Origin of the sequence: Phytohabitans aurantiacus (genome assembly GCF_027923225.1) — a bacterium.
Lineage (GTDB): Bacteria > Actinomycetota > Actinomycetes > Mycobacteriales > Micromonosporaceae > Phytohabitans > Phytohabitans aurantiacus.
Map to the genome: position 1 here is coordinate 1 of NZ_BSDI01000054.1, position 54,595 is coordinate 54,595.

A 54,595-nucleotide genomic window follows, 5' to 3' on the forward strand; every position below is an offset into this window, starting at 1 on the left:
AGATCCTCGAAGACGGCCGGCTCACCGATGGTCAGGGACGCATCGTCGACTTCAAGAACACGGTGATCATCCTGACCACCAACCTGGGCACCCGTGACGTCGCCAAGGCGGTGTCGCTGGGCTTCCAGGCGTCGGAAGACTCCGAGGCCAGCTACGACCGGATGAAGCAGAAGGTCAACGACGAGCTGAAGCAGCACTTCCGGCCGGAGTTCCTGAACCGGATCGACGACACCATCGTCTTCCACCAGCTCCGGCAAGACGAGATCCTCCAGATCGTCGACATCATGATCGCGCGGATCGAGACCCAGCTCCGCAACAAGGACATGGGCCTCGAGCTGACCGACAACGCCAAGAAGTACCTGGCAGCCAAGGGCTTCGACCCGGTGCTGGGCGCCCGGCCGCTGCGCCGGACGATCCAGCGCGACATCGAAGACAACCTGTCCGAGCGGATCCTCTTCAACGAGCTGAAGCCCGGTCACATCGTTGTCGTCGACTGCGAGGGCAACCCCGACGATGTCGACAAGTCGAAGCTGGTGTTCCGAGCCGCCGAAAAGCCAGTCGAGGTGCCGGACGCGGTGCCGGCCAACCTGACCGGCAGCAGCGGCACGTCGGAAGACGTCGCCTAACCACTTCCTGATCAGGGCGTCCCCCAAGTCGTAAGAGCAACTTGGGGGACGCCCTGATCTCTATACGTCGCCGGCCAGCGCGTAGCGCTCGCCGTGGCGTTCCACAAGGCCGTCGGCGAGCAGGCTGGCCAGTGCGCGGTCGCGCTGGACGTCGTCGGCCCAGACCAGGTCGAGCCGGGTGCCCGGTACCGGGCCGGTGGCGGCTCGCAGCACCGCCAGCAGCAGTCCGCGTACCTGGCGGTCGGTGCCCGCGTACTGCTGTGGCCGCCGGGTCGGTCCAGTGCTCGCCGGGCGACCGCTGGCCCGCCAGGCGCACGCACCGACCAGCGGGCAGTCGGCGCACTTGGGCGTGCGGGCGGTGCAGATCAGCGCGCCCAACTCCATGAAGGCGACGCTCGCTCGGGCGGCCCGGGCCGGCTCCAGCGGCAGCAGTTCCTCGGTCGTAACCAGGTCGGCCGCGGTCGTGGTGGGCCCGGCATCCGGCTCGCCCTGGCTCGCCCGAGCCACCAACCGCCGGACGTTCGTGTCGACGACCGGGTGCCGCTGCCCGTACGCGAACGCCGCGACCGCCCGCGCCGTGTACGTGCCGACACCGGGCAGGGCGAGCAGCTCATCGAGGTTCGCCGGCACCTCGCCACCATGCCGCTCGACCATCGCCACGGCACACTCCCGCAGGCGCATGGCTCGGCGCGGGTACCCCAACCGTCCCCACATCCGGATCGCCTCGGCAGGGGTGTCAGCCGCCAGCGCGGCCGGGGTCGGCCAGCGCGCCATCCACGCCTCCCAGGCGGGCAGGACCCGTGACACCGGGGTCTGCTGGAGCATGACCTCGCTGACCAGTACGCCCCACGGGGTGGCGTCGGGCCCGCGCCAGGGCAGGTCACGGGCGTTCGCGTCGTACCAGCGGATGGCCGCCTCGGCCAGGTCTGTTGTCGGCATAGCGCGCTCGATCCTGTCATGCCGGCCGGTAGGCTGCACCGGTGAGTGAGCTCGCCATCACCGTGATCGGGCACGACCGTCCCGGCATCGTCGCTGACGTGGCCGAGGCGCTCGCCAAGCTGGGCGCCAACCTCACCGACTCCACGATGACCCGGTTGCGCGGCCACTTCGCGATGACACTGATCTGCAACGGTCCGGCCGCTCCCGAGGTCGAGGCGGCCCTGGAGCCGCTGGCGGCTGGCGGGCAGCTGCTGGCGACGGTACGGGAGGTGCGCCCGGAGACCGGTGCAGCCTCGGCTGGCGAGCCCCACCTGATGAGCGTTCACGGCGCCGACCGGCTCGGCATCGTCGCGGCCGTGACCCGGGTACTGGCCGAAGCCGGCGCCAACATCACCGACCTGACCACCCGGCTGGCCGGCCCTCTGTACGTGCTGATCGCCGAGGTCGACCTGCCACCGGGCAGCGCCGAGGCGGTCTCGGCACGCCTCGACGAGGTCGCCGCCCGGCTCGACGTCGACGTGACCCTCCGCCCCGCGGAGACCGACCTGCTATGACCGATCCGTTAGACCCTGCTGTGACCGATCCGCTGGACGGCTGGGCTGTCGAGGTGCTGGGCGAGCCCGGCGACGTCCTACCCGTGGTGACGGCGCCGGATGCCGTGCTGAGCCGCGCTGGCGCCGAGGTCGACCCGACCGACCCCAAGGTGATCCGGTTGGCCGCCGACCTGATCGCCACGATGCGCGTCTCACCGGGGTGCGTGGGGCTCGCGGCGCCGCAGGTGGGCGTACCGGCACAGGTGTTCTGCGTCGACGTCGTCGGTCACCCCAAGACGGCGACGGTGCACGGCACCTTCGCGCTCTGCAACGCGAAGGTCGTCGAGGCCAGCAGGTGGCGCCCCGGCCGCGAGGGCTGCATGTCGGTGCCCGACCTGACCGGTGACGTGAAGCGCGCCGGTCGGGTGGTGGTCGAGGCGGTCCTGCCGGGCACCGGCGCGCCCGTGCGGATCACCACCGACGCGTTCGAGGCGCGGGCGCTCCAGCACGAGATCGACCACTGCGCGGGCCTGCTGTTTCTCGACCGGGTAGCGGGCGCTCACGCGGTGTATCAACGCAAGGTCTATCTGTAACTGTCGTTGTGATAGTGGTTCGGTACGGCGCGTCGCTCGGATTCTGGTGCGGCGCACCGATACCGTGAGTGCATCATGCGACTGACGGTTGGCCCCCTTCCATCCGCCGTCTACTGGCGGCGCCGGGCAGTGGTGCTCGGCGCTCTCTTCATCGTCCTTCTCGTGCTCTTCACCACCTGCGGTGGTCCGGACGACTCCAACGCGAGCAAGACCGGCGCCACTCCGAGCCCCAGCGCGGGCTCGCCGCAGCCGTCGCCGTCCGTGTTGACTCCGGATGCCAGCGGGAGCCCCACGGCGGCGCCAACCACGCCGCCGGTCGACGATCCGGAGCCGACCACCGCCGCGACGTCCGCGGCCGCGCCGCCCGCTGGCGACGAGGTCTGTACGGACGCCGAACTCAAGGTGACGCCGGTGCCGGAGCTCACCACTGCTCCCGCCGGCAAGACCTTCCTCATCCGGCTGAAGATCAAGAATGAGTCCGACCGCACGTGCACCCGCGACGTCGGTCCGGACCTGCAGGAGATCTACATCAAGCAGGGCGCACGGACGATCTGGTCGTCCGACAAGTGCGGCACCTACAAGGGATCCAACCCGGAGCAGTTCACGCCGAGCTTCGAGCGCGAGTACACCGCCACGTGGAACGGCCAGATGAGCACGAGCTGCTCGGGCGCCAGCGCCAACGGCGGCGCCCCGAAGCCGGGGCAGTACGAGGTGTACGGCAGGGTCGGCACCGATACCAGCGTCGCGGTCAAGCTGACGCTGACCTGAGCTGTTATACGTACCGCTCCAGGATCGACGCCTCGGCGAGCCGTGACAGGCCCTCGCGCACCCCACGGGCCCGCGCGTCGCCCACCCCGTCGACCGCCTGCAGGTCTTCGACCGTGGCGCCGAGCAGCCGCTGAAGGCTCCCGAAGTGCCCGACGAGCCGGTCGACCACCGAACTCGGCAGCCGCGGCACCTTGGCCAGCAGGCGGAACCCGCGCGGGCTCACCGCCGCGTCGAGTGAGTCGGAGGCGCCCGGGTATCCGATCGACTTGGCCACCGCCACCAGGTCGATGAGCTCGGTGGCGGTGAGCAGGTCGAGCTCGACCAGCCCTTCGTCGAGCGTGCGGGCCTTGCGGCCGCTGGGCAGGTAATCGCGGATGACCAGCGTGCGGTCGGCGTCGACACCCGCCATCAGCTCGTCGAGCTGCAGGGCGAGCAGGCGGCCGTCGGTGCCGAGCTCGACCACGTATCCAGCGATTTCGTCGGCGATCCGGCGCACCATTTCGAGCCGCTGGACCACAGCCACCGCGTCGCGCACGGTGACCAGGTCTTCGATCTCCAGCGCCGACAGCGTGCCGGACACCTCGTCGAGCCGCAGCTTGTAGCGCTCCAGCGTCTGGAGCGCCTGGTTGGCGCGGGACAGGATGGCCGCGGAGTCGTCGAGCACGTGCCGCTGCCCGTTGACGTACAGGCCGATGATGCGCATCGATTGGCTCACCGAGATGACCGGGTATCCGGTCTGCTTGGCGACGCGCTCCGCGGTGCGGTGCCGGGTGCCCGACTCTTCCGACGGGATCGACGGGTCGGGCATCAGGTGCACGGCGGCCCGCACGATGCGCGTGCCGTCGCTGGACAGCACCACCGCACCGTCCATTTTGCACAGCTCGCGCAGCCGGGTGGCGGAGAACTCCACGTCGAGCGGGAAGCCGCCGGTGCACAGCGACTCGACGACCTTGTCGTGCCCCAGCACGATCAGGGCACCGGTGCGGCCACGCAGGATGCGCTCGAGGCCGTCGCGCAGGGCCGTGCCGGGCGCCATCAGGGCCAGGTTGGCGCGCAACGGGTCGCCGCTGGGCGTCGGATTGGGACCACCGTTGGGCTCAGCGGGCGTCGTAGGCGCTGCCGGGCTGACCGCGCGCGCGGGCGGGCCGACCACGCCCGCGCGGCCGGTCAGGCTCGCGGCGGCGGTTGGTTTCGCATCGCGGTCGATCGGCACGGGCACAGTCTACGGACCGTCATCCGGCTCTGCTGCTGGGCCTCGCTGCGCTCCGCGCGCCTGGGAGCCGCCCTGTAGCCGCCAGTCGCTTCGGTCGCTGCGCTCCCTGCGCTTGGTGGCGGCTGCGGGCGGCGGGCGCACTCGCTCACTCGGCTGAGGCGCGGGCGGCCCACTGGAGTGCGGCGCGCACGTCGGCCACCTCGACGACGCGCACGCCATCGGGGGTGACTCCGGTGGTCTCGGGGCCACAACCGGGCGGTACCAGCGCGAACTTGAACCCGAGCCGGGCCGCCTCGGCTATGCGGCGCGGGACCGCTCCCACCCGCCGGATCTCGCCGGTGAGCCCGACCTCGCCGATCGCGATGAGGTGCGGCGCGATCGCGAGGTTGAGGCCGCCCGACGCCACGGCGAGGGCGACCGCCAGGTCGGCTGCCGGCTCGACGACCCGGATGCCACCCACCGTCGCCGCGAACACCTCGCGGTCGTGCAGGGTGAGCCGCTCGGTGCGGCGCTGGAGGACCGCGAGAACCATGGCGAGCCGCGCGCTGTCGAGCCCGGAGACGGTGCGGCGGGGCGAACCGGCGACCGTGGCACCGATCAGCGCCTGAACCTCGGTGACGAGCGCACGGCGGCCCTCCATCGCCACGGTCACGCAGGTGCCCGGCACGGGCTCGGCGTATCGGGTCAGGAAGAGGCCGGACGGATCGGGCAGGCTGGCGATGCCGCGCTCGTGCATCTCGAAGCAGCCGACCTCGTCAGCGGTGCCGAACCTGTTTTTGACGCCACGCACCAGCCGGAGCGACGAATGCTTGTCGCCCTCGAAGTGCAGCACCACGTCGACGAGGTGCTCCAGAACCCGAGGACCGGCGACCGTGCCCTCCTTGGTCACGTGCCCGACCAGCACGATGGCGATGCCGCGTTCCTTGGCCACGCCGACCAGCGCGGCGGTCACCGCGCGCACCTGCGTCACGCCCCCCGGCACGCCCTCGGTGCCGGGCATGGAGATGGTCTGCACGGAGTCGAGCACCAGCAGGCCCGGCTTGACCGCGTCGAGGTGCCCGAGCACGGCGCCGAGGTCGCTCTCGGCGGCGAGGTAGAGCTGCTCGTGCAGCGTGTCCATGCGCTCGGCCCGCAACCGCACCTGGCTCACCGACTCTTCGCCGCTGACCACGAGCGACGGGCTGCCCGCGTTGGCGGCCCACTGCTGGGCCACGTCGAGCAGGAGCGTGGACTTGCCGACGCCGGGCTCACCGGCCAGCAGCACGACCGCGCCGGGAACCAGACCGCCACCCAGGACCCGGTCGAGCTCGCTCACACCGGTCGGGCGGGCCTTGGCCGGCGCGGCGCTGATCTGCGCGATCGGCCGGGCCGGCTCGGCGGGCGCCCGGGAACTGACCACCCGACCAGCCACGACCGGCCCCGTCGTGGACTCGATGACCGAGCCCCACTCGCCGCACTCGGGGCACCGGCCCACCCACTTGGGCGGCTGGTGCCCGCAGGCGTCGCACTCGAAGGCCGGGCGCGGCTCGCGGGCGGCCGGCCTCGTGCGGGGAGCTGATCGTGACGTCACGCCGGCAACGTACCGGAGCACACCGACGATTTAGCGAGCGCGCGCCGCCCGCTGAGCCTTAGAGCCTGGTAAATAACCCGCTGGCCGGCTACGGCGGGCCCAGACGACGACCGGCGGCGTTGCCGTTCCGTCCGGATACAACACCGGTATCCGAACAAAACGGCGCCTTGCCGGATCGCCGCCTGGACTCCGCCTCGCTCGGCCGGGGGTTATTTACCAGGCTCTTAGTGCTCTTCCTCGCTGACCTCGGCGTGCTCGCGCGCCGCGGGCGACAGCGGGATGCCGACCGGCACGGACAGGTCCAGTGTCCGGCCGTTGCCGAAGTCGAAGACCAGGTCGACGTTCATGCCGGGCTTGAGCGGCTGCTTCAGGTCGACAAGCCGCAGGTACTCGCCGGCGGCCTCGGTGAGGACGGCGAACTGGCCGGCGGCGATCTCGATGGTCGCCGGCCGTGCCGGGCGTGCGGTGGGCGACGGCGACGCGGACGGCGACGCGGAGGCCGAGGGCGAGGGCGAGGGCGAGCCGGACGCCGAGGGTGACGCGGAAGCGGACGGCGAGGCGGAAGCCGAAGGCGAGACCGACTCGGACGGTGACGGCGACGGCTCTTCTTCCTCGTCACCGCCGGCCAGGGCGACCGAGCCGGCGTCCTCGCTGGCCACCGTGATGGTCACCGTCACGGCCCGCTGGGTCTCGTTGAAGATCCGGACGTCCAGCGGCGCGTTGTCGCCGGCCTCGTACCCCTCCGGGTTGTCGTACACGACCACCGCGTTGCGGACCGACAGGATGCCGTCCTCGGTGGTGACATCGCCGCTGGCGCCCGGCACCGCGGCGACCTTCTCCGCGGTCTCGGCGATCTGGCCTACGCCACAGCCGGAAACCAGCAGGGTGGCGGCAGCAGCCGCACCGGCCAGCAGCGTCATGGAGCGCCTCACGTCGATCCTCCCGTTTCGGAAGCGTTGTGACCGCGCCCAGCGTAGTTGCCGGTGATCGGTCGCCCCGCGCCGCCCCGCCGGCTGCGCACGCGATACCGCCGCCGAGGGAAGCCGGGCGTGCCTCACACCACGCGGCCGCTGGCCACCAGCAGGATCACGTCGATGAGCGCGACCACGAGCACCGCGCGGAACAGGACGACGGGACGGGCACCGCGGGCGGTCGCGACGCGGCCGGCGTACCAGGCGGCGGGCAGGACCACGGCGGCGAGCACGACCGCTCCGACACCCGCCCACGACGGCGGGCCGGGCGGTCCGAAGACGAGCGTGACGGTCGTCGCGAGCAGCAGCACCGCGGCGGCCGCGCGGGAGGCGCCGGGCCCGATGCGGTGTGCCAGGCCGCGTACGCCGGTGCGGGCGTCGTCGTCGAGGTCGGGCAGGACGTTCGCGAAGTACGCACCCGCACCCAGCAACGAGCCGGCCGCGACGATCCACGCCGGCGGGTTCGGTGCACCGGGCAGAGCGAGGACCACGAACGCGGGCAGCGCTCCGAACGACACCGCGTAGGGCACGACGGAGATCGGCGTGAACTTCAGCGGCCAGTTGTAGAGCAGCGCGCTGACGAGGGCCGCGGTGGCGCACAGGCCGGCCCGCCAGCCGGACGCGAACCCGAGCACCGGTGTCGCAGCGGCCGCCACCAGCCCCGCGACGCCGACGGCGCGCCGGCTGACCGCTCCCGTGGCGAGCGGCTTGTCGGTCCGCCCGACGGTGCGGTCGCGGTCGGCGTCCAGCCAGTCGTTGATCCAGCCGACCGCCAACTGGCTGGCGAGCACGGTGGCCGCCACGAGGACGACGCCGCCCGGTCCGTGCCCGACGCCGATCGCGAGGAGCGTCGCGGCGGCGGTCACCGCCAGCCCCGGCTCCGGATGGCAGGCGCGCAGAAGTCCCCACAGCGTGCGCATGGTTCGAAGTCTGGCCGTTACCGGTGAGTCGTGCCACGCTCGATCACATGCGTACCCTGCCGCGCAATGATCCACGGCAGTACGACGACCTGGCCGGCGAGTGGTGGCGACCCGATGGCGCGTTCGCGATGTTGCACTGGTTGGCGCAGGCGCGTGCCCGCCTGATACCGCCGGCACCCCGCCCCGGGGCGGTACTGGTCGACATCGGCTGCGGCGCCGGCCTGCTCGCGCCCCACGTGGCCGGCAAGGGGTACCGGCACGTGGGTGTCGACGTGACCCGCTCGGCGCTGGAGCAGGCGGCCACGCACGGCGTCACGCCCGTGCTGGCCGACGCCGCCGCGCTGCCGCTGATGGACGGTTGCGCCGACGTCGTGGCGGCCGGCGAGATCCTCGAACACGTTCCCGACCTGCCGGCCACGGTCGCCGAGGCGTGCCGGGTACTCCGGCCGGGCGGCCTCCTCGTGCTCGACACGCTGAACGCGACGCCGCTGAGCCGGCTGATCGCGGTCACGATCGCCGAGCGCCTCCACGGCGTACCGCGTGGCCTGCACGATCCGGCATTGTTCGTCGATCCGCGGGTACTGCGTGCCCAGTGCGCCCGGCACGGCGTGGCGCTGCGGGTGCGCGGCGTACGCCCAACCGTTCCAGCCGTCGCCGGCTGGCTCGCCGGTACGAGCAACCGACGGGGTCGGATCGTCCCGACCTGGTCCACCGCTGTGCTCTACCAGGGCCGCGGAGTGAAAGAGGCCGCTGTGCTCTACCCGGGCCGCGGAGTGAAGCAGGTCGCGGAGTGAAGCAGGTCGGAGTGAGGGAGGCAGGGCATGGCGGTTGAGGCGGTCACGGCCGCGAGCCGGCTGGCGCCACGGCTGTCCGCGCGGGCGGCGAAGCACGACCGGGACGGCTCGTTTCCGGTCGACGACTTCGCGGACCTGCGCGGCGCGGGGCTGTTCGGGCTGATGGTGCCGCGTGCGCTGGGCGGTGCCGAGGCGGGCTTCGCGCAGTACACGGCGGTGGCGTACGAGTTAGCGCGCGGCAACGGGGCGACGGCGCTCGTGTTCAACATGCACGCCTCTGTCACCGGGGCACTGGGCGCGGTCACCGAGGAGGTCGCGGAGTCGCTGGGCGTACCCGACGAGGCGCTGGCCGCCCGCGATCGGATGCTCGCCCAGGCGGCTGCCGGATCCTGGTACGGCGTGGCGATGAGCGAGCGCGGCGCCGGCTCGCGGCTCTCCAAGCTGTCCACCTCCTACGAGCCGGTCGACGGCGGGTACCACATCAAAGGGGCGAAGACGTTCTGCTCCGGCGCGGGCCACGCCGACGCCTATCTGGTGGCCGCCCGGAGCGCCGCCGACCAGTCGGTGGTGTCGCAGTTCCTGGTACCGGCGACCGTCGACGGGCTGCACGTCGAGCAGACCTGGGACTCCCTCGGCATGCGCGCCACCGCCTCGCACGACCTGCACCTCGACGTGGTGGTACCCGAAGACACCCTGCTCGGCGGCGTTGAAGGGCTGGCCCTGGTGGTCGCGCAGCTCATGCCGCACTGGCTGATCGCGAGCTACGCGGCCGTGTACGTGGGAGTGGCCCAGGCGTCGATCGACGCGGCGGTGGAGCACGCGAACGCGCGCGGCATCAGCGAATTGCCAGCGGTGCGGGCCCGGATCGGTCGGGCCGACGCGGCGGTCGCGGCCGCGCGGCTCGCCGTGGCCGAAGCCGCCCGCCGGGTCGACGAGGAGCCCGGCGAGGCCGAGACCAACCGCTGGGTGTGGCGGGCGAAGCTGCTGGCCGGTACGACCGCCGCCGAGGTGGCCGCGTCGATGCTGGAGGCGGCCGGCACGTCCGCGACCCGGCGTGGCCATCCACTGGAACGGCTGTACCGCGACGCGCGATGTGGCTCACTCCACCCGGCCACCTCGGACGTCTGCGCCGACTGGCTCGGCATCGCCGCGCTGGGCGGCGATCCGGACCGTGACGGAACAGCCCCCCGATGGTGAGCGCGACGATCACGGGACTCGGCATCGCGCTGCCACCGTCGTCCGCCCAGGACGAGCTGTGGGACGGCTTCTTCGCGGACCACTACGCCGGTCCGACCCGCGCCCTCGCACAGCGGATCTTCGCCAACTCGGGCGTGCGGACGAGGCAGGCGGTGGTCAGCCCGCTCCTCGAAGACGTGTCCGGCTGGCCGACCGAGCGGCGCATGCAGCGGTACCTGGTCGAGGCGCTGCCGCTCGGCAAGGAGGCGGTCGACAGGGCGCTCACCGACGCCGGGCTGAGCGCCGCCGAAGTCGGGCTCTTCGCGGTGTGCTCGTGCACGGGGTACGTCACGCCGGGGCTCGACATCCTGCTCGCCCGCGACATGGGCATGGCACCGGACACCCAGCGGCTCTTCGTGGGGCACATGGGCTGCTACGCGGCGCTGCCCGGGCTGGGCACGGTGTCCGACTTCGTGACCGCGCGCGGGCGGCCCGCGCTGCTGCTGTGCAACGAGCTGACCAGCCTGCACGTGCAGCCGGCCGCCGCGCGGGTGGACACCCAGCAGATCGTCGCGCACGCGCTCTTCTCGGACGCCGCGGCCGCCGTCGTGGTCGTTCCGGGCGCGGCATCCGGGTACGCCGTCCGTGAGGTCGCCGCTGTCACCGATACCTCGACCGCCGACCACATGACCTGGGACGTCACCGATCTCGGCTTCCGGATGGGGCTCTCGCCACGGGTGCCGCAGGTGCTGTCGCAGCACGTCGCCGGGCTCGTCGACGCCATGCTCGCCCGGCACGGCCTCGTAAGGTCCGATGTGGACGGTTGGGCGGTGCACCCCGGTGGGCCGCGCATCCTCAACGTGGTCGAGCGGGAGCTGGCGCTGCCCGCCAGTGCGCTGGCCGCGTCCCGGTCCACGCTTGCCACGTACGGCAACTGCTCCTCGCCAACGGTGCTGCTGATCCTCGATGCGTTGCGGCGCCGGCCGGACCCACCTCGGCGGGTGCTGACGCTCGCTTTCGGGCCGGGCCTGACCCTGTACGCTGCCCTGCTGGAGGGGGCAGTTGCGCGGTAGCGACCGGCTGAGCCTGGTCATCCTGGTGATCGCAGCCACCGGTGTGCTCGTCTTGGGCACCTGGTGGTGGGTGGCGAACGCCCCGGTCCAGCCCGCGAGCGCCACACCCACACCGGCGCCCACGCCCGTCACGTCCGTTTGGGAGCAGCCCGATCCCATCGCACCCACGGTGCAGCGTGTCAGGGGCGGCACCGTCCAGGTCCACGTGTTCGATGCCGACCCGGGCCTGCGGTACCGGCTCCAGTACGTCTGCTTCGGACCAGGTGCGATGACCCTCACGGTTCAGGGTGCGGAAGGCGGCACCCAGATCCACGACGTCGACTGCGAGGGCAGCTTCGGCGAGGTCGAGCTGAGACCGGCTCAGAGCCAGATCCAGGTGGCGGTCGAGCGCCCGGATGGCGAAGACGGCCAGGTGGACCTGCGCCTCGAGGTGGACTGACTCAGACCAACACGGCGAGGTCTGCCCGGAAGTCCTCGATCGACGTGGTGGCCGCGACGGTGCGGCGGATTTCGCCGGTGCCGGAGACCAGGAGCACGATCGCGGCCGTGCCGGGCGTCCCGAGCCGCAGCTGGCCCCGTAGCTCACCGGTGGGGTCAGCGAGCGTGCGCACCACCGCCGTGCCGAACTCGGGCGCTCTCGGCGTACTGGCGCGCGGCGTCGGTGCCGCCGCACCGGTCACCGTGATCACGGTGATCCCGGCACGGGCCGCGGTGGCCGTGTCGGCGACCAGGTCGGCACACTCGCAGCCGTCGGTGAGCAGCACGGCGGCTGGCAGGAGACCGCGCAGCGAAACGGGTGAACCGTCGACGTCGATGAGGTCGAGCGCCGGCACGACCGGGCTCGGTGTGGCCACAGCCGTGTGCTCGACGGCTGGTTCGAGCCGCTGCCCCGGCCAGATCATCGCGAGGAGGCTGGTGAGCGTGGCCAGTACGGCGATCGACATGATCATCAGCGGCACGCGCAGCGAGGTCTCCGACCCTTTCCCGCCCCGTGGCGCGCGGCCGAGCCGGCGCCGCCATGCCTCGCGCCGGGCCTGCCGCTGAAGGTCGCGCCGGACGGCCGCGATCTCCTCGGCGAGCTCGCTGGGATCGTCGGGGATGATGACGGTGCCCCACTCGGGCGGCAGGTCGGGAACGCCATCCGACGGCCCGCCACCGTCGTGCGGCGAGCCACCGTTGCCGTTGCCCCTAGTTCCCATGGCGCACCCTGCCCGCTCACCGCGATGTCGATCGGGGTCTACCCCTCAGGGTCTCGCACCTGGGCTTGGATCGCCAGGGGGTGCCGCTCCTTACGTGATCTCCCGAGGCCCTCATCGCGTGAGGTATTGGTCACTCTGTGTGGCGGATCAGCTCGATGTTTGCTGTGTCAAGCTGAAGAAAGACCTGTCACAAGGCCCCTGAGCTGCACTAACGGTAAGGGCCAGGGTGGGACATCGGTGCCTGAGCGTGTTACCCTAGACACAGCGAAAGGGGTTTCGAACCTATGGTTTTCAGTGTCGGCGAGACCGTTGTTTACCCCCACCACGGGGCCGCACTCATCGAGGCAATCGAGACTCGGGTCGTCAAGGGCGAGGAAAAGCAGTACCTCGTCCTCAGGGTCGCTCAGGGTGACCTGACGGTGCGGGTGCCCGCCGAGAACGCCGAGATCGTTGGCGTGCGTGAAGTTGTCGGTGAAGAGGGCCTTGGCAAGGTCTTTGACGTCCTTCGTGCTCCCCACACCGAGGAGCCGACCAACTGGTCGCGGCGTTACAAGGCAAATCTGGAAAAGCTGGCTTCCGGCAACCCTCTCAAGGTCGCCGAGGTTGTTCGTGATCTTTGGCGCCGCGAGCGGGAGCGGGGCCTGTCGGCGGGTGAGAAGCGCATGCTCGCCAAGGCGCGCGACATCCTGGTCGGCGAGGTGGCGCTGGCGGAAAAGAGCACCAAGGACGAGGCGGAGGTCCTGCTCGACAAGGTCCTCACCGAGGCCTGACGCTTTCCCAGCTGTCAACAGTTCTCAAACCCGGGACCGCGACGTGACCGCGCAGCTAAACCCGCGCGGTGACGTCGCGGTCCTGGTTCCTGCGGCCGGTGCTGGCGTACGGCTGGGTCCCGGTGGGCCCAAGGCACTCCGGCTGCTCGGCGGTGAGCCCCTTCTGGTCCACGCGGTGCGGCGGGTCGCAGCGGCTCCCTCCGTACGGACGATCGTGGTGGCCGCGCCGCCTTCCGAGGTGGCGGCGGTGCGGCACCTGCTCGCCTCTGTGGCCGCGGTGACGGTCGTGGCCGGTGGGGCCGAACGCCAGGAGTCGGTCGCGCTCGCTCTCGCCGCTGTGCCGGCCGGTCCGGAGATCATTCTCGTGCACGACGCGGCCCGGGCGCTCGCGCCTCCGGAGCTGTTCGAGTCGGTGGCCGCCGCCGTGCGCGCCGGCCGGCCCGCGGTGATCCCCGTCCTCCCGGTGGTCGACACGGTCAAAGAGGTCGATGCCGGCGGTGTCGTCCTGGGTACGGTCGACCGCTCGGCGCTCCGGGCGGTGCAGACGCCACAGGGCTTCCAGCGCGCGGTGCTCGCGGCCGCGCACGCGGGGGCGGCTGGAGCGCTGACCGACGACGCCGGCCTGGTCGAGAAGCAGGGCATTCCGGTGACCTGCGTCGACGGCCATGAACACGCCCTGAAGATCACCCGCCCCTTCGACCTGGCGGTAGCCACGCTCCTCCTGCCCTCGTGATCGCCGCCCGTGGCAGTAGGCTCGCGCAGTGATCGTTCCGCGTGTCGGTGTGGGTACCGATGTGCACGCCTTCGCCGCCGGCCGGCCGTGCTGGGTCGCCGGGCTGGAGTGGCCGGGCGTCACTGGCCTCGCTGGTCACTCCGACGGTGACGTGGCCGCACATGCCGCCTGTGACGCGCTCTTCTCCGCCACCGGTCTTGGCGATCTTGGTGCGAACTTCGGCATCGACCGCCCGGAATGGACGGGCGCGTCAGGCGTGGCGCTGCTCGCCGAAGCCGCCCGGCTCGTCCGCGCGGCCGGCTTCGAGATCGGCAACGTGTCGATCCAGGTGATCGGCGTACGGCCCAAGATCGGTACGCGCCGCGCGGAAGCCGAGAAGATCCTCTCGGGCGCCGCCGGGGCGCCCGTCACGGTCTCCGGTACGACGACCGACGGCCTCGGCCTGACCGGTCGCGCCGAGGGCCTGGCCGCGATAGCCGTCGCCGCCGTATACGAGCCTCAGGACAGGGAGCGGCCGGCCCAGGTCCAGGCGTAGCCGGTGTCTTCGCTGGCCAGCGCCGCCTCGCAGAGGTCGAGCGGCCGGAACGTGTCGACCATCACGGCCAGCTCGTCGAAGTACTCCGCTCCGATCGCCCGCTCCACCGCGCCGGGCTGCGGCCCGTGTGTGAAGCCCGACGGGTGCAGCGAGATCGATCCCTGCTCGATCCCCGAACCGCGCCGCGCCTCGTAGTTGCCGCCGGTGTAGAACATCATCTCGTCGGAGTCGACGTTGTGGTGGTTGTACGGCACCGGGATCGCCAGCGGGTGATAGTCGACCTTGCGGGGCACGAATGAGCAGATCACGAAGTTCGGCCCCTGGAACGTCTGGTGTGCCGGTGGCGGCTGGTGCACCCGCCCGGTGATCGGCTCGAAGTCGTGGATCGAGAACGCCCACGGGTACAGGTGACCGTCCCAGCCCACCACGTCGAACGGGTGGTTGGCGTACACGAAGCGGGTCCAGCCGCGCCTGTGTTGGACGTACACCTCGACGTCCGAGCCTTCCATCAACAGGGGGCCGGACGGGCCGCGGACGTCGCGTTCGCAGTACGGCGAGTGCTCCAGGAACTGGCCGCGCACCGACAGGTACCGCTTCGGGGGGCCGATGTGCCCGGTCGCCTCGATGGTGAGCAGCCGGAGTCGCTCGCCGGTCGGCACGATCCGGTGGATCACCGACGTCGGGATGATCACATAGTCGCCGCTAGCCACGTCGAGCGTGCCGAACGTCGACTCCACCCGTGCGGTGCCCTCCTCGACGTATAGGCACTCATCGCCGATCGCGTTGCGGTAGAGGGGCGACGGCCGGTCGGCGACCACGTACGAAATCCGGACGTCGTCGTTGGCGAGCAGGTGCTGGCGGTCGAGCACCGGGTCGCCGCCGCCGCTGTCGAGCTTGTGGGTGCGCAGGTGGCGGGGTTTCAGCGGCCGGTTGGGAGTGCGCGTCCAGCCCGTCGGGTCGTACTCCTCGGCGGCCACGATCGCGGTCGGCAGGTGCCGGTGATAGAGCAGCGACGAGTCGGAGGAGAAGCCCTCCTGGCCCATCAGTTCCTCGGCGTAGAGGCTGCCATCCGGCGCGCGGAACTGCGTGTGGCGCTTCGGGGGTACCTCTCCGGCACTGCGGTAGTAGGGCATGGCTACCACCCTCCGTTACGTTCCATTTACCGAGTGGTCGGCTCACCGGCCGAAAGCGTCCGTTTATCGGACGCTGTTGTCCGCTTCCTGTAGCGTCCATTAGGTTCATTGTCCGTGTCAACCGGCCCCGCTGGCTCCCACAGTCCAAGCCCGCCCTACATACCCGCGCTCTTCGCAGGGCTCGTGGACGACGCCGCGGTGTTCCCGCCGGGCAGCGCCACCGTGCCCGACGCGGTCACCGGGCACCGCGAGCACCGCGTCGCCTGGTACGCGGACCTCGTAGGCCCCCTCCTCCTGCCGGCCTCCGCGCTCGCCTCGGTGCGGCCCGACGAGCCCCTTGCCGTCGGCGTGGTCGCCGACGGCGGCATCGACGCGCTGCCACCGGCCGTCGAGACGGCCGACCCGCGCGTGGAGATCCGGCAGGTCGAGGTCGCGGTCGCGAAGCGCGGTGAAGATCCGGGGCCGGGCCTGCGCCGGCTGCTCACCCTCCTCGCCGGCTGGCCATTTATCGGGTACGCGGAACTACCGCTCACCTGGGGCCTGTTGGCGGCTCTGGACACCCTTGCCGAGGCGCGTGCCGCCGGCGTGCGGGTGGCCGCCAAGTTCCGCACCGGTGGGCTGGCCGCCGAGCTCTTCCCCACGCCGGTCGAGCTGGCCGCCGTGCTGTGCGCCTGCCGCGACCGCGACCTGCCCTTCAAGCTGACCGCCGGGCTGCACAACGCCCTGCGCCACACCGACCCGGAGACCGGGTTCGTGCACCACGGCTTCCTCAACGTCCTCGTAGCCACCGCGGCCGCGGTCGACGGTGCCGAGGTGGCCGACGTGGCCGAGCTGCTGGCCGCTACCGATCCCGTGCCGCTGATCGAGCCCGCGCGGGCCCACCGAGACCGCCAGCGGCCGCTCTGGGTCGGCTTCGGCTCCTGCAGCATCATGGAGCCGCTCACCGACCTGATCCGGTTCGGACTTGTCAACGGGGGATATGGGGGCGACGGGGGATATGGCGATGTGGAGCACTGACTCACCGTTCGGCCCGCACAACCTGCCGTACGGGGTGTTCCGGCACGGCGGGCGGCCGCCGCGCATCGGCGTACGCATCGGCGACAGCGTGCTGGACCTCGACGGCGCGGAAGCGGCCGATCTGATCCTCGCCGGCGGCGCGTTGCGGCGGCCGGTGTTGAACGAGTTCCTCGCGCTCGGCCGTCCTCAGTGGACCGCCGTGCGGCACCGGATCGCGGAGCTGGTGACCCGTGAAGAGCATCGCGCCGAAATCGAGCCGCTGCTGGTGCCGCTGGCCGAGGTGGAGCTGCTGCTGCCGTTCGCGGTGGGCGACTACGTCGACTTCTACTCGTCGGAGCACCACGCGATGAACGTGGGCCGCATCTTCCGTCCTGAGCGTCCCGCCCTCCCGCCGAACTGGAAGCACCTGCCGATCGGCTATCACGGCCGGGCCGGCACCGTCGTGGTCTCCGGCACCCCGGTGGTGCGCCCGTCCGGGCAGCGGTCCACCCCGGAGGGCCCGGTCTTCGGCCCATCGATCCGGCTCGACATCGAAGCCGAGGTCGGTTTCGTGGTCGGAGTACCGTCCAACCACGGCGAGCCGGTGCCGCCCAGCCGCTTCGCCGAGCACGTCTTCGGCGTGGTCCTCGTCAACGACTGGTCGGCGCGCGACATCCAGGCGTGGGAGTACCAGCCGCTCGGCCCGTTCCTGGGCAAGTCGTTCGCCACCTCGGTGTCGCCGTGGGTGGTGCCGCTGGAGGCGCTGGCCGGCGCGTGGGTGCCGGCGCCGCACCAGGATCCGCCGGTGCTCGACTACCTGCGCGACGATCCGCACGTCGGGCTCGACCTGCGGTTGGCGGTCGACTGGAACGGCACCCGGATCAGCGAGCCGCCGTTCGCGTCGATGTACTGGACACCCGCCCAGCAACTCGCCCACCTCACGGTCAACGGCGCGTCGCTGCGCACCGGCGACCTCTTCGCCTCGGGCACCGTCTCGGGCCCGGAGAAGCGGCAGACCGGGTCGCTGCTGGAGCTGACCCTCGGCGGCGCCGAGCCGGTGCGGCTGGCAGGCGGCGCCGAGCGGACGTTTCTCGAAGACGGCGACACGATCACGATCAGCGCGACCGCGCCTGGTTTGGGCGGAACCGTCGTGGATCTGGGCGAGGTTACCGGCACCGTCAAGCCGGCTGTCACGATAGCGTCACTGTCGGTTTAATCCATTGGGATCATCGTAAGGCGTCCGTACTGTGATAGGCGGGGGAGGCGCTCATGTCTACGGTGGCAGTGACACGGTTGATAGACGCGCCGGTGGCGCGCGTATGGCGGGTCTTCACCGACCTGCCGTCCCGAGCCGACTGGCTCTCCACTGTGGACGCGATCGAGGTGGTGACGCCCGGTCCGTTCGCCGCCGGCACGATGTGGCGCGAGACCCGCACCATGCCCGGTGACGTGCAGGTCACCGAGGAGTTCACGGTGTTGCGGAGCAGCCCGCCGACCCGCTTCGCGGTGGTGTCGCCGGGGATCGGCGTCGACTACCGGATGACATACACGTTCACGCCGGTCGAGGTCGGCAGGCACCGGGGCGGCACCGCGGTCACGGTCGTCCAGGAGGGCGCGCCGTCCGCGCCGAGCGGCCGGCTGCTGGCGCTGGTCTTCGGTGGCCTCGCGGCTCGCACGGTCGAGGGAGCTCTCCGCCGCGACCTGACCGACCTGGCCTTCGCCGCCGCCTGAGCCCCCACCCACCCGCCCACCCAGCTCCCTCGTGATCAGGGCGTCCCTGAAGTCGTTAGGGCGACTTGAGGGACGCACTGATCACGAAGTGGGCGCGCATAGGGTGAGGGCATGCGTAGGTGGCTGGTGGCACTGGCCGTGGCTGGCGTCCTGGCGGCCACGGGCCTGGTCGCGTACCACGTTTTCGCGCCCGCCGAGGTGGCCGACCTGGCGAGCGACCCGTACCCAGACGCTCCAGAGGCTCCGCCCGGCGTGATCGGCTCGATCGCACCCGCACCGCTGATCGTCGACGGGCGCCTGCGGGTATACGCGGCCACCCGGCAGGTGCGTGCCGACGGACCCGTGGACGCCCGGACGCAACGCACGCCGTACTGGTCGTATCGCCGCTGGCCGGCTCAGGTGGTCGGTGTGGTGGCAGTGGGTACCACAGTGGTCAGCCGGTGGTCCGACGGCGATCTGGTGGCTCTGGACGGCCGCACGGGACGGATCTCGTGGCGCTCGTCGGGGCGACTGCCCGAGGCGGCTGGATACGACGGCGGCACCACCGGAGCTCGCACCGTGTACGAGCCGGACGGGATGGCGACCGCGGCTGGCCGGGTGATGGTGCGGGAAGCGGGCCAGGTGCGCGCTTTCGCCGCGGCGACCGGGCGCGTGGTGTGGCGCACCAATGCGACGGACTGCGACGGTTTCACTACAGCGGGCGGCTGGTACGTCGTGCCGTGCGGGATTCCGCGGTTCTACGACATCGCAAACGGCCAGCCGATCAACTGGGCCCCGCCGGAAACGGTTGCCACATTCGGCATCGAGCCCGTGGGATGTGACGTGGCGCTTTCAGAGTGTGCGGGAATGCGCACTAATAGTGGTGGGACCGTGCGCGGCTGGCTCGTCGAGGGCGCGACGCCGGTTGCCGCTCCCGCTCTGGACGCACCGAACTCCACCGTGGCGGGTGACGTCGCGATCGCGGTGAGCAATGACGAAGTGGTGGCCCGATCGGTTCCCAACAACACTGAAATTTGGCGCTGGCGCGGAAAACCCAATATCGCTGAGCTGCTTCCGATGGAGACCGGCGCGGTGCATTTTCTGACCGCGGATCGGCAGTTGGTGACGTTGGATGCCGCAAGTGGACGCGAACGATCCCGCTTTGTGCTCGCGTACGGCCGAGAGCGCACCCATTGGGTGCCTGGGCACGTTGCGGTGCGAGATGGGTTCGTAACGGTAGAGCGGATGGCGCCAACGGGCGGGCCGGAGGACTACTTCTCCGTTGTACCGATCATCATCGCGCGCACCTAAGAGGTTCACCGTCAGCGAGCGAATGGGGGCACCGGGTGAGGTGCCCCCAAAAAGCAAACAACGGCCCCCCTAGGAGAGCCGTTCGAACGTGCAGCCGTCAGTCGTGGAGATCGAAATCCCCGTTCTTGGTGCCCGCGACGAACGCACTCCACTGAACCGGAGTGAACTGCAGCACCGGTCCACTCCGGTCTTTCGTGTCGCGTACCGCGATCTCACGGTCGAGGATCGCGATCTCTACGCAGTTACCGTTCCCGCTACTGCGCGTGCTCTTGCGCCACACCGCGCGGGTCAGGTCCAGGGCGGCCATTCCGCACCCCTTGTCCCTAGAATGATTACGGACGGTTGCGAGAGGCGTCGCGAATCTTGGCGATCGATTCGTCGGGAGGGAGCGCCATTTTGCGCAGCCTCTCGTGGACGAGTGTATACCCGCGCACGTGATCCTGCTCTTCCAAAGCTTGCCCGTTGGTCAAATTCTCCAGGTACACGACCGGGTCGTCGGCTGCGTCGGGAAAGCTTATGATCACGTAGGGTGTTGTCATCGCCGGATGGCCGCCGCTTTCAAAGGGCAGTACCTGAATAGTCACGTTAGGTAGCTCTGATAGTTCAACCAGATGATCTAGTTGTCGACTCATTACGCGGTCGCCGCCCACGGAACGCAAGAGCACCGCTTCGTTGAGTACGGCCGACACCTCGAGCGGCGATTCGCGGTGCAGCACGTCTTGCCGCCTGATGCGCGCCGCCACCTTCTTGTCGATATCGTCTTCGCCGGCCGTGATCTGGTAAACGGCACGCGCGTAATCCTCGGTCTGCATGAGGCCCGGAACCGTCTCCGCCTCATACGTCCAAATGGCCGCCGCCTCGGCTTCCAGGCCGACGTAGAACTCGAACCACACGGGCAGTACGTCGCTGTAGTTCTGCCACCAGCCGCGTTGTTGTGCCCCACGAGCGATCTCGATGAGGGCTTCCGCGTCGACGCCGGTGACCTGGTACAGCGCCAGGGCGGCACGAACATCGCGGGGCTTGATGCCGATTTGTGCGTTCTCTATGCGAGACAGGTTGCTCTTGGACATGTCGAGTTGGCGAGCCGCCTGCTCCAGGTTCATGCCGGCGCGCTCCCGCAACTGGCGGAGCTCGCGGGCGATGCGGCGGCGGCGAACTGTAGGGCTTCCAGACACGGCAGCGAGTTTCGCATTTCTATGCATCGCGCGCTACCAAGGTCCACTGAAGACAGAAACGGGAGTTGCATTGCATGTAGTTCCGGTGCATTCTGGTGTGGCTACCGGGTCTTGACGCATCTGTCAAGACACTGGGCACCGGTGGGCCTGTCCAGCTTGCGTCTGTTGTGGAGTCGACCGTCTGCGGGGGGACTACATGGTCAGCACGAGGCCAGCCACCAGGCTTCGCATCGCCGACGAACTCTTCCTCATCGCCTACGACCGTGCTTCGGCGCGCCCGCGCTCCGCGCCGTGGGTAAGCGGGCCCGGCATGGCCGCCGCGCTGCTCGGTGAGCTGGTTCTCGACGGCAGCGTCACGATCGCCTCCGGGCTGCTCGTCGCCGTCGACCGCTGGCCGTCAGCCGATCCGGAGGCACATCCGGTGCTCTCTCAGATCGCCGCGGAGCCGCGGCACCTGCCCGTGTGGCGGTGGCTCGACCTGCTCGGTCCCGGCGCGATGGACGCGGTGGGGCAGCGAATGGTGCGAGCCGGCCGCGCCCGGCGGAGCGAAACCCGGCGGCTGTGGCGCACCACCGTCCGGTACTGGCCGGTCGACGGTGACGCCGCCAACGCATGCGTGGCCCGCCTGCGCGACGCGCTCGACAGGGAGTCCGCCATGACCGTCGACGACGTGACGCTCGCGGCGCTGGTGGGCGCCATCGGCCTCGGGCCCGAGGTGCTAGGTGACCGCGCCGGCCAGGATGTCCTGGCGCGGCTCACGGCCACGCTGCCGGCCCCGCTGCACGAGCTGGTCGTCCGGGTCCAGGCCGCCGTGGGCGGCGTCGCGGGATGAGGCACATGTCGATCGTGCGAGCCGAACCGGCCGAGGCCGGCTGCATCGCGGACACGATCGCGGACGCCTTCCAGCACCTCGGCGTGTTCGTGTGGCTGGTGCCACCGCGCAGCGAGCGGCGCCGGATACTGCGTGACCACTGCCAGATCCTCGTCGAGCACGCCCTGTCGTACGGCGAGGTGCACGTTACCGACGACCGGACCGCGGTCGCGGTGTGGTTCGCGCGTGACGGCCGGCCGTTGCCGCCGCCAGACGACTACGACCAGCGGCTGTCGAGCGCCTGCGGCCGGTGGACAGACCGCTTCCAACTGGTCGACCGGCTACTCGACGCCCACCGCCCGTGGCAGCCGCACCACTACCTGGCGAGCCTCGCCGTCCGCCCCGAGCGGCAGGGCGAGGGCCTCGGTTCCGCCCTGCTGCGGCACTACCACGCCCAGTTGGACGCCGACGGCACCCCTGCGTACCTGGAGGCGAGCAGCCCGCCCAGTCGCGATCTCTACGCGCGGCACGGCTACCGGCCTGGTGAGCCGTTCGCGGTGCCCGACGGCGCGCCGTACTGGCCGATGTGGCGCGAGCCCACCCCGCTCTAGGTAAGCCTCAGGCGAGTGCTGCCTCGGCGGCCGCCAGGAACGCGTCGTTCTCCGCCGGGGTGCCGATCGTGACGCGTACGCCGTCGCCCTGGAACGGGCGCACGATCACGCCCCGCGCCTCGCACGCCGCACCGAACGCCGCGGACTGGTCGCCGAGCGGCAGCCATACGAAGTTCGCCTGGCTGTCCGGCACCTCGATGCCCAGCTTGCGCACCGCCTCGGTGACGCGGTCGCGCTCGGACACGACGAGGGCGCACCTGCGGTGTACCTCTTCGGACTGCTGGAGCGCGGCGAGGGCGGCCGCCTGTGCGGTCGTACTGGTGGAGAAGGGCGTCACCACCTTGCGCACGGCGGCGGCCACCTCCGGCTGCGCCACCAGGAAGCCGATCCGCAGGCCGGCGAGGCCCCACGCCTTGGAGAGCGTGCGGAGCACGACGACGTTGGGCCGGTCGCCGTACGCGCGCAGGCCGTCCGGCACGTCGGTGTCGGTGACGAACTCGCGGTACGCCTCGTCGAGCACCACCAGCACGTCGTCGGGGACCGCGTCGAGGAAGCGGTCGAGCTGCGCGCGCCGCACGCTGGTGCCGGTCGGGTTGTTGGGATTGCAGACCAGGACCATCCGGGTGCGGTCGGTGATCGCGTCTGCCATGGCATCGAGGTCGTGCCCGTGGCCAGCGTTGTTGGGCACCCGCAGGCTTGCCGCTCCGGTCGTCGCCGCGATGATCGGGTACGCCTCGAAGGAGCGCCACGAGTAGAGGATCTCGTCGCCGGGCAGGCAGGTGGCGCGCGCCAGGTGCTCGCACAGCGCCACTGAGCCGCAACCGGTCGCGACCCGGTCCAGGTCGACGCCGTGCCGCTCGGCGAGCGTGGTCCGGAGCGCCAGCACGCCCATGTCGGGGTACCGGTGCACGGTGCTGGCGGCCTCGGTGATCGCCTCGACCACGCCGGGCAGCGGCCCGTAGGGCACCTCGTTGCTCGCCAGCTTGATCGCCTCGGAGAGGCCCAACTCGCGGGCCAGATCGGCGGGGCTGCGGCCGGGCACATAGCTGGGCAGCGCATCGAGGTCGGCGCGGGTAAGTCTCGTCATGTCGTACCTCCGGGCTGTGCTGGCGGTGCCGGTTGTGCGGTGCCGGGTCTGGGCAGCTCCACGACGACCGTATGGGCGGACTTGTCGTGCAGCGCCTGGTAGAGCGGGCGGTCGAAGAGCAGGTAGACGCAGTCGACGATCTGCAGGATGAAGCCGACGCAGCACAACCACAGCAGGGTCGGCAGGCCAAGGGTGTTCCAGCGGCGGAACGACCGGCCGAAACCGAGCCGCTCGGTGCTCTCCATCCGCACCACTTTGATGCCCATGATGCGCTTGCCGATGGTCTGGCCGGTATTGGCGGTGGCCGGTACCTCGTACGCGAACCACAGGGCGGTGGCGATCAGCAGGATCACGATCTGGAGGCGACCCGCCTGCGGGCTGGCCTCGGGCAGGTTCTCGAACCAGTTCTGGCCCTCCAGCATGCGCTCGTTCATCGCCCGGTACAGCGGCGCGATCTCCTGGGCGTACCGGTAGACGAACCATCCGTTGACGACGACGTTGAGCAGCAGGACCAGGAGGAAATCGATGAGCCTGGCCACGAACCGGGCGCCCACCGAGGCCAGTCGCATGCCGTGGGGCTGCGGCGGTGGCGTGGGTGGCCGGTACCCGAACTGCGGAGGTCCGGCGAGCGGTGCGGGAGGTCCGGGCGGTGACGACGGTCGGCCGTTGACGGGCGGCGGCGGTGACATCGGCGCCGGGAGCGCGACCGGCGGCGGCGCGACAGGCGGGGGGACGGCGGGAGGCGGCGGTGGCTCCGGCGGCGGGCCGAGCGGCGGTGTGGCGTCGGCCGGCAGCGATGTGCCCACCCAGCCTTCGCCGTCCCAGTAACGCTGGGTGCTCGGTTCGGCCGGATCCTTGTACCAGCCTGGTGCGACGCTCACGCAGGAACCTTAACTACCACGGTCTGGGCGAACTTGTCGTGGAGGCACTGAAGGTACGGCTTGTCCCAGAGCTGCCACAGTCCGTCGAGGTAGCTGAGGAAGGGTACGAGCGCTCCGGCCACCTGGAACACGAGCCACCGCTTGGCGGCGTGCGACCGGGTGAGCGTCGCGCCCGGGTCGAGCGGCACCACCTTGATCCGCATCGCCTTCTTGCCGTAGGTCTGGCCCGAGCGGAACATCATCTCCACGTAGTAGACGTACGTCAGCACCAGCGAGACCGCGAAGACGCCGGCCTCCAGCAGCAGGAACGGCACGATGAACCCCGCGAAGTCGGGCCCGGTGAGCGTGCCGTCCGGTGCGACCTCGAAGTTGTCGGCCATGGCCACGATGAAGATCACCATCGCGGGCACGATGAGCACCATCGCGACGGCCAGGAAGATCCCGGCGTCGATCAGGTACGCCAGCAGCCGGTCGGTGAAGCTGGCGAGCGGCTGCCCGCCGGGGCTCGTCGGCGGCGGTGGCAGCGGTGGCGGTGGCGGTGCCCACGGCGGTGGCGTCGTAGGAAAGGGTGGAGGCTGCGTCACGCGGACAGTGTTACAGGTTGCCGCGACGCTCCTGTTCCCGCTCGATGGCCTCGAAGAGCGCCTTGAAGTTGCCCTTGCCGAAGCCGAGCGAACCGTGCCGCTCGATCAGCTCGAAGAACACCGTCGGCCGGTCCTGGGCCGGCTTGGTGAAGATCTGCAGCAGGTACCCGTCCTCGTCCCGGTCGACCAGGATGCGGCGGGACCTGAGCTCCTCGATCGGCACCCGCACCTTGCCGATGCGGGCGCGCAGCGCCGGGTCGTCGTAGTACGAGTCCGGGGTGGCCAGGAACTCGACGCCAGCGGTACGCATCGCGTCGACGGTCGCCAGGATGTCGTTGGTGGCGAGCGCGATGTGCTGGGCGCCCGGCCCGCCGTAGAACTCCAGGTACTCGTCGATCTGCGACTTGCGCTTGCCGACCGCCGGCTCGTTGAGGGGGAACTTCACCTTGCGGGTGCCGTTAGCCACGACCTTCGACATCAGCGCGGAGTAGTCGGTGGCGATGTCGTCGCCGATGAACTCGGCCATGTTCGTGAAGCCCATGACCCTGTGGTAGAACTCCACCCACTCGTCCATCTTGCCCAGTTCGACGTTGCCGACGATGTGGTCGACGGCCTGGAAGAAGCGCTTGGGCTGGAGGCCCGCCTCGATCATCGGGCGGCGGTTGAAGATCGGCTCCCGGCTGACGAAGCCGGGCAGGAACGGCCCGCGGTAGCGGGACCGGTCGACCAGCGTGTGGCTGGTGTCGCCGTACGCCGCGATCGTGGCGCACCGGACGGTGCCGTGCTCGTCGGTGAGGTCGTGTGGCGCGCTGCGCCCAGTGGCGCCCTGCGCGAGCGCGTGGGCGTACGCCCGGTCGACGTCCGGGACCTCCAGGGCGATGTCGACGACCCCGTCGCCGTGGCGGGCGTGATGGCGGGCGCCGGCCACATCGGCCCGTACCGCCCCCGAGATCAGGAATCGCGCCGAGCCGCTGACCAGCACGTACTCGGCGTAGTCACGGAAGCCCTGCTCGGGTCCCCGGTACGCGACGCAGGTCATGCCGAAGGCGGTCGAATAGTAGTGGGCGGCCTGCTTGGCATTGCCGACCATGAAGTGCACGTAGTCGAGCCCCGTGACCGGGAACGGGTCGCGCGAGACATCCTGCGGAGCGGCCATCACTTGAGTCATTTGTCGCCTACCACGCGAGCGAAGCGAGCGCCAGTTAGCTCAGTCATGTGACGAGCATCGCCAAGCCGCGCTGGCCTGGGCAACTGGTGCGTGAAACCCTGGTCAGGTTGCACATTTGGTAGCGTCGTTGGGCATGAACGATGAGCAAAGTGTCCAGTTGGATGCGCTCGACGCCCGGCTCATCGCACTCCTCACGGCGGAGCCCCGCATCGGGGTGCTGGAGTGCTCGCGCCGGCTGCGGGTGGCCCGCGGCACCGTGCAGGCGCGGCTCGACAAGCTCGTGGAGCGCGGTGTGATCCGTGGGTTCGGGCCAGACATCGCGCCGCCGGCGATCGGGTTCGCGGTCACGTCGTTCGTGACCCTGGAGATCATCCAGCGGCACGGGCACGACCCGGTCGCCGCGCACCTCGCGGCCATTCCCGAGGTGCTGGAGGCGCACACGATCACCGGCTCCGGCGACCTGCTCTGCCGCATCGTGGCCCGGTCGAACGCCGATCTCCAGCGGGTGATCGACCAGATCGTCTCGCACGAGGGGATCGTGCGAGCGTCTACGCTCATCGCGCTCGCCGAGCAGATCCCGTACCGGACGCTGCCTCTGGTGCGCTCCGCCACCAAAAACGTCTAAGTGATCATATATCCCATCGACACGGGCGGATCGCGGTCGCGAGTTTCGCACCGGCGTGTCGCTACCGTGACCAGGTGGCGAAGGGGACGGCCGGCGGCCGGGCCGGCTGGGTCGTGGCCGGCCTGATCGTGCTCGTCGTTCTCGTGGCCACGAACGTCTGGAACCCCTTTCCGGACATGTGGGAGTGGGTGAGCCGCACCCGCCCGCTTTCGAGCCCCGACACCGCGTGGCAGCAGAGCGTCGGCGGCCAACCGAAGAGCGTCACCATCACGGGCAGCGTGGCTGTTGTCGAGCAGGGCACCTCGGTGGAGGGGCGCAGCCTCGGCACCGGCGTCCGGCTGTGGAAACGCGAGGTCAACTGGGGCGCGGTCGCCGGCGAGGGCGACAACGCGGTCGTGGTGGTCGGCGAGCTGCTCAAAAAGGGCTACGAGGTGATCGATCCCCGCAGCGGGATCGTCTGGCGCAAGGACACCCAGGCGGTGGCGGTGTGGACGTACCGCGACGCGCTGCTCGACGTGCGCTGCTCCGACGCCAAGGACTGCACCCTGAGCGCCTGGGAACCGCGCGGCACGAAACCGCGGTGGACGGCCGAGCTGCCCGGCGTCGGGTTCGTGCTCTTCGCGGACAACCCCGATCTGCTCGACGCCAAGCCGCTGACCGCCCGGGGGATCGCGGGCGACGTCGCCGGGCCGGTCGTGCTGCCGTCGCTGCTCGGCTTCCCCATCGACAACAAGGTGCGCGTCGTCGACACCAGCGACGGCCGGGTGGCGCGCGACTTCGAACCCGAGCGCGAGGACCGGTACGCGGTGGTCGGTGGCCGGCTGGTCAGGGTCGAGGCCCGCTCCGGTGACGGCACCTGCTACTTCACCGTGACCGCGACCGACGCGGCGACCGACCGGCAGGTGTGGCAGAAGGAGGCGCTCAACCTGCGTACCGCGAGCGGCGCCGGCTGCACGCAGCGGGACGACCCGAACGGCGGGCAGAACGTCGTTGTCGGTGTGGGCGCCAACGGGCGCGAGGTGGTCGTCGACGCGTACGACGGCCGAATCCTGTGGCTCGGCAAGAAGGGCGAGAAGCTTCAGGCGGTCGACGACTCGTACGCGATCGTGCGGCCAGAGGACGGGAAGTCCGTGGTGTCCTATGCGTACGGTGCGTCCCGGCCGCGCTGGACCAAGCCGGTACACGACAGCAAGGCGCAGACCGCGATCACGCCGTACGCGGTGGTGACCGTGCAGGAGGATCCGCACCGGATCACCGCGTGGGCGCCCTCCAGCGGCAAGGAACTCGTCACCATCAAGTCCGAGGCGAAGGTCTGGGCGGTCGGCCCGGCGGGGATGATCATTGGCGAGGGACGGCACATCGGGTACGTCCCCTTCGCGGGCGTCACATCGACGCCCAACGGGACGCGGGCGCCCAACGGCACCGGAGCCGAGGGCTGCGACGGGCCGAAGGAACCCCAGTGCCGGGCGGAGAAGTAGGCTTGCCCGTCATGAGCGGCCCCGCCCCCTTCACGCACTCGCCCCTGCTGCCTATTGGCGCCGACACGACCGAGTACCGCCTGGTCAGCGACGAGGGCGTCGATGTGGTGCACGGGCCTGGCGGCCGCCGCTTCCTGACCGTCGAGCCGTCGGTGCTCACGCAGCTCACCGCCGAGGCGATGCACGACATCGCGCACTATCTGCGCCCGGCGCACCTCACCCAGCTCCGATCGATCATCGACGACCCGGCGGCGTCGCCGAACGACCGGTTCGTGGCGCTCGACCTGTTGCGCAACGCCAACATCGCGGCCGGTGGCGTGCTGCCCATGTGCCAGGACACCGGCACCGCCATCGTCATGGGCAAGCGCGGCCGGCACGTGCTGACCGACGGCACCGACGAGCAGGCGATCGCCAACGGCGTGTACCAGGCGTACACCCGGCTCAACCTGCGGTACTCCCAGCTCGCCCCGATCACGATGTGGGAGGAGCGGAACACCGGCACCAACCTGCCCGCGCAGATCGAGCTGTACGCCGAGGACCCGGACGGCCACCCCGACGCGTACAAGTTCCTGTTCATGGCCAAGGGCGGCGGCTCGGCCAACAAGTCGTACCTGTACCAGGAGACGAAGGCGCTGCTCAACCCCACCCGGATGATGCAGTTCCTCGACGAGAAGCTGCGGCTGATCGGCACCTCCGCGTGCCCGCCCTACCACCTGGCGATCGTGATCGGCGGCACCTCGGCCGAGTACGCGTTGAAGGCGGCGAAGCTGGCGTCGGCCAAGTACCTGGACACCCTGCCCAGCGAGGGTTCGATGCTGGCGCACGGCTTCCGCGACACCGAGCTCGAGGCCGAGGTACTGGAGCTGACCCGGCAGTTCGGCATCGGCGCACAGTTCGGTGGCCGGTACTTCTGCCACGACGTGCGGGTGATCCGGCTGCCGCGGCACGGTGCCTCCTGCCCGGTGGCGATCGCGGTGTCCTGCTCGGCCGACCGCCAGGCGCTCGCCAAGATTACCCCGTCGGGCGTGTGGCTGGAGCGGCTGGAGACCGACCCGGCACGCTTCCTGCCGGACGTCACCGACGCCCACCTCGAAGGCGGCGACGTGGTCGACATCGACCTGAACCGCCCGATGGACGAGATCCGCGCCGAGCTGTCCAAGTACCCGGTCAAGACCCGGCTGTCGCTCAGCGGCCCGCTCGTCGTGGCCCGCGACATCGCGCACGCGAAGATCGCCGAGCGGCTCGACGCGGGCGAACCGATGCCGCAGTACCTGCGAGACCACGCCGTCTACTACGCCGGGCCCGCGAAGACCCCCGAGGGGTACGCGTCCGGCTCGTTCGGGCCGACGACGGCCGGGCGGATGGACGCGTACGTGGCGAAGTTCCAGGCCGCGGGCGGGTCGCACGTGATGCTCGCCAAGGGCAACCGTTCGCGCGGCGTCACCGAGTCGTGCGACCAGCACGGCGGCTTCTACCTCGGATCGATCGGTGGCCCGGCCGCCCGGCTGGCCCAGGACTGCATCAAGCACGTCGAGGTCCTGGAGTACCCGGAGCTGGGCATGGAAGCGGTCTGGAAGATCGAGGTCGAAGACTTTCCGGCCTTCATCGTGGTCGACGACAAGGGCAACGACTTCTTCGCCGAAGTGACGAAGCCAATCCTGACCGTCGGTCGGCGCTGAGACTCCGGAGCGGCTGACGCCGGCCCAGCTAGCCGGGCCGGCGGTCATCAGTCGCCTGTCCGCCGGTCGAGCAGACAGGCGACTGCCCCCGTTATGAGCCGCACAGTCCCGTTATGCGGTCCCCGCACGTCCATACTGGTGGTCACCGCTCTCGAACCGCTCCCATATCGCTCTCATTCGACCGGCCGAACCCTTTCCATCTCGGGTTACATTTCTGCGAGAGATCGGTCAGCACACATGCGGTCGGGGCGGAGATGCGGTTCGGAATCCTGGGTCCGCTGCGGGTGGGTGGAGCTGAGCCAGGCGATCCGGGTGGCACAGTCGCGATTACCGCTGCGCGTGACCGGGTCGTCCTGGCCATGCTCCTGCTCAACGCTGGCCGTGTGCTGCCGGTCGACAGGCTGGTCGACGCCATGTGGGACGGCGCGCCGCCGACCACGGCCCGCGGCCAGCTCCAGAACTGCGTGTCGCGGCTGAGGCGGGCCATCACGGCGGCGGTCGGCACCGACGTGATCGTCACCGACCCCGCCGGGTACGCCGCCCATATTGACCCCGGTGACCTGGACTCGCTGGTGTTCGCCGAGCTGACCGCCGAGGCACGCGCCGCCGCGGTGGACGACCGCGCCGACGAGGCCCGCGACCTGTACCGCTCGGCGTTGCGGCTGTGGCGGGGCCCCGCGCTCGCCGGCATCACCAGCCGCGTGGTGCAGCGTGGCGCGGCCGCGCTCGACGAGCAGCACGCCGTCGCGATCGAGGAGTGCGTCGAGGTCGAGCTGCGCCTCGGCCGCGAGCGCGAGCTCCTGGGCGAGCTGACCGACCTGGCCGAGCGGTACCCCCTCCGGGAGCGGCTGCGCGCCCAGCTCATGCTCGCCCTGTACCGGGCCGGGCGGCAGGCCGACGCGCTCGCCGTGTACCGGGAGGCCCGGCAGGTACTGGCCGACGAGCTGGGCATCGAGCCTGGTCCCGCCCTGCGCGACATGCACCAGCGGATCCTCGCCGGCGACCTCGGTGCCGCCGCCGAGGAGCGTCCCGCACACCACACCGCGCCGGCGCGCTGCCTGCCGCGGGCCGCCACCGACTTCACCGGGCGCGCCGAGGTGGTCGCCCGCCTGGTCAAGGCCGTGGAAAACGCCGACCCGACCGGGCCGGTGATCCAGCTCATCGACGGGATGGCGGGCAGCGGCAAGACCACGCTGGCGGTACACGTGGCGACGGCGCTCGCCAGCCGGTACCCGGACGCGCAGCTCTTCGTCGACCTGCACGGGCACAGCGAGCGGCAGCCGCTGGAGCCGGCGGCCGCCCTGGTCACGTTGCTGCGCCAGCTCGGCGTGCCCAGCGAGCGGATACCGGCCGAGACCGACGACAGAGTGGCGTCGTGGCGCACCGAGCTGGCCACCCGCCGGGTCCTGGTCGTACTCGACAACGCGGCCAGTACCGCACAGGTCAGCCCCCTCCTGCCCGCCGCACCGGGCTGCCTCGCGCTGGTGACCAGCCGGCGGCGGTTGGTCGGGCTCGACGGCGTACACCCCGAGCCGCTGCCCGTGCTCGCCGAACCGGAGGCGGTCGAACTGCTCGCCCGGGTCGCCGGACCGGAACGCATCCGCTCCGAGCCGGCAGCCGCCGCTGACGTGGTGCGCCGGTGCGGGTACCTGCCGCTGGCGATCCGGCTCGCGGGTGCCCGGCTGGCGCACCGGCGCAGCTGGCGGGTCGCCGACCTGGCCGGGCGGCTGCGGCAGGAGCGTCCGGTACTGCCAGAGCTGGCCGCCGAGGATCGCACGGTGGCGAGCGCGTTCGCTCTTTCGTACGGCCAACTGCCCGAGCCCGAGCAGCGGGTGTTCCGGCTGCTCGGACTGCACCCGGCGGTCCACTACGACGCGCACTCGGTGGCCGCGCTCGCCGACCTGCCACTGGAGGCGGTGCAGGACCTGCTCGACGAGCTCGTCGACCGGCACCTGCTGGAGGAGCCCGACGCGGCGCGGTTCCGGATGCACGACCTGATCCGGGAGTACGCCCGCGAGCTGGCGACCGCCCAGGAGCCGGAGGATGCCCGGCGGGCCGCGACCGGGCGGGTGCTCGACCACTACCTGCACGCGGTCGTGCGGGCCAGCGAACAGATGGAACGCGCCGACAAGCTCCACCAGTCGCTCAAGCTGGGCGAACCGCTCCGCCCCGATCTCATCGACGCGGGCGTGGCCGACGGTGTCGCGTGGCTGGAGGCGGAACGGCTCAACCTGCGGGCGTTCGTGCGGTGCGCGGCCGAGACCGGGCATCACCAGTACGCCTGGAAGCTGGCGCGGGCGATGTGGCGGTTCCTCTACCTCAGCTGCTACAACGACGAGCTGCTCGTCACGCACCGGGACGGGCTGGCCGCCGCCCAGCGCTCCGGCGACGACGCCGCGGTGGCCACGATGCACAACTACCTCGCCTCGGTGCACTACCGGGCGGCCCGGTACGACGAGGCGATGGAGCACGTCGAAGCGGCGCTGAAGCTGCGCGAGGCGATGGGCGACGTGCGCGAGGCCGCCACCTGCCGCGGCAACCTCGCCGTCGTGCTGAGCCAGCTCGGCCGGCTGCACGAGGCGATGATCTGCTCGTCGCAGACACTGGAGACCTGGCGGCGGCTGGCCGACGACCGTGGCATGTCGCTCGCCCTCACCGACCTGGGGCTGATGCTCACCCAGCTCGGCCGGTACGAGGAGGCGCTCGAACTGCACCGCCGGCACCTGATCCTGGCCTGCGAGCGCCGGCTCGACTTCCACATCGGCAGCGCCCTTGGGCACATCGCGCAGGTACGGCTCCGGCTCGGGCAGCGCGAGGCCGCCATGCGGCTGCTGCGCAGTGCGCTGCTGGTCAAGCGGCGCACCGGCAACCGGTACGGCGAGGGAGAGGTGCTCAACGACCTGGGCGTCGGGCACCGGCTGGGCGGTGATCTGGCACAGGCCGAGCGGCACCACCGGATGGCTCTGGCGATCATCCGGCAGACCGGTGACCGGCGGGGCGAGTCGCTGGTCCGCAACGAGCTGGCGATCACGCTCGCCGCCGCGGGCAAGCGGTCCGACGCCGTCGAGCAGCACAACCAGGCGCTCGCGATCGCCACCCAGATCCGCCACCGGTACGAGGAGGCGCGGGCGCTCGACGGGTTGGCGCGGTGCAGCGTGCCCGCGGCGGCCGAGCGGGCCCGCCGGTACTGGGAGCGCGCGCTGGCCATCTACCGCGAGATGGGCGTGCCCGACGCCGAAAACGTGGCCGGCCACCTGGCCGCCCTCGCTCTGACGGACGAGGGCTGACGTGCGATTTCGGGTGCTGGGCCCGCTGGCCGTCGGTGACGGCGACGCGCCGGTCACCGCTGCACGCGACCGTGCCCTGCTCGCGATGCTGCTGCTGCGCGCCGGGCGGGTGGTGCCGGTCGACGACCTGATCGACGCGATGTGGGACGAGCGCCCGCCGGCCACCGCGCGCGGCCAGCTGCAAAGCTGCGTCTCCCGGCTGCGCCGGACGCTCGCCGCCGCCGGTATCCCGGACGACGTGATCGTCACGGATCCGGCCGGGTACCTCGTGCGGGTCGAGCCGGACGAGCTCGACGCCACCGCGTTCGAGCAGGCCGTCGCGCGGGCGCGGGAAGCCGCCGGCGCGGAACGGTGGGACGACGCGCGCCACGAGTACCGGATCGCCCTCGCGCTGTGGCGTGGCCCGGCCCTGTCCGGCATCGCCAGCCGCGCGGCCCAGCGTGCCGCGGCGATCCTCGACGAGCAGCGGCTGCGGGTGGCGGAGGACCGGTTCGACGTCGAACTGCGCCTCGGCACCGCGCCTGAGCTGGTGAGCGAGCTGTCCGAGCTGGTCGACCAGCACCCGCTGCGGGAACGCCTGCGCGCCCAGCTCATGCTCGCGCTGTACCGGGCCGGCCGCCCGGCGGACGCGCTGACCGAGTACGAGCGGGCACGGCGGGCGCTGGACGACGAGCTGGGCGTGCCTCCCGGTCCTGCCCTGCGCGACCTGCACCGGCGCATCCTCGGGAACGACCCGGCGCTGGCCGAGCCGCCCCGGTCGGCGACACCACCAGCACGGTGCCTGCCGCGTGGCCTCGCCGACTTCACCGGCCGGTCCGACCTGGTGTCCCGGCTGGTGGAGGCGGCACGCGTCGAACCCGAGAAGCCGGTCATGCACGTGATCGACGGGATGGCGGGCAGCGGCAAGACGTCGCTGGCGGTACACGTGGCTCACCTGCTGTCGCCCGCGTACCCGGACGCGCAGCTCTTCGTCGACCTGCACGGGCACAGCGAACGTGACCCGCTGGAGGCGGCCACCGCGCTCGTCACGTTGCTGCGGCAGCTCGGCGTGCCAGGTGAGCGGATACCGGCCGAGCTGGACGACCGGGTCGCGCTGTGGCGCAGCGAGCTGGCGCGGCGGCGGGCCGTCGTGGTGCTCGACAACGCGGCCAGTACCGCCCAGGTGGCGCCGCTGCTCCCGGCCACGGCGCACTGCCTGACCCTTGTCACCAGCCGGCGACGGCTCGTCGGGCTCGACGGTGCGCAGCCCGAGTCGATGCCGCTGCTGTCCGCCGGCGAGGGCGTCGACCTGCTCGCCCGGGTGGCCGGCGACCGGGTGCACGCCGAGCCGGAGGCGGCCGCGGAGGTGGTACGCCGGTGCGGGTACCTGCCGCTCGCGATCCGGCTGGCCGGTGCCCGGTTGGCGCACCGGCCGGGCTGGCGGGTGGCGCATCTGGCCGGCCGGCTGGGCGCCGAGCGGCCGGTACTGCCCGAGCTGGTAGCCGAGGACCGCACGGTGGTGAGCGCCTTCGCGCTGTCGTACGGGCAACTCGGCGAGCCGGCCCAACGGGTCTTCCGCCTGCTCGGCCTGTACCCGGGCGAGCAGTTCGACGCGACCGCGACGGCCGCCCTGGCCGACCTGCCGTTGCCGGAGGCCGAAGACGTGCTCGACGAGCTGGTCGACCGGCACCTCGTGGACGAGCCGGCGGCCGGGCGGTTCCGGCTGCACGACCTCATCCGGGAGTACGCGAGCGACCTCGCCGCCGCGACCGAGCCGGAGGGTGAGCGGCACGCTGCGGTGGACCGGATCTGCGACCACTACCTGCACGCCGCGGCGGCGGCCAGCCGGAGCCTGATGGCGCCGAGTGCCCGCGGTCTCGCGGCCGGCGAGCCGCAGCGCCCCGATCTCCTGGCGGACATCGATCTCGGCTGGTTGGAGGCGGAGCGCGCCAATCTCGCCGTCCTCGTTCACCTGGCGGCACACGCCGGGCATGAGGACTACGCCTGGCGGATCGCTGGCACCGTGTGGCGGTTCTTCTTCCTGCGCGGGTACTCCGATCACCTCATGGACTCGCTCCGCGACGGCCTGATGGCGGCGGACCGCCTCGGTGACGGCGACGCGGCCGCGACCATGCACAACTACCTCGCCGCCGGCTGCTTCCGCACCGACCGGGCGCAGGAGGCCATCGAGCACCTGCGGGCCGCGCTCGAACTCCGGGAACGGGCCGGTGACCTGCGCGGGGTCGGCATCAGCATGGCCAACCTCGGCGTGACGTACACCCAGTTGGGGCGGCTCGACGAGGCGGAGAGCTACCTGCGGCGGGCCATGGACATCTGGCGGCGGTTCCGCGCCGACCGGGGTGTCGCGTTCCCGCTCGCCGAGCTGGGGCTCGTCGCGATGATGCGCGGCCGGTACGCCGAGGCGCTGCGCTGCCACCGCCGGTATCTGCTCTTCTATGCCGAGCGGCACGTCGACTTCCAGGTCGGCGCCGCACTCGGCAACCTGGGCCAGGTGCGCATCCGGCTGGGCCAGTACGCGCTCGCGCGGCGGCTGCTCACCGCGGCGGTACGCATCCACCGGCGCACCGAGAACAGGTCCGGCGAGGCCGAGGCGCGCAGCGGGCTGGGTGTGGTCGCGCGCGAGCTGGGCCGGCTCGGTGAAGCGGAACGGCTGCACCGGGAGGCCACGGCGATCATGCAGGGGATCGGCGAGCGGCGGGGCGAGGCCGCCATCCGCAACGATCTCGCGCTCACGCTGGCGGCCAAGGGCGACCGGGAGCAGGCGATGGCAGAGCACCGGGCCGCCCACGCCATCGCCACCCAGGTGACCAGCCCGTACGAGCAGGCGCGGGCGCTCGACGGCCTCGCGGCGTGCCTGCGCGACAAAGATCCAGTCCGAGCACGCCAGCACGCCGACCGAGCGCGCGCCATCTATCGCCAGACCGGCGTGTACCGGACAGGGGAGGATGGATAAGTGACTGAGCAGGCATTTCGCGTAGAGCGCGACACGATGGGTGAGGTCCAGGTGCCGGCGGAGGCGCTGTGGCGGGCGCAGACGCAGCGGGCGGTGGAGAACTTCCCGGTCTCGGGGCGCGGCCTCGAATCGGCGCACATCCGTGCGTTGGCCCAGATCAAAGGAGCGGCCGCGCAGGTCAACGCCGAGCTGGGAGTACTGCCAGCCGACGTGGCGCAGGCGATCGCCGCGGCCGCGGCCCACGTGGCCGACGGCGGGTACGACGACCAGTTCCCGGTCGACGTCTTCCAGACCGGCTCCGGTACCTCGTCGAACATGAACGCCAACGAGGTGCTCGCCACGCTGGCCAGCCGCGAGCTGGGTCGGCCGGTACACCCCAACGACGAGGTGAACGCGTCGCAGTCCAGCAACGACGTCTTCCCGTCGTCGATACACCTGGCGGCCACGTACGCGGTCGTCAACGACCTGCTACCCGCCCTGCGGCACCTCGGTTTCCGGATCGAGGGCAAGGCGGACGAGTTCAAGACCGTGGTCAAGGCGGGGCGCACGCACCTCATGGACGCCACGCCGGTCACCCTCGGGCAGGAGTTCTCCGGGTACGCGGCTCAGGTGCAGTACGGCATCGAGCGGCTGGAGTCGGCGCTGCCCCGGCTGGCCGAACTGCCACTCGGCGGCACCGCGGTCGGCACGGGCGTGAACACCCCGCCCGGGTTCGCGGCGGCGGTGATCGGCAAGCTGCGGAAGATGACCAAGCTGCCGCTCGCGGAGTCGCGGAACCACTTCGAGGCGCAGGGCGCCCGGGACGCGCTCGTGGAGACCTCGGGGCAGCTCCGCACGGTCGCCGTGGGTCTCTACAAGATCGCGAACGACATCCGCTGGATGGGCTCCGGCCCCCGTGCCGGCCTGCGCGAGCTGCACATCCCTGATCTTCAGCCGGGTTCGTCGATCATGCCGGGCAAGGTGAACCCGGTGGTCTGCGAGTCGGTCCGCCAGGTCTGCGCCCAGGTGATCGGCAACGACGCGGCCGTCGGGTTCGCCGGCTCGCAGGGCGACTTCGAACTCAACGTGATGCTCCCGGTCATGGCGAGCAACCTGCTGGAATCCATCCGGCTGCTGGCCGCCGCGAGCCGGTTGCTCGCCGACCGCTGCGTGGCCGGCCTGACCGCGAACGTCGAGCTCTGCCGCGAGTACGCCGAGGCGTCGCCGTCGATCGTGACGCCGCTCAACAAGTACCTCGGGTACGACGAGGCGGCTTCGATCGCCAAGCAGGCGCTCGCGTCCGGCCAGACGATCCGGGCGGTCGTGCTCGACCGGGGGCACGTCGAGGCCGGCCGGATCACGCAGGAACAGCTCGACGAGGCGCTGGACGTGCTGCGAATGACCCGTCCATGACGGGGTTCGGCGCGATCACGACGGTCGTGTTCGACGCGGACGAGACCCTCGTCGACCTCCGGCCAGCGGTCGACGGGGCGCTGGTGGCCGTACTCGATGAAATGCGGCGGCTGACCCCGGCGGCGGCCGAGGTGTCCGCGACCAACCTGGAGTCCGATTGGGAGCTTGTCTTCCCGGCGATGCGCGCCGAGCCCGTCACCGAGATCCGGCGGGCGGCGCTGCGGCGCTCGTTGGCCCGTGCCGGCCTGGAGTCCGAACTGGACCGGATCGCCGAGCTGTTCTTCGCGCGCCGCTTCGAGCTGAGCCGCCCGTTCGACGACGTACTGCCAGCACTGGCCGCCCTGCGCCCCTCCTACGCGGTCGGCCTCGCGAGCAACGGCAACAGCCACGCCGACCGGTGCGGCCTGCGCGGCGAGTTCGCTTTCGAGGTGTACGCGCACGTCGGCGGCCTTCCGAAGAAGCCGGCACCCGAGTTCTTCGCGGCTGTGGTGGCCGCCGCCGGCACCGACCCGGGCTCGGTCGTGCACGTCGGCGACTCGTGGGAACACGACGTCGTGGCCGCCCGCAGAGCCGGGATGCGCGCGGTCTGGCTGAACCGTTCCAGAAGGCCGCGGCCCGCTGGAGACGCACCGGACGCGGAAATTCGTTCCCTAGCTGAGCTGCCAAAACTCTTGTGTGGCTGTCGACCTTTCGATTTGATGCTCACCGAACCCTCAACGAGAGGAAATCATGGTGAGCAGACGCCTTACGGTGGGCTCCGTCGCTACCGCGACAGCGTTGGCCCTCGTGGCCATAGCGCCGACCGGCCCGTCGAACGCGGCCCCGGCGAGCACGACCGACTACACGGTGGTGGCTGAAGACGGCGTATCGGCCGACGCGGCCGTCGCGGCGATCGCCGCGGCCGGCGGCACCGTTGTCGAGCGCAACGACAGTGTCGGCGTGTTCCGGGTGAGCTCGACCCGCACCGACTTCGCGACCCGAGCGACGGCCAGCGACGCCCTCATCGGCGCGGCGCAGCGGCGGGCCATCGGCTACGCCCCCAAGCTGGAGATCGACGCGGTCGAGCAGGAAAACAGGGCGACCGCCGCGACCGGCACCGCCCGCGGCCGTGGCGGCTCCACCAAGCTGGACCCGCTCGACGACAAGCTCTGGGGCCTCGACATGATCCGCGCCGACGAGTCGCGGCGGAAGCAGGCCGGCAACAAGGGCGTGACCGTCGGCATCCTCGACACCGGCCTGGACGCGAGCAACCCCGACCTCGCGCCGAACTTCAGCACCTCGCTCTCCCGCAACTTCGCACCCGACCTCGTCGACGTCGACGGTCCGTGTGAGGTCGCGAGCTGCCTCGACCCGGTCGGCACCGACGACAACGGGCACGGCACGCACGTCGCCGGCACCATTGGCGCCGCCGCGAACGGTGTGGGCGTCTCCGGCATCGCCCCCAAGGTCACGCTGGTCGAGCTCAAGGGCGGCCAGGACTCCGGGTACTTCTTCCTGGAGCCGGTGGTCAACGCCCTCACGCACGCGGCCGACTCGGGCCTCGACGTCGTGAACATGTCGTTCTACGTCGACCCGTGGCTGTACAACTGCCTCAACAACCCGGCCGACTCGCCGGAGTCGCAGGCCGAGCAGCGGGCGATCATCAAGGCCATGACGCGGGCGCTGACGTACGCCCACTTCAAGGGCGTGACGCTGGTTGGCGCGCTCGGCAACAACCACGAAGACCTGGGCGACCCGCGCACCGACATCTCCAGCCCGGACTACGGCGCTCCGGCGTACCCGCGCGAGATCGACAACAACACGTGCTGGGATCTGCCGGTCGAGGGCCCGTTCGTCATCGGCGTCTCCGCGCTCGGCCCGTCGGGCAAGAAGTCGGACTTCTCCAACTACGGCACCGAGCAGATCTCGGTCGCCGCACCCGGTGGCTGGTTCCGGGACGGCTTTGGCACCCCGTCGTACCGCACCGACGCCAACATGATCCTCTCGTCGTACCCCAAGAAGGTGCTGCAGGAGGAGGGCTCGGTCGACGCGGACGGCAACGTGGTACCGGAGGCGGCGTCGCTCGTCTTCAAGGACTGCACAGCGGCCGGCGCCTGCGGGTACTACACGTATCTCCAGGGCACCTCGATGGCCGCCCCACACGCGTCTGGCGTGGCAGCGTTGATCGTGAGCCAGTTCGGCAAGCGTGACTACCGTCGCGGTGGGCTGACGCTGGCGCCGTGGAAGGTCGAGTACCAGCTCAACCGGACCGCCGCCGAGCACGCCTGCCCGGAGCCGCGGCTCCAGACCTACACCAACGAGGGCCGGAACGAGGAGTTCAACGCGTACTGCGCGGGCAGCAAGAACTTCAACGGCTTCTACGGCTACGGCATCATCGACGCCTACGCGGCCGTGACAACCCGCGGCTTGTAGCGCTCGGCGCGGCCCCCGCGCGCTCGGCGCGCGGGGCCGCGGTGCGTCCGGGCCCGCGGCGCGCGCCCCGTTTTTCGTCGATCAAGGGCGAATGCACGTGGTTTGATCTCAGATCCGCGTGTTTTTGCCCTTGATCGATGAGCTTCTCCTTGATCGGCGCCCCCGGCGGGGGCGCCGATCGCGTTTCGCGTGGGGTTGGCCTGGGATGCCGCAACTTCAGGGATTTGCTCCCTCCGCCGACGGCGGAGGGAGCAAATCCCTGAAAACGTTGCCTCCGGGACGAGGCCGCGTGCCCAACCCCGCAGGACGTCGGCGTGGGGCACCCGGTGGGCGTGCGGGTCGCTGCTCGCGGTGCCCGCGGTGCTCGCGTTGCCCGGGTTGCTCGCGTTGCCCACGCTGCGCGCGTTGCGCGCGGTCATCGCGCTGCTCGCGCGCGCTGCGCGGGCGTCGAGCACCGGTTGCGGTCGTCGATCAAGGACATCTGCGTGGATCAAGGGCAAATGCACGCGGAAAGAGATCCAAGCACGTGCATTCGCCCTTGATCGGCGTTGTCGGCGTGGCGACACGCCGGTGCCGGGCCCGGCTGTGGGCGCGCAGCGCGCGGCCTGGAGTAGCGGGGGTCTGGGGGATCGCGGCCCGGCACGGCGACCCGTGGGGTGCGGCCGGGTGGGTGGCGAAAGGGGACGCTGAGCCCTCACCGATCAAGGGCGATCGCGTGGATCGAGGGCGAATGCACGTGAAAAGAGATCCAAGCACGTGCATTCGCCCTTGATCGGCGGAAGGGGGTGCGTGCGCGGGGCCCGCGCGCGGCGCGGGCGGCGTGGGGCCCGCGCGCGGCGCGGGCGGCGCGGGCAGGGGTGCGGGCGGCGTGGGCAGGGGTGCGGGCGGCGTGGGGCCCGCGCGTGGCACGGGCTGGGGTGCGTGCGGCGTGGGGCTCGCGTGCGGGGCGGGCAGGGAGTGTGCGGTCTGGGGGCCGCCTGCGGTGGGTGAGGCAGTCGTGGCGGGCAGGGTGGTCGTCGCGGCGGGGGTTGTGGCGGGGTGGGGCGAGGGGTGGGTGGGTTAGCGCCAGCCGAGAGCGGTCAGGACGCGGCGGATTTCGCGGGCTACGCCGGTGAAGTCGCGGTGGGCGCGTGGGCTGGTCACGGTGAGCACGGTCCAGCCGGCCGAGATGAGGTGACCGCGCTGTTTGCGGTGCACCACGTCGAGGTTTCGGGCCTCGCGTGACTCGTACTCGACGGCCAGTTTGTATCGGGGCCAGGACAGTCTGGGGCGGATCACCCGGCCGGTGGCCAGCTCGACGGGGTACCGCACGAGGGGGCGGGGCAGGCCAGCGGTGATCAGCCCGATCCGCAGGTGCGACTCGGCGGGTGACCCGGACAGTCCGTCGGACAGGTCGAAGACGCGCCGGACCCGGCTGGTCCAGGGCTTGTCGAGGTACTGGGTGGCGAGGTCGGTCAGCTCGTCGCGGGTGGCGGCGCGGAGCGCTAGCAGGCTGTCGACGATCGCCACCGCCGAGCCGAGCTCCAACCAGACCGCACAGTCCCAAGCGGTGCGGGGACCGCTCGTGGCGTGGAGGCCGGAGGCGAGGGTCTTCTCCTCCGGAGTCAGAGCGAGGGCGTGGCTGTGCAGGCCGCGCCGGTGCGCCAGTCGCATGTTGGGTGGCACGATCACGTGGACGTCGTCGGTGTACGTCGCGGCGTGCGGGACGCCGTGCAGGTGGGCCGCGGATGGGCCGGCGAACACCACCGGGGCGGGCAGCCGCAGGGCGTATGCCTGGCAGAGCAGCTTGTGGTCGAGTTTCAGCCGCGCGTCGGCGTAGATGTCGTGGCACAGGTGCGCCCATGCCGAGTTGCGCAGCTGATGCTCGGACAGCAGGCCCTCACGGACGGCGTCGCTGCCGCGGAAGACCCGCCACTCCAAGGACTTTGGTCGGCTCGGTACAGCTGGCATGGATTCGAGCGTCGCAGCCCCACCACGACCCCCACGAGACCTGTGGACAACCCCACCCTCCATGATCCCCACAGCCTGTGGATAACCGGCCCCACCCAGCCTCCAGCCGCTACCATGTCGGGCTCAGCTGAGAGCCGCAGCCACCTCGTCGGCCGCCGCGCGCACCAGCGGCCCCACGGTCGCCACGTCGAGCGCGCTCATGGCGACCACGCCGACGCTCGCCTCCAGTCCTTCGACACCCAGGACCGGCGCGGCCACCCCGTACGCACCAGGCTGCAGCTCGCCGCTCGTCGCCACGGGGGCGGCCACGCCACGCCGTCCGGCGACGATGGCCCGGCCGGCGGCGCCGCGGTCCAACGGGTGCCGGGAACCGGCGCGGTACGCCACGTGGAAGGCGGTCCAGCTCGGCTCGACCACGGCGAGTGCGATCGCCTCCGTGCCCTCGGCGACCGTGAGGTGGGCGGTCGCACCGATCCGCTCGGCCAGGCCGCGGAGGATGGGCAGGGCGGCGTCGGCGAGCAGTGGCTGAGCCCTGCGGGCGAGGTGCAGCACCCCGGCGCCCAGCCGCAGCCGCCCTCGGCTGTCGCGCCGCACCATGCCGTGCTCGGCCAGGGCGCCGACCAGCCGGTACACCACCGCGCGCCCGACACCGAGCCGCGTGGCGGCCTCGGTGACGGTCAAGCCACCGGGAGCGTCGGCCACGAGGTGGAGCAGCCGCAGCCCTCGATCGAGGGTCTGCGCCGTCTCCGCGGGCCGGCCATTGTCCGTCACGCCGTCAGCGTACGAGCGATCGCTTGTCTTAAGTCTTCATGAAAGACCTTTTCATTCAATGAACCTTTGCCGGAACCTGCTGAATGCGTCTGTCGGGAGGTTGCAGGTGGGGGAGAAAGGCACACGGCGCCGGCGTGTGCTGCTGGGGGCAGCAGTTGCCGGGGTCGTAGCGGCCGTGGGGGCGGCCGGCACGATCGCGTTCGCTGAGGCGTCCTTCAGCACGGATTTCGCTGGCGGCAGCGCCAGTGGCTGGTCCAAGTCGGGCGGCTCATGGGCGGTCGCCTCAGACAGTGGCAACAACGTATACCGACAGTCCAAAGTAGACAGTGAGGCCGCGCGGGTCTTCGCTGGAGACAAGGACCTGACCGCATATGCCGTGCAGGCGCGGGTCAAACCCACCAACTTCAGCCGGCCAGAGGGCTTCGTGGGCATCGGCGCCCGCGCGCAGAGCGCCACCAGCCTGTACCGGTTGGTGCTGACGGGCGCGGGCAAGGTCGAGCTCCAGACGCTCAAGAGCGGCGCGCTCCAGGTGCTGTCGAGCGCCACGGTGCCGGTGACGCCCGGCGCCTGGTACACGCTCAAGATCGAGGTTTCCGGCGCCACCGTGCGTGGCTCCGTCGATGGCAAGGCGCTGCTGTCCGGCAGCAGCACGCTCCTTCCGTCCGGTCAGATCGGCCTGACCACCGGCCACGCCACGGCCGACTTCGACGACATCGCGGTATCCGAGATCGGCGCGCTCCCAGCGCCGAGCGCACCCAGCAGCCCCGTGCCCACGACGCCCGCCCCGACGTCGGCGGCACCGGCTAAGCCCGCCACGGGGGCGTGGCCGAAGTCGAAGGGCGAGAAGAAGGTCAGCGCCACGATCGACGTACCGGCCAGCGGCCTCGACGGCGGCATGAAGCGCTACTACGGCATCGGCGACGGTGGTCAGGGCGAGAGCCAGGACCCGATGTTCAAGCTGGCCGACGGCGCGGTGCTGGAAAACGTGATCATCGGCGCCCCGGCCGGCGACGGCGTGCACTGCTCCGGCTCCTGCACCCTGAAGAACGTCTGGTGGGAAGACGTTGGCGAGGACGCGGCCACCTTCAAGGGCGGCTCCTCCGCGGAATACCTGGTGGATGGCGGTGGCGCCCGCTCGGCGTCCGACAAGGTGTTCCAGCACAACGGCGGCGGCACGCTCACCGTCCGGAACTTCCAGGCCGAAGACTTCGGCAAGCTGTACCGGTCGTGCGGCAACTGCGACACCCAGCAGAAGCGCGCGGTGGTGCTCCAGGACATCACGGTCACCGCGCCCGGCAAGGCACTGGCCGGCATCAATACCAACTTCGGTGACACGGCTCGGTTCTCGGGCATCACGATCGTGGGCGACAGCGCCAACAAGGTGGTCATCTGCGAGAAGTACCAGGGCGTCACGAGCGGCGAGCCGACGAAGATCGGTAGCGGTGCCGACGACACCCACTGCGTTTATTCGACAGCCGACATCACGTACCGCTGACAGCGCGCGGGTATGCGGACGGTTACCCTTGCTAGGTGACGCTGCGCTTGTATGACACCGCGACCAGATCGGTGCGGGACTTTGTCCCGCGGGAGGCCGGCCGGGTTGCGATCTACCTGTGTGGTCTCACCGTGCAGTCCGAGCCGCACATCGGCCACCTTCGCTCCGGCGTCAACTACGACGTGCTGCGTCGCTGGCTGCTGCGTGCCGGCAACGAGGTGACCTTCATCCGGAACATCACCGACATCGACGACAAGGTGCTCGCCAAGTCGATCGAGTACGGGCGGCCGTTCTGGTCGATCGCCTACGCCAACGAGCTGGTGCTGAGCGCGGCCTACCGGTCGCTCAACGTGCTCCCACCGACCTATGAGCCGCGCGCCACCGGGCACGTCCCCGAGATGCACGAGCTGATCAAGGTGCTGATCGACAAGGGTCACGCGTACGTGGCGCAGGACGGCTCCGGCGACGTCTACTTCGACGTGCGGTCGTTCGCCGAGTACGGCGCGCTCTCCGGGCAGAAGCCCGACGCGATGCAGGCGCCCGACGACGGTCCCGTGCGGGCCAAGCGGAGCCCCAACGACTTCGCGCTGTGGAAGGGCGAAAAGGCCGGCGAGCCGGTCGACGCGTCCTGGCCGTCACCGTGGGGCCGGGGCCGGCCCGGCTGGCACATCGAGTGCTCGGCGATGTGCTGGCGATACCTGGGTGCCGAGTTCGACATCCACGGCGGCGGGCTCGACCTGATGTTCCCGCACCACGAAAACGAGGTCGCCCAGTCGCGCGCGGCCGGCCTGCCGTTCGCCCGGTACTGGGTGCACCACGCGCTGCTCAACCTCGGCGAGGCCAAGATGAGCAAGTCGCTGGGCAACGTCATCGACCTCGACCACGTGGCTGCCCTGGGCATCCGCCCCGCCGAGCTGCGCTACTACCTGGTCGAGCCGCATTACCGCAGCCGCATCGACTACGCCGACGAGACCCTGCACGAGAAGGCGGTGGCCTACCGCCGGATCGAGGGCTTCGTGCAGCGGGCCGTCGAGCGGGTCGGCGTGGTGCCGCCCGGCGAGCCGAGCGCCGAGTTCGTGGCCGCGCTCGACGACGACCTCAACACGTCGGCGGCGATGGCGGCCGTCCGCGAACTGGTTCGCGAGGGCAACACCGCGCTGGCCAGCGGTGACGACGAAGGCGTACGGTTGGCGCTCGCGGGCGTGCGGGCGATGCTCGACATCGTCGGTCTCGACCCGCTCGATCCCGCGTGGGGCGGCGGCGAGCAGAAGGCCGACCTGCGCGGGGTGGTCGACGCGCTGGTCGCGCTGGCGCTCGACCAGCGGGCGCAGGCCCGCACCCGCAAGGACTGGGCCGCGGCCGACGCGGTCCGCGACCAGCTCAAGCACGCCGGCATCAACGTCGAGGACACGCCGGCCGGACCACGATGGACGGTTGACGATGCCCGGTAACTCCCAACGGCGAAACCGGCGGGTCACGTCGAAGAAGGGCGCCGCGAGCGGCTCCGGCGGCAAAAACAAGGCCGGTCTCGCGGGCCGGGGCCGCACCCTGCCCGCCGACGAGCGTCCGTGGCACAAGGGGTACTCGGGCACCGAGCAGGTGCCCAACCGCACCGCCTGGAAGCAGGAGAAGGAGCGGAAGGCGGCTGCTGCCGAGGGGCGCGCACCCAAGATCGGTAAGCCGGGCACCAAGGACACCACGTGGGGTCGGGGCGGCACCGGCAAGAAAGCGGCGAAGCCGGCCAAGTCGACCGGCCGGAGCGGGCCCAGGGTCGCACCCGGTCGCAAGTCGGCGACGCCCAGGGACGCCCCTGAGCTGCTCGTCGGGCGTAACCCGGTCGTCGAGGCGCTCCGCGCGCGCGTGCCGGCGACCGCGCTGTACGTGGCGCACGGCATCGACATCGACGACCGGGTCAACGAGTTGGTGCGCAACGCCGCCGACCGGGGCATCCCGATCCTGGAGGTCAGCCGCGCCGAGCTCGACCGGATGACCGGTGGGGTGCTGCACCAGGGTGTCGGGCTCCAGGTGCCGCCGTTCGCGTACGAGCCGTTCGAAGACCTGCTCGCCGCCTCCACGGAGCACGCGGCGCCACTGCTCGTGGCGCTCGACGGGGTCACCGACCCGCGTAACCTCGGCGCGGTGATCCGGTCGGCGGCGGCGTTCGGCGCGCAGGGTGTCTTCCTGCCCGAGCGGCGCGCGGCGGGCATCACCGCCACCGCGTGGCGCACGAGCGCGGGCGCGGCGGCACGGCTGCCCGTGTCTCAGGTGACCAACCTGACCCGTGCCATCAAGGCGTGCCAGCAGGCCGGGTTCATCGTGGTGGGCCTCGACGCCGACGGCGAGACCGACGTCTACGACCTGGAGGCCGCGGTCGGGCCGCTGGTGATCGTGGTGGGCTCGGAGGGGCGTGGCCTGTCCCGCCTCGTCGGCGAAACGTGCGATCTGCGGGCCAGCATCCCGATGGCGTCGACTGTCGAGTCGCTCAACGCGAGCGTCGCCGCCGCCGTGACCCTCGCCGAGGTCACACGCCGCCGGAGCGCTGCCTGACGCGAGGCAACCTGACACCAGGCAATACGATGCCGACCGGGTAACCCCTCACCCAGCTGGAGGACCGGTCGGATGGCACAGGAGGACGGCGCCTACGCCCTAGGCGTGGATCTTGGTACCTCCAACACGGTCGCGGTGCTGCGCTGGCCCGACGGGCGCACCCGCCCGCTCCTCTTCGACGGCCAGCCGATCATGCCGTCCGCCGTTTACCTCGACGACGCGGGCCGGCTCCACGCCGGTCGAGACGCTCAGCGGCTGGGCCAGGCCGACCCGGCCCGGTACGAGCCGAATCCGAAGCGCCGCGTCGACGACCCTGGCGTGCTGCTCGGCGGCCATGAGGTACCGACCGCGGATCTGCTCGGCGCGGTCCTCGGCACGGTTGGGCGTACTGCCGTGGAGGCGGTGGGCTTCCTGCCGCCGGCGGTGCTGACCTACCCGGCCTCGTGGGGTGCGCGCCGGCGCGACGTGCTGGCCACGGCGGTCGCGCGAGCGGGCTGGCCGCCGGTCGGCACCGACAACGGCGGGACGCGGTTGACGACGGAGCCGGTCGCGGCGGCGCGGTACTTCGCCGACGTGCTGCGACGGCCGGTACCGGTCGGTGCCGCGATCGCCGTGTTCGACTTCGGAGGTGGCACGCTCGACGTCGCGGTGGTCCGCAACGAGGCCGTGGACGCGGACGGGCGGGCGACGTTCGTGGTGGTCGGTTCGGGCGGCCTCGCGGAGCTGGGCGGCCTCGACCTCGATGCCACCCTGGTCGACCATCTCGGCGGGCTGGTCGCCCGAGCGCACCCGGCCGCGTGGCAGGCGCTCGCCACACCAACGACCGCCGCGCAGTGGCGGCACCGCCGGCAGTTCTGGGACGACGTACGGGGCGCGAAGGAGATGCTCTCGCGCACGACCACCGCCCCGGTCGCGGTGCCCGGCGTGGATCAGGCGCTCCACCTGACTCGCGACGAGCTGGAGCGGCTGGTCATGCCGTTGCTACGGCGGAGCGTCTACGAGGCCGGCGCGGTGATCGGCAACTGCGGCCTGCGTCCGGACCAGCTGGCCGGGTTGTTCCTGGTCGGCGGGTCGTCGCGGGTGCCCCTGGTCGCCCGGATGCTGCACGCCGAGCTGGGCATCGCGCCGACGGTGCTGGAGCAGCCCGAACTGCCCGTCGCGGAGGGCGCCCTCACTGAACTCGTCACCCCGCCCGCCGCGCCGGTCCGGGCCGCGGTGGGGGTGCCGGGTGCGACGGCTCCCACGAGTGCGGTACCGGTATCGCCAGCGGAACCGACCGTGCAGATGTCGGCGGTACCCGATGCAGATGGACCGGCGCGGACGCTGCTCAAGCGACCGGCGCTCTGGCTGGCGGCGGCGGCCGTGGCTCTTGCGGGCGTGGTGGCCGCGACCGTGCTCTTCCTCACGAGCGGTGAGTACGACGAGATCGGGTTCGAGCCGGTCAGCGAGCTGTATACGGTGCCCGTCGGCGAGGGCGAGACCCCGTACTACGCATACACCGGTTTCGTGGGCGACCACGCGTACCTCGCCTACGAGCGCAAGGACAAGCGGCTGGAGATCGTCGCTGTGGATCCGCCCGGCAAGAAGGAGCGGTGGCGGAAGCAGACATCGAGCCTGTCGGAGCGATGGGCCGGCATCACCGTCCTGCCGGACGTGGTCGTGGCGTACGAGGACCGCAGCTCGAGCACCGAATTCCGGAACATGATCGTCTTCGACGCCGACTCGGGCGAGGAGCTGTGGCACCGCCTCATCCGGGGCGACGATCGAGCGATCTTCGCCAAGGACGTGATGGTGCTGGTCAACCGGGGCGAAGACCGGCTGCTCGGGCTCGATCTGCGCGACGGGAAGACCAAGTGGGAGCACGCGAACCCCAAGGACGAGTACGGGGACGGCGATGACGCGGTGTACCAGGCGCTCACCGTCGCCGACGTGTCCGGGCCATCCGACGCGCGCGGCACCCCGTTCGCCCAGAAGCCAGACGACGACCAGCGCATCGTGCAGATCGGCGCGGACCGGTCGGCGCGGGTGATCGACGCGGTGAGCGGTGAGGTGCTCAAGACCCGCCCGAACGTGGCCGATCCCGAGGATCAGGTCATGGTCTACAACGGGAAGCTGGTCGTGGCCTCGGAAGACGAGGGCTACCGCCTGTCGAAGTACGACCTGGACAGCATGGGTGAGCCCACCAACCTGTACACGGCGGACGACAAGCAGCGCGACCTGGACCTCATCGCCATGTGCGGCGAGCAGCGGCTGTGCGTGCTCGACACCGCCCGCAGCGATGGGGCGACGACCCAGGTCGTCGCGGTCGACCTGGAAAAGGGTGGCCGCCTGTGGCAGGAGCCCGCCCCGCAGGCCGAGCTGCTCGTCCACTTCGGAGATCAGGTCGCGGCCCGCACCGTCGCCAGCGAGTACCGGGTCCGCGTCTTCGCCGGCGACGGCACCGAGCTGGTGAACCGGGAAGGCGCCATCGCCCGGGTCGACGGCGGCAACATGATCTTCTTGGAGTCGGCGAGCGACTCGGTCGGTGACTACAGCGTGGCCGGCCTGCACACCGACTCGAAGAAGCCGATCGAGATGGGGCAGCTCAACGACGTGCGGTCGTCGAGCTGCTCCTGGAACAACCGATACATGGTCTGTGCCCGGCAGGACGACTTCTCGGTGAGCCAGTTCGCCGCCGGTTAGGGATCATGTTGTTGCCAGCGCGGCGTTCGCCTGCCGGATCAGGTCTTCCGCCGCCTGGCGTGGCGTCGCCTTGCCTTGCTGCACGCTTTCTGCCGCCGCGACCAGCAGCGCCCGCACCTTGACGTGCCCCTTGGGAGGCGGCGCCGGCGCCGGACCGAACTTCGGCGTGATGGAGTTCTCGAACTCGATCGTGGCGCGGGTGGTCGCGTCGGTCAGCGACTGGCTCAACACCTTGCGCACCTCGGTGTTGGGGCTCAGGCCGCGCTCGGTGCCGAGGATCTTGCCGGCATCGGTGTCGTTGACGAGGAAGTCGATCACGTCGACCGCGACCTCGGCGTGCCGGCTGCCGCGGAACACCGACCAGTACATCGAGGCACGCGCCCACTGACCCTTCGGGTTTCCCGGGTACGCCACGAGGGCGAGCTGGTCCTTGGTGGCCCGCTGCAACTCGGGAAGCTGGTTGGACCACATGAACGAGGTCGCCGCTTTGCCGGTGGCAACGGCCTGCTTGGTGACGTCGCCACCGTTGGCTTCCTTGATGACGCTCAGCGGTGGCGCGGAGCCGGTGGCGCGCGCGTTCTGCCAGATGTCGTACCAGGCGGTCAGATCGTCAGCCGTGAACCCGAGCTCCGGGCCGTTGTAGAGCTCCTTGCCCTGCGCGCGCAGCCACAGCCACAGCGCCTTGTAGTCGGCCGACGGGTCCATCGTGCCGGCGACCTCGCCGTCGGTGCGGTTGGTGATGTCGCGGGCCCAGGTGACAAGCTCCGCATAGGACATACCGACCTTGGGCTCCGCCACGCCGAGCTTCTGGACCAGGGTCTTGTTGTAGACCATCGCCGGAGTGTTCTCGGCGCCCGCGACCCCCATCGTGCGGCCGCCCACCTGGCCGTACTTCGCGAGGCTGTCGGGCAGCTTCGACAGGTCGAGCGCGCCGCTGTCGACGTACGGGTTGAGGTCGAGCGTGACGTTCCGCTCGGCGTACTCGGTGAGGTAGTTGTCGTCGATCTGGAACAGGTCGGGGGCGTCCGGGCCGGCGGCTTGGGTGGCCAGGTTGTCGTAGTACCCCTGGTTGCCCTGCCAGTGCGTCTTGAAGGTGACGTTGGGGTTGCGCTGCGTATACAGCTTGAGCGCCTGCTCGGTCACCTCGGCCCGCTTGTCACCGCCCCACCAGTAGACGTTGAGCTCGACCTTTCCGTCACCACTCGCAGCCGGATCCGTGTCGTCGCTGCATGCGGCGCCGCCAAGTAACACCGCGAGCGCGGTCACAACCCCGATAGTCAGACGCACGCAACCGACCTTAGGCGCGCGACGCCGCAGATGCGAGATCCGTTCGCTCAGTTCATGATCAGGTCAGCCTGTGGATAACCATGTGGAGAGCGAAGATGGCGTAGCCGGCGAGGACCGGTACCAGGACCGGAATGATCATCAGCGCGAGCGCGATCACCAGGCCGATCACGCCGGCGCAGGCCAGTACGGCGAGCGGGCGGCGCTGGGCGGTCTGGGCGGCGGCGCGGGCGGCGGCTCGCCAGCCCGTGCCGCCGCTGCGGCCCACCTCGACGACGGTGATGCCGGCGTACCCGAGCGCGGCGACGATCAGCAGGATCGTCGCCGCGGCGAGGGGTGCGCCGCCGGGCACCACGCCCCGGGCGATGGCCGACAGGTTGAGCGTGAGCAGTGCCGAGGCGACCAGGGCCACGAGCGTCGCCGGGATGCCGGGCAGCAGGCCGCGCGCGAACCGGTGCAGGGTGACCCGGAACCGGGGCCAGCTCACGTCGGCGGCCCAGTCGTGCACAGCGGCGCTGGCGGTGGCGACCGCCGCGCCGGCGGTCACCACCCCGAGCGAACCGACCGTGGTCAGGATGCCCAGCAACGCGAGGTCGCTCGCGTTGCGAAAGGTGTCCTGCCAGTTGCGCCGGACCGGCACCGGTTCTTCGATGTGCGCCATCCCCTCGATCCGGTTCATCCCTTGAGTCCGCTGGTGTTGATGCCCTCGACCAGCAGGCGCTGGAACGCCACGAAGAACAGGAACACCGGTAGCAGCGACAGTACCGACATCGCGAACATCGGCCCGATCGCGCTCTGACCCGTGGAGTCGATGAACAGCGTCATCGCCACCGGGATCGTGTAGTCCGACAGGTCCGACAGGTAGACCAGCTGGCGGAAGAACTCGTTCCATGTCCAGATGAACGAGAAGATCGCGGTGGTCACCAGCGCCGGCCGGCTGAGCGGCAGCATCACGTACCGGAATATGCCGAACGGGCTCGCGCCGTCGATCTTGGCGGCCTCGTCGAGCTCGCGCGGGATGCCCCGCATGAACTGCACCATCAGGAAGACGAAGAACGCCTCGGTCGCGAGGAACTGCGGCACCAGCAGCGGGATGTACGGCCACTCGCCGCCAACCCAGCCGAACTGCTTGAACAGGATGTACTGCGGGATCGTCAGCACGTGCTGCGGTAGCAGCAGAGTGCCGATCATGACGGCGAACCAGAAGCCGCGCAGCGGGAACCGCAGTCGCGCGAAGGCGTACGCGGCGACGAGGCAGGAGGCCGCGTTGCCGATGACGGTCAGCAGCGCCACCATCGCGCTGTTCAGGAAGAACCGCGAGAAGCTGACGTCGAAGTGGTTCCACCCGTCGGTGTAGTTGCCGGGCGTGAAGTCGCCGGGCAGTACACCGGTGTTGCTCACGATCTCGGTCTGGCCCTTGAACGAGGTGCCGACCATCCAGATCAACGGGTACAGCACGACCGCGAGGATCAGCAGGAGGATCGCGGTGCGCACCACCCCGCGGCCAAGGCCGGAACGGCGGCGAGAGGCGGCCGGAGTCGAAGCGACCATCAGCGATCATCCCCATCCGAGTAGTGCACCCAGAACCGGCCGGTGGAGAAGAACACCGCGGTGATGATGCCGATTGCCAAAAGGAATACCCACGCCATGGCGGACGCGTAGCCCATCTCGTATTCGCGCCAGCCCTTGAGGTACAGGTTCAGCGTGTACATCAGCGTCGAGTCGACCGGGCCGCCGGTGCCGTCGCTGAGCACGAACGCCGCGGTGAAGCCCTGGAAGCCGTTGATGGTTTCCAGCACGAGGTTGAAGAAGATGACCGGCGACAGCATCGGCAGCGTCACGCTCATGAACTGCCGGAACCGGCCCGCACCGTCGACCGACGCCGCCTCGTACAGCTCCGTGGGCACCTGCTTCAAACCGGCCAGGAAAATCACCATCGGCGCGCCGAACTGCCAGATGGCGAGCACCATCAGGGTCTCCAGCGCCCAACTGGGGTCGTTGACCCACGGCTTGCCCTCGATGCCGAAGATCGCGAGGAAGCCGTTGAACGCGCCTTCCCGGTTGAACATGTTGACCCAGACGATCGCCAGGGCAACGCTGCCGCCGATGAGCGACGGCAGGTAGAAGAGGCCGCGGAAAAGGCCGACGCCGCGCCAGGCCTTGTTGAGCAGCAGCGCGACGCCGAGCGCGGCGGCGAGCTTCAGAGGCACCGCGATCAGCGCGAACGACACGGTCACGGTGACCGAGCGCCAGTACGACGGATCGCTGGTGAACATCCGCTTGTAGTTCGCCAACCCGACCCACTCAGCCTCGCCCAGCGGGCTGAGGACGTCGTAGTTGGTGAAGCTGAGGTACAGCGACAGGAGCATCGGTATCGCCGTGATGCCCATCAGTCCGATGAGCCACGGCGACAGGAAGATGTACCCTGCCAGACCTTCGCGCTGCGGGCCGCGCCGGGGCCTCCGCCGCTTGGCGGAAGCCCCGGTTCCCTGGCTCGCGCGTACCGACGGCGAATTTGCCGTGGTCAACGCCACGAGCTGTCTCCTTTCAGTTAGCCCAGCTTCGGCTGGACGACCGCGATCAGGTCGGCCGCGGCCTTCTCTGGCGTCGCCCGTCCAAACTGGACGTTCTCCGCCGCCTTCACGAGCTCGGACCGGAATGTGCTGTGGCCCTTCGGCGGCACCTGCGGCGCCTTGCCGAACTTGCTCGCCAGGTCGTTCTCGACCTGGATGGACAGTTTCATAGCCGGGTCGGTGACCGTCTCGGCGAACTTGGCCCGCAGGTCCATGTTGGACGGCAGGCCACGGTCGGTGCCGAGCGCGGTGACCGCGGCCTCGTCGTTGACCAGGAAGTTGATGACGTCGACCGCGACGGCCTTGTTGTCGCTGCTGTTCGCGACGTTCCAGTACATGGCCGCGCGAGCCCACTGAGCGCTCGGGTCGCCGGGGTACGCGACGACGCCCAGATCATCCTTGGTGCTCTTCTTCAGCTCGGGCATCTGGTTGGCCCAGACGAACGACGTCGCGGCCTTGCCGGTCACGACCAGCTGCTTGGAGATGTCGGTGACGTTGCCCTCGTGGATGATGTCCGCGGTCGGGGTCGCCTTCTTGTCGCGAGCGCCCTTCCACAGGGTGAACCACTTGGCCACGTCGTCGGCCGTGAAGCCGAACTGCTTGCCGTTGTAGAGGTCCTTGCCCTGCTGGCGCAGCCACACCCAGAACGCCTTGTAGTCGGCGCTCGGGTCCATGGTGCCGGGCACCTTGGTCTTCGTCGTGACCTGTGCGGCCCAGTCGATGAACGCCTCCCAGGTCATGCCCGTCGTGGGCTCGGGGAGGGCGTTCGTGGTGAGCAGCGTCTTGTTGTAGACCAGCCCCTGGGTGTTTTCACCGGCCGCGATACCGACCAGCTTGCCGTCGACCGTGCCGTACTCGACGAGGCTGGGCGGGAACTTGCTGAGGTCGAGCTTGTTGCCCTTGTACTCGTTCAGGTCAGCGGTGACGTTGCGGGTGGCGAAGTCCGCCAGCATGTTGTCGTCGGTCGCGAACAGGTCCGGTACGTCGCCGGAAGCGGCCAGCGTGGCCAGCTTGTCGGCGTAGCCCTGGTTGGCCTGCCACGTGATCTTGAAGCTGACGTTGGGGTTCTTCGCCTTGTACGCGTCGAGCGCCGTCTGGGTCAGCTCGGCGCGCTTCTCGCTTCCCCAGTAGAAGACGGAGAGCTCGACCGGCTTGTTGGCATCGGTGCTGCTGCCTTCGTTGTCGTCGCCACCGCATGCGGCGGCGCCGAAGGTGAGGGGTAGCGCAACCGCGACCGCGGCGATGCCGCGAAGCAGCCGGCGCCTGGAGTTGCCTGTGGCGGGGTGCATTTCCGTGCTCACTCCTTGTCCTCGGAGATGACTGCGCCGGGCGCCGGGCCCGTCGAGTCGCGGACGACCAATTCGGTTTGGAGCGTTACCTGTGCGGTGGTGCGGCGGTCGTCGGTGGCCGTGCGGAGGCCACCGCGACCGATACGTCCGGATGAATGACCGTCGTGCTGCAGGAGCATGTCGACGGCGGCTCGTCCGGCGGCTGCGGTGGGGTTGGCGACGGTGGTGAGTTTGGGGCGGGTGAGGCGGCTGAGGGTGATGTCGTCGATGCCGATGACGCTGATGTCGGTGGGGACGT

The 54,595-nt window shown here is 70.7% G+C and carries 49 protein-coding genes and 1 pseudogene; 29 read left to right on the forward strand and 21 right to left on the reverse strand.

Going from position 1 to position 54,595, the window contains the following annotated elements; translation table 11 throughout:
- The coding region (locus QMG73_RS36600) for an AAA family ATPase (protein WP_281903533.1) at nucleotides 1–626 on the forward strand (626 nt) is incomplete at its 5' end.
- 60 nt (nucleotides 627–686) lie between these two features.
- Here QMG73_RS36600 and QMG73_RS36605 read toward each other — a convergent pair.
- Nucleotides 687–1,565 carry an HhH-GPD family protein gene (locus QMG73_RS36605; RefSeq protein WP_281903534.1) on the reverse strand — a complete coding sequence of 293 codons (879 nt, stop codon included), beginning with the start codon at nucleotides 1,563–1,565 and terminating at the stop codon, nucleotides 687–689.
- 41 nt (nucleotides 1,566–1,606) lie between these two features.
- On the opposite strand from QMG73_RS36605, the gene QMG73_RS36610 reads away from it, so the two are divergent.
- The 3 genes from QMG73_RS36610 (at nucleotide 1,607) to QMG73_RS36620 (ending at nucleotide 3,459) form a co-directional block, all read left to right on the forward strand.
- Entirely contained in the window at nucleotides 1,607–2,119 is a 513-nt protein-coding gene (locus tag QMG73_RS36610; protein WP_281903535.1) for a glycine cleavage system protein R, read from the forward strand.
- Nucleotides 2,116–2,691 (forward strand): peptide deformylase, encoded by a 576-nt coding sequence (locus tag QMG73_RS36615; RefSeq protein WP_281903536.1) that lies wholly within the window; start codon nucleotides 2,116–2,118, stop codon nucleotides 2,689–2,691. Before QMG73_RS36610 ends, QMG73_RS36615 begins: the two co-directional genes overlap by 4 nt.
- Before the next feature lie 75 nt (nucleotides 2,692–2,766).
- Complete coding sequence (locus QMG73_RS36620; RefSeq protein WP_281903537.1) at nucleotides 2,767–3,459, forward strand: hypothetical protein; 693 nt, start codon at nucleotides 2,767–2,769, stop codon at nucleotides 3,457–3,459.
- A 4-nt stretch (nucleotides 3,460–3,463) separates the two neighbouring features.
- Here QMG73_RS36620 and disA read toward each other — a convergent pair whose 3' ends face one another.
- From disA to QMG73_RS36640, 4 genes are all read right to left on the reverse strand, one after another.
- Nucleotides 3,464–4,672: a DNA integrity scanning diadenylate cyclase DisA gene (gene disA / locus QMG73_RS36625; RefSeq protein ID WP_407676905.1), complete on the reverse strand. Its 1,209-nt coding sequence runs from the start codon at nucleotides 4,670–4,672 to the stop codon at nucleotides 3,464–3,466.
- Between the two features lie 145 nt (nucleotides 4,673–4,817).
- Nucleotides 4,818–6,242: a DNA repair protein RadA gene (gene radA, locus QMG73_RS36630; protein ID WP_281903539.1), complete on the reverse strand. Its 1,425-nt coding sequence runs from the start codon at nucleotides 6,240–6,242 to the stop codon at nucleotides 4,818–4,820.
- A gap of 224 nt (nucleotides 6,243–6,466) precedes the next feature.
- A complete protein-coding gene (locus tag QMG73_RS36635) occupies nucleotides 6,467–7,174 on the reverse strand; it encodes a copper chaperone PCu(A)C (protein WP_281903540.1) in 708 nt (235 codons plus the stop codon).
- A gap of 122 nt (nucleotides 7,175–7,296) precedes the next feature.
- Complete coding sequence (locus QMG73_RS36640) at nucleotides 7,297–8,133, reverse strand: UbiA family prenyltransferase (protein WP_281903541.1); 837 nt, start codon at nucleotides 8,131–8,133, stop codon at nucleotides 7,297–7,299.
- Between the two features lie 47 nt (nucleotides 8,134–8,180).
- Here QMG73_RS36640 and QMG73_RS36645 point away from each other — a divergent pair, with 47 nt between their 5' ends.
- The 4 genes from QMG73_RS36645 to QMG73_RS36660 are packed head-to-tail and all read left to right on the forward strand — an operon-like array spanning nucleotide 8,181 to nucleotide 11,615.
- Entirely contained in the window at nucleotides 8,181–8,927 is a 747-nt protein-coding gene (locus tag QMG73_RS36645) for a methyltransferase domain-containing protein (RefSeq protein ID WP_281903542.1), read from the forward strand.
- Between the two features lie 27 nt (nucleotides 8,928–8,954).
- Nucleotides 8,955–10,124 carry an acyl-CoA dehydrogenase family protein gene (locus QMG73_RS36650; protein ID WP_281903543.1) on the forward strand — a complete coding sequence of 390 codons (1,170 nt, stop codon included), beginning with the start codon at nucleotides 8,955–8,957 and terminating at the stop codon, nucleotides 10,122–10,124.
- Entirely contained in the window at nucleotides 10,118–11,176 is a 1,059-nt protein-coding gene (locus tag QMG73_RS36655; protein WP_281903544.1) for a type III polyketide synthase, read from the forward strand. Before QMG73_RS36650 ends, QMG73_RS36655 begins: the two co-directional genes overlap by 7 nt.
- The gene (locus QMG73_RS36660; protein WP_281903545.1) at nucleotides 11,166–11,615 is read left to right on the forward strand and encodes a hypothetical protein; all 450 of its coding nucleotides are present in this window, start codon (nucleotides 11,166–11,168) and stop codon (nucleotides 11,613–11,615) included. Before QMG73_RS36655 ends, QMG73_RS36660 begins: the two co-directional genes overlap by 11 nt.
- Nucleotide 11,616: 1 nt before the next feature.
- Here the strand turns inward: QMG73_RS36660 and QMG73_RS36665 are convergent, their stop codons facing one another.
- A complete protein-coding gene (locus tag QMG73_RS36665; protein ID WP_281903546.1) occupies nucleotides 11,617–12,375 on the reverse strand; it encodes a hypothetical protein in 759 nt (252 codons plus the stop codon).
- A gap of 284 nt (nucleotides 12,376–12,659) precedes the next feature.
- Between QMG73_RS36665 and QMG73_RS36670 the strand changes: the two genes are divergently transcribed.
- From QMG73_RS36670 to ispF, 3 genes are read left to right on the forward strand one after another with little or no spacing between them, the layout of a single operon-like run.
- Nucleotides 12,660–13,145 (forward strand): CarD family transcriptional regulator, encoded by a 486-nt coding sequence (locus QMG73_RS36670; RefSeq protein ID WP_173157315.1) that lies wholly within the window; start codon nucleotides 12,660–12,662, stop codon nucleotides 13,143–13,145.
- Nucleotides 13,146–13,188: 43 nt separating this feature from the next.
- Complete coding sequence (gene ispD, locus QMG73_RS36675) at nucleotides 13,189–13,878, forward strand: 2-C-methyl-D-erythritol 4-phosphate cytidylyltransferase (RefSeq protein WP_281903547.1); 690 nt, start codon at nucleotides 13,189–13,191, stop codon at nucleotides 13,876–13,878.
- A 28-nt stretch (nucleotides 13,879–13,906) separates the two neighbouring features.
- On the forward strand, nucleotides 13,907–14,413 hold the full coding sequence (ispF, locus tag QMG73_RS36680) for a 2-C-methyl-D-erythritol 2,4-cyclodiphosphate synthase (protein ID WP_281903548.1): 507 nt from the start codon (nucleotides 13,907–13,909) through the stop codon (nucleotides 14,411–14,413).
- Here ispF and QMG73_RS36685 read toward each other — a convergent pair.
- On the reverse strand, nucleotides 14,377–15,546 hold the full coding sequence (locus tag QMG73_RS36685) for a homogentisate 1,2-dioxygenase (protein ID WP_281903550.1): 1,170 nt from the start codon (nucleotides 15,544–15,546) through the stop codon (nucleotides 14,377–14,379). The two genes, ispF and QMG73_RS36685, sit on opposite strands and share 37 nt — an antisense overlap.
- 159 nt (nucleotides 15,547–15,705) lie before the next feature.
- Here QMG73_RS36685 and QMG73_RS36690 point away from each other — a divergent pair, with 159 nt between their 5' ends.
- The 4 genes from QMG73_RS36690 to QMG73_RS36705 all read left to right on the forward strand — a co-directional run bounded on the left by QMG73_RS36690 (nucleotide 15,706) and on the right by QMG73_RS36705 (nucleotide 19,563).
- Nucleotides 15,706–16,563, forward strand: a complete 858-nt coding sequence (locus QMG73_RS36690) for a hypothetical protein (protein WP_281903582.1) — start codon at nucleotides 15,706–15,708, stop codon at nucleotides 16,561–16,563.
- Entirely contained in the window at nucleotides 16,550–17,758 is a 1,209-nt protein-coding gene (fahA, locus tag QMG73_RS36695; protein ID WP_281903551.1) for a fumarylacetoacetase, read from the forward strand. The genes QMG73_RS36690 and fahA overlap by 14 nt, the downstream gene beginning before the upstream one ends.
- Nucleotides 17,759–17,811: 53 nt before the next feature.
- Complete coding sequence (locus QMG73_RS36700) at nucleotides 17,812–18,273, forward strand: SRPBCC family protein (protein WP_281903552.1); 462 nt, start codon at nucleotides 17,812–17,814, stop codon at nucleotides 18,271–18,273.
- A 111-nt stretch (nucleotides 18,274–18,384) separates the two neighbouring features.
- Nucleotides 18,385–19,563, forward strand: a complete 1,179-nt coding sequence (locus tag QMG73_RS36705) for an outer membrane protein assembly factor BamB family protein (RefSeq protein ID WP_281903553.1) — start codon at nucleotides 18,385–18,387, stop codon at nucleotides 19,561–19,563.
- Nucleotides 19,564–19,660: 97 nt separating this feature from the next.
- On the opposite strand, the gene QMG73_RS36710 is transcribed toward QMG73_RS36705, so the two are convergent.
- Entirely contained in the window at nucleotides 19,661–19,870 is a 210-nt protein-coding gene (locus QMG73_RS36710) for a DUF397 domain-containing protein (RefSeq protein ID WP_281903554.1), read from the reverse strand.
- A gap of 25 nt (nucleotides 19,871–19,895) precedes the next feature.
- Complete coding sequence (locus QMG73_RS36715) at nucleotides 19,896–20,738, reverse strand: helix-turn-helix domain-containing protein (protein WP_281903555.1); 843 nt, start codon at nucleotides 20,736–20,738, stop codon at nucleotides 19,896–19,898.
- Between the two features lie 196 nt (nucleotides 20,739–20,934).
- On the opposite strand from QMG73_RS36715, the gene QMG73_RS36720 reads away from it, so the two are divergent.
- Both QMG73_RS36720 and QMG73_RS36725 read left to right on the forward strand, forming a co-directional pair.
- The gene (locus tag QMG73_RS36720; RefSeq protein ID WP_281903556.1) at nucleotides 20,935–21,570 is read left to right on the forward strand and encodes a GOLPH3/VPS74 family protein; all 636 of its coding nucleotides are present in this window, start codon (nucleotides 20,935–20,937) and stop codon (nucleotides 21,568–21,570) included.
- Nucleotides 21,567–22,160 (forward strand): GNAT family N-acetyltransferase, encoded by a 594-nt coding sequence (locus QMG73_RS36725; RefSeq protein ID WP_407676906.1) that lies wholly within the window; start codon nucleotides 21,567–21,569, stop codon nucleotides 22,158–22,160. Before QMG73_RS36720 ends, QMG73_RS36725 begins: the two co-directional genes overlap by 4 nt.
- Before the next feature lie 7 nt (nucleotides 22,161–22,167).
- Here QMG73_RS36725 and hisC read toward each other — a convergent pair whose 3' ends face one another.
- From hisC to hppD, 4 genes are read right to left on the reverse strand one after another with little or no spacing between them, the layout of a single operon-like run.
- Nucleotides 22,168–23,247 carry a histidinol-phosphate transaminase gene (hisC, locus tag QMG73_RS36730; RefSeq protein ID WP_281903558.1) on the reverse strand — a complete coding sequence of 360 codons (1,080 nt, stop codon included), beginning with the start codon at nucleotides 23,245–23,247 and terminating at the stop codon, nucleotides 22,168–22,170.
- Nucleotides 23,244–24,128: an RDD family protein gene (locus QMG73_RS36735; RefSeq protein ID WP_281903559.1), complete on the reverse strand. Its 885-nt coding sequence runs from the start codon at nucleotides 24,126–24,128 to the stop codon at nucleotides 23,244–23,246. The genes hisC and QMG73_RS36735 overlap by 4 nt, the downstream gene beginning before the upstream one ends.
- Nucleotides 24,125–24,712, reverse strand: coding sequence for an RDD family protein (locus tag QMG73_RS36740; protein ID WP_281903560.1), 588 nt, complete (start codon nucleotides 24,710–24,712; stop codon nucleotides 24,125–24,127). The genes QMG73_RS36735 and QMG73_RS36740 overlap by 4 nt, the downstream gene beginning before the upstream one ends.
- A 10-nt stretch (nucleotides 24,713–24,722) precedes the next feature.
- Entirely contained in the window at nucleotides 24,723–25,880 is a 1,158-nt protein-coding gene (gene hppD / locus QMG73_RS36745; protein WP_407676907.1) for a 4-hydroxyphenylpyruvate dioxygenase, read from the reverse strand.
- A gap of 133 nt (nucleotides 25,881–26,013) precedes the next feature.
- On the opposite strand from hppD, the gene QMG73_RS36750 reads away from it, so the two are divergent.
- From QMG73_RS36750 to QMG73_RS36785, 8 genes and pseudogenes are all read left to right on the forward strand, one after another.
- Nucleotides 26,014–26,505, forward strand: a complete 492-nt coding sequence (locus tag QMG73_RS36750) for an Lrp/AsnC family transcriptional regulator (protein WP_281903562.1) — start codon at nucleotides 26,014–26,016, stop codon at nucleotides 26,503–26,505.
- 74 nt (nucleotides 26,506–26,579) lie between these two features.
- Nucleotides 26,580–27,983 (forward strand): PQQ-binding-like beta-propeller repeat protein, encoded by a 1,404-nt coding sequence (locus QMG73_RS36755; protein ID WP_281903563.1) that lies wholly within the window; start codon nucleotides 26,580–26,582, stop codon nucleotides 27,981–27,983.
- 11 nt (nucleotides 27,984–27,994) lie between these two features.
- A complete protein-coding gene (locus QMG73_RS36760) occupies nucleotides 27,995–29,662 on the forward strand; it encodes a fumarate hydratase (protein ID WP_281903564.1) in 1,668 nt (555 codons plus the stop codon).
- A gap of 254 nt (nucleotides 29,663–29,916) precedes the next feature.
- On the forward strand, nucleotides 29,917–32,949 hold the full coding sequence (locus QMG73_RS36765) for an AfsR/SARP family transcriptional regulator (RefSeq protein WP_281903565.1): 3,033 nt from the start codon (nucleotides 29,917–29,919) through the stop codon (nucleotides 32,947–32,949).
- Nucleotide 32,950: 1 nt separating this feature from the next.
- Nucleotides 32,951–35,902, forward strand: a complete 2,952-nt coding sequence (locus tag QMG73_RS36770) for an AfsR/SARP family transcriptional regulator (RefSeq protein WP_281903567.1) — start codon at nucleotides 32,951–32,953, stop codon at nucleotides 35,900–35,902.
- 36 nt (nucleotides 35,903–35,938) lie between these two features.
- A complete protein-coding gene (locus QMG73_RS36775; protein ID WP_281903583.1) occupies nucleotides 35,939–37,294 on the forward strand; it encodes a class II fumarate hydratase in 1,356 nt (451 codons plus the stop codon).
- A pseudogene (locus tag QMG73_RS36780) lies at nucleotides 37,291–37,968 on the forward strand (HAD family hydrolase); the annotation flags it as partial. The gene QMG73_RS36775 and the pseudogene QMG73_RS36780, both read left to right, overlap by 4 nt.
- 58 nt (nucleotides 37,969–38,026) lie before the next feature.
- Entirely contained in the window at nucleotides 38,027–39,706 is a 1,680-nt protein-coding gene (locus tag QMG73_RS36785) for a S8 family serine peptidase (protein ID WP_281903569.1), read from the forward strand.
- Between the two features lie 1,059 nt (nucleotides 39,707–40,765).
- On the opposite strand, the gene QMG73_RS36790 is transcribed toward QMG73_RS36785, so the two are convergent.
- Together QMG73_RS36790 and QMG73_RS36795 are read right to left on the reverse strand one after the other, a co-directional pair.
- Nucleotides 40,766–41,656, reverse strand: coding sequence for a hypothetical protein (locus QMG73_RS36790; RefSeq protein WP_281903571.1), 891 nt, complete (start codon nucleotides 41,654–41,656; stop codon nucleotides 40,766–40,768).
- 123 nt (nucleotides 41,657–41,779) lie between these two features.
- Nucleotides 41,780–42,427 carry an IclR family transcriptional regulator gene (locus QMG73_RS36795; protein ID WP_281903572.1) on the reverse strand — a complete coding sequence of 216 codons (648 nt, stop codon included), beginning with the start codon at nucleotides 42,425–42,427 and terminating at the stop codon, nucleotides 41,780–41,782.
- Nucleotides 42,428–42,533: 106 nt separating this feature from the next.
- Between QMG73_RS36795 and QMG73_RS36800 the strand changes: the two genes are divergently transcribed.
- The 4 genes from QMG73_RS36800 to QMG73_RS36815 all read left to right on the forward strand — a co-directional run bounded on the left by QMG73_RS36800 (nucleotide 42,534) and on the right by QMG73_RS36815 (nucleotide 49,151).
- On the forward strand, nucleotides 42,534–43,922 hold the full coding sequence (locus tag QMG73_RS36800; protein WP_281903573.1) for a pectate lyase: 1,389 nt from the start codon (nucleotides 42,534–42,536) through the stop codon (nucleotides 43,920–43,922).
- 35 nt (nucleotides 43,923–43,957) lie between these two features.
- Nucleotides 43,958–45,373: a cysteine--tRNA ligase gene (gene cysS / locus QMG73_RS36805; RefSeq protein ID WP_281903574.1), complete on the forward strand. Its 1,416-nt coding sequence runs from the start codon at nucleotides 43,958–43,960 to the stop codon at nucleotides 45,371–45,373.
- Entirely contained in the window at nucleotides 45,363–46,469 is a 1,107-nt protein-coding gene (rlmB, locus tag QMG73_RS36810) for a 23S rRNA (guanosine(2251)-2'-O)-methyltransferase RlmB (RefSeq protein ID WP_281903584.1), read from the forward strand. Before cysS ends, rlmB begins: the two co-directional genes overlap by 11 nt.
- A gap of 72 nt (nucleotides 46,470–46,541) precedes the next feature.
- Nucleotides 46,542–49,151, forward strand: a complete 2,610-nt coding sequence (locus QMG73_RS36815) for an Hsp70 family protein (protein WP_281903575.1) — start codon at nucleotides 46,542–46,544, stop codon at nucleotides 49,149–49,151.
- Nucleotides 49,152–49,154: 3 nt separating this feature from the next.
- On the opposite strand, the gene QMG73_RS36820 is transcribed toward QMG73_RS36815, so the two are convergent.
- The 6 genes from QMG73_RS36820 to QMG73_RS36845 form a co-directional block, all read right to left on the reverse strand.
- On the reverse strand, nucleotides 49,155–50,438 hold the full coding sequence (locus tag QMG73_RS36820) for an ABC transporter substrate-binding protein (protein ID WP_281903576.1): 1,284 nt from the start codon (nucleotides 50,436–50,438) through the stop codon (nucleotides 49,155–49,157).
- Nucleotides 50,439–50,496: 58 nt separating this feature from the next.
- Nucleotides 50,497–51,114 carry a hypothetical protein gene (locus QMG73_RS36825; RefSeq protein WP_281903577.1) on the reverse strand — a complete coding sequence of 206 codons (618 nt, stop codon included), beginning with the start codon at nucleotides 51,112–51,114 and terminating at the stop codon, nucleotides 50,497–50,499.
- Nucleotides 51,111–51,986, reverse strand: a complete 876-nt coding sequence (locus tag QMG73_RS36830; RefSeq protein ID WP_281903578.1) for a carbohydrate ABC transporter permease — start codon at nucleotides 51,984–51,986, stop codon at nucleotides 51,111–51,113. Before QMG73_RS36830 ends, QMG73_RS36825 begins: the two co-directional genes overlap by 4 nt.
- Nucleotides 51,986–52,969 (reverse strand): carbohydrate ABC transporter permease, encoded by a 984-nt coding sequence (locus QMG73_RS36835; protein WP_407676908.1) that lies wholly within the window; start codon nucleotides 52,967–52,969, stop codon nucleotides 51,986–51,988. Before QMG73_RS36835 ends, QMG73_RS36830 begins: the two co-directional genes overlap by 1 nt.
- Nucleotides 52,970–52,986: 17 nt before the next feature.
- The gene (locus QMG73_RS36840; RefSeq protein ID WP_281903579.1) at nucleotides 52,987–54,297 is read right to left on the reverse strand and encodes an ABC transporter substrate-binding protein; all 1,311 of its coding nucleotides are present in this window, start codon (nucleotides 54,295–54,297) and stop codon (nucleotides 52,987–52,989) included.
- A gap of 8 nt (nucleotides 54,298–54,305) precedes the next feature.
- On the reverse strand, nucleotides 54,306–54,595 hold a 290-nt coding region (locus QMG73_RS36845; RefSeq protein ID WP_281903580.1), incomplete at its 5' end, for a substrate-binding domain-containing protein.

Excerpts from the sequence above, each read along its gene's own strand:
- QMG73_RS36650 (WP_281903543.1), top strand. The coding sequence starts at position 8,955 with ATGGCGGTTGAGGCGGTCACGGCCGCGAGCCGGCTGGCGCCACGGCTG.
- QMG73_RS36685 (WP_281903550.1), bottom strand. The coding sequence starts at position 15,546 with ATGCCCTACTACCGCAGTGCCGGAGAGGTACCCCCGAAGCGCCACACG.
- QMG73_RS36700 (WP_281903552.1), top strand. The coding sequence starts at position 17,812 with ATGTCTACGGTGGCAGTGACACGGTTGATAGACGCGCCGGTGGCGCGC.
- fahA (WP_281903551.1), top strand. The coding sequence starts at position 16,550 with ATGTGGAGCACTGACTCACCGTTCGGCCCGCACAACCTGCCGTACGGG.
- QMG73_RS36705 (WP_281903553.1), top strand. The coding sequence starts at position 18,385 with ATGCGTAGGTGGCTGGTGGCACTGGCCGTGGCTGGCGTCCTGGCGGCC.
- QMG73_RS36765 (WP_281903565.1), top strand. The coding sequence starts at position 29,917 with ATGCGGTTCGGAATCCTGGGTCCGCTGCGGGTGGGTGGAGCTGAGCCA.
- QMG73_RS36725 (WP_407676906.1), top strand. The coding sequence starts at position 21,567 with ATGAGGCACATGTCGATCGTGCGAGCCGAACCGGCCGAGGCCGGCTGC.
- QMG73_RS36640 (WP_281903541.1), bottom strand. The coding sequence starts at position 8,133 with ATGCGCACGCTGTGGGGACTTCTGCGCGCCTGCCATCCGGAGCCGGGG.
- hisC (WP_281903558.1), bottom strand. The coding sequence starts at position 23,247 with ATGACGAGACTTACCCGCGCCGACCTCGATGCGCTGCCCAGCTATGTG.
- QMG73_RS36760 (WP_281903564.1), top strand. The coding sequence starts at position 27,995 with ATGAGCGGCCCCGCCCCCTTCACGCACTCGCCCCTGCTGCCTATTGGC.
- QMG73_RS36815 (WP_281903575.1), top strand. The coding sequence starts at position 46,542 with ATGGCACAGGAGGACGGCGCCTACGCCCTAGGCGTGGATCTTGGTACC.
- QMG73_RS36655 (WP_281903544.1), top strand. The coding sequence starts at position 10,118 with ATGGTGAGCGCGACGATCACGGGACTCGGCATCGCGCTGCCACCGTCG.
- QMG73_RS36665 (WP_281903546.1), bottom strand. The coding sequence starts at position 12,375 with ATGGGAACTAGGGGCAACGGCAACGGTGGCTCGCCGCACGACGGTGGC.
- QMG73_RS36620 (WP_281903537.1), top strand. The coding sequence starts at position 2,767 with ATGCGACTGACGGTTGGCCCCCTTCCATCCGCCGTCTACTGGCGGCGC.
- QMG73_RS36670 (WP_173157315.1), top strand. The coding sequence starts at position 12,660 with ATGGTTTTCAGTGTCGGCGAGACCGTTGTTTACCCCCACCACGGGGCC.
- QMG73_RS36775 (WP_281903583.1), top strand. The coding sequence starts at position 35,939 with ATGGGTGAGGTCCAGGTGCCGGCGGAGGCGCTGTGGCGGGCGCAGACG.
- QMG73_RS36720 (WP_281903556.1), top strand. The coding sequence starts at position 20,935 with ATGGTCAGCACGAGGCCAGCCACCAGGCTTCGCATCGCCGACGAACTC.
- QMG73_RS36825 (WP_281903577.1), bottom strand. The coding sequence starts at position 51,114 with ATGAACCGGATCGAGGGGATGGCGCACATCGAAGAACCGGTGCCGGTC.
- QMG73_RS36615 (WP_281903536.1), top strand. The coding sequence starts at position 2,116 with ATGACCGATCCGTTAGACCCTGCTGTGACCGATCCGCTGGACGGCTGG.
- QMG73_RS36645 (WP_281903542.1), top strand. The coding sequence starts at position 8,181 with ATGCGTACCCTGCCGCGCAATGATCCACGGCAGTACGACGACCTGGCC.
- QMG73_RS36710 (WP_281903554.1), bottom strand. The coding sequence starts at position 19,870 with ATGGCCGCCCTGGACCTGACCCGCGCGGTGTGGCGCAAGAGCACGCGC.
- hppD (WP_407676907.1), bottom strand. The coding sequence starts at position 25,880 with ATGACTCAAGTGATGGCCGCTCCGCAGGATGTCTCGCGCGACCCGTTC.
- QMG73_RS36840 (WP_281903579.1), bottom strand. The coding sequence starts at position 54,297 with ATGCACCCCGCCACAGGCAACTCCAGGCGCCGGCTGCTTCGCGGCATC.
- QMG73_RS36605 (WP_281903534.1), bottom strand. The coding sequence starts at position 1,565 with ATGCCGACAACAGACCTGGCCGAGGCGGCCATCCGCTGGTACGACGCG.
- QMG73_RS36830 (WP_281903578.1), bottom strand. The coding sequence starts at position 51,986 with ATGGTCGCTTCGACTCCGGCCGCCTCTCGCCGCCGTTCCGGCCTTGGC.
- rlmB (WP_281903584.1), top strand. The coding sequence starts at position 45,363 with ATGCCCGGTAACTCCCAACGGCGAAACCGGCGGGTCACGTCGAAGAAG.
- QMG73_RS36790 (WP_281903571.1), bottom strand. The coding sequence starts at position 41,656 with ATGCCAGCTGTACCGAGCCGACCAAAGTCCTTGGAGTGGCGGGTCTTC.
- QMG73_RS36750 (WP_281903562.1), top strand. The coding sequence starts at position 26,014 with ATGAACGATGAGCAAAGTGTCCAGTTGGATGCGCTCGACGCCCGGCTC.